This window comes from Allobosea sp. NPDC055332, assembly GCF_053645455.1.
Genome location: NZ_JBSHMO010000005.1, coordinates 273,548 through 328,388, shown reverse-complemented (window position 1 = coordinate 328,388; position 54,841 = coordinate 273,548). Strand labels below are relative to the sequence as shown.

The window sequence follows — 54,841 nt, the reverse complement described above, 5'->3', positions numbered from 1 at the left end:
AGGTGGCGACGTCGTGGTCGCACGTGGTGGTGCGCAGGCCGACGCATCATGGCTTCCCAAGGTCGAGGTCGTACCCGAACAGATGGCGCACTGGGCCGCCGACAGCCGGGCCGGGCCGGGCCGGACCTACGCTGCCCGCATGGTGGCGGAACCGGATCTTTATGTCGTGGTGAGCTTCGACGGTACAGCGGAGCAGGCAGCGAAGACCCAGTTCTATACGCTTTTGCTCGCTCCGCTGCTGACGCTGACCCTGCTCGGACTGGTCTATATGAAGGCGATCGACCAGCACTGCGTACGCTGGCTGCGCGGCATCGAGAAAACCGCCCGGGAACGGTCCAGTTCGGCCAGCGCCCGCGTCGCGCTCTCGGACGAGATGCCGCGCGACATCCGCAGCGTCGCCGAGGCGTTCAACACGATGGTCGACGAGCAGGAGGTGCGCCAGAGCAAGCTCAGGCTTGCGCTCGACGACAACCGCTTCCTCGTCCGCGAGCTGCACCATCGGGTCAAGAACAGTCTCCAGGTGGTGCAGAGCTATATCGGCCTCACCAAGCGCGACCATCAGGGCGAAGCGCGCATGGCCCTGTCGGACGCGGAGTGCCGCGTTCATGTGTTGTCGGCCGCCTATCGCTTCACCCTTGCCGATGGCGAAATGCAGCCGGTACGCATCGATCTCTTCCTCGACGACGTCGTCGCGATGATCTCGAACCTGATCCTTGCCCGGACCCAGCGGTTCGAGAGCCGCGTCGAGACGCAGGCCGCGCTGCCGATCGACCGGATCATTCCGCTCGGTTTCCTGATCGTCGACGTCGTCAGCCGGGCGCTGCGGGCAGCGCCCGGTATCGGCATTACGCTCGCCGTGACGAATGCCGGCGACGAGATCATCGACGTCGCCATCACCACGGACCGCGACACCGCCCAGATCGCACCGCCGCGCCTGTTCGCAGGGCTGCTGATGCAGATAGAAGCGGTCGAAATCAGCCCGCCGCAGGGCCGCAACCTCGGCGTCTGGCGCCTCGGCCATGCCGTCAGGCGCAAAGGTGACGAGGCTCAGCCCAGCCCGTCGGCCGGCGTGATCTCGACGCCGACGCTGAGCCCGATGAAGGCGCCGGTCGGACCGATATAGCTGCCCGAGATCGGCGAAGCGTCTGCAGGCACCCGCGCCACCGCGACGCGCAGCAATTGCCGGTCGGCGACGAGGTTGTTGGTCGGATCGAACTCGACCCAGCCATCATTGGGGATGAAGACCTCGGCCCAGGCATGGGTCAGGCCGACGACAGACCTCGTTCCCCCGGCCTCCGGCGAGCGGTCATGGATATAGCCTGTGACGAAGCGTGCGGCGAAACCGAGCCGGCGCGCCAGCTCGATGAACAGCCAGGCGTAGTCGCGGCAGGAGCCCATCCGGATCTGCAGCGTATCGAGCGGGTGCTGGGTGCCCTCGTCGTAGCGGACCGCATAGGTCAGGCCCATGCTGATCTCGCGCGCCAGCGCCCGCAGGAGATGGCCGCCGTTCAGCCGTGCCCTGAACTCCTGCAACCAGATATCGAGTGCTCCGGCAGGGTCGGCGGCGGCAAGGTCGAGATAAGGCTGGAGCACGGCACGCTCGGCCGGCGTGTAGCTGATCTCCGAGATCTCGATGTCCGGCTCCACCCGCGTGCGGGGGAGGGCCGAACCGAAGCGCTGGACGATGAGCTCGCTGACAATGTCGAGCGTATCGGCGGTGCCCGCGAACGCCGCCATGGCAACCGGGTTGCCATAGGCATCGTGCATCCAGCGCAAATTGGCCTGCGGCGAGATCGCGATCGCAGTGTCGAGCACGCGCAGATCGAAGGAATCGCGCGGTCGCAGCATCAGACGGTGCGGACCGAACTGCACCGGCTGCGCATAGCGATAGGTCGTCGCGTGGCGAATACGCAGGTACATGGTCGTCCCCAGCCGCTCGTTCTCGAACTTCACCGTCACGGCAAAAAGCCGCCTCGCGGCGGCTTTGCTGGTCAGGCACATCAATTACGCGCGAGTGACGGATCGGTTCCGCCGCCGGCCCGGCTCAGCGCAGGACGGTGTTGCCCCTGAGGCTGGCCTCGCGCTGCGAGGTCGGAACGACCCGGTGGGCGAGATCGCGGCGAACTTCCGCCGGATTGACCGCCGCGAACTGGACATCGGCCGGAACACCGCGCTGGAGCTTGGCCTGAGCCACCGCTTCCGAGCTCTCGCCGAAACCGTTCTGGATCGAGGCACCCATGGTGAGCGCCGTCACGACCAACGCCATACCGCCGAAGAAAGTGGCAGCGCGCTTGAGGGGGGCAAGGCTGGCGGTGGTCATCTTCGCTCTCCCGTTCGTGTGATCGCCCTTGAAGGCGGGGTCGGCTTCTCAACCCGTTCGGCCAGGATTTGTTCCGGTTTGCCGGGAATTCGCAGCGATCCGGATTCTTTTTCAGGCGTCGGGCCGATCGTTGGCGGCCTCGCGGCGGCGGAACAGCCGCCAGAGCGATTTGCTGAGGCGCTTCGACGTCAGGTGCGCGCCGGCCTCGCGCTTCTCGAAGGTGATCTTGCGCTCGTGGAAATCCTCGAGGGCCGGGCGGTGTCCCACGCTGATGACCGTCGCATAGGAGAGTTCGCTCTCGATCAGGCCGAGCAGCGAGTCCTGGCTGGCTTCGTCGAGCGCCGAGGTCGCCTCGTCCATGATGATGATGTCGGGTTTCTGGATCAGCAGCCGGGCGAAAGCGACGCGCTGACGCTCGCCGCCCGAAAGAGTCTGATCCCAACGCTCTTCTTCATCGAGCCTGCGGCCGAGATAAGCGAGGCCGCAACGCTGCAGTGCCTCCGTCACGACCGTGTCCTCAACCCGGCTTTCAGCCTCCGGGTAGAGCAGCGCGTTGCGCAACGTGCCGATCGGAAGATACGGCTTCTGCGGCACGAAGGCGACACGCTTGCCCGGCGGCAGCGCGATCGAACCCGAGCCCCAGGGCCAGAGCCCGGCGATCGCCCGGATCAGGGTGCTCTTGCCCGTCCCGCTTTCACCGGCGATCAGCACCTTTTCGCCGGCGGCAACCACCACCGACGCGTCGGCGATGACGATCCGCCCGTTGCTGTGGGCGATCGAAAGATCGGCGATGTGGATGCCGCCATCGTCGCTCTCGCCCAGTTCGATCTGGGTTTCGCCTTCCATGATCGTGCCGACATCGAGCGCCTCCAGTGCTTCCGCCAGCTCGTCGACGCGCGTCACCGAGGCGAACCACTCCGCCAGCCGGACAAAATTGTCGACGAACCAGATCAGGGCCGCCTGCACCGCGCTGAAGGCGGCGACGACCTGCATGACCGCGCCGAGCGTGATCTCGCCCGACAGGTATTTCGGCGCGATCAGCAGCAGCGGCACGATCGGGAACAGCGCGCCGTTGGTGTTGAGCACGATGGCGATGACGCCCTGCTGCCGGATCACCTTCAGCCAGGCGGCAACGACCCGGCCATAGTTCTCGCCGACGGAATCGCGCTCGTCGGCATCGCCCTTGATCAGGGCGATGCTCTCGGCATTCTCGCGCAGACGCGTCATCTCGGCACGGAACTGAGCCTCGGCCTCGTTCTTGGCGGCGATGCGCGGCACCAGAGGCCGCCCAGCGAAATAGGCAGCGAGCGAGGCGACGACCGCATAGACGATCGCCGCGAGCGCCATATAGCTCGGGATCACGATCTGCGTTCCGCCGAGCGTGAAATGCGCCGCCCCCGCGACCTGCCAGAGAATCGCGGCGAAAGTCACCGCCGTGACGAAGGCGCTGAGCAAACCGATGGCGAACTCGACCAGGGGCTCGATGGCGAGACGGACATCCTCGGCGATGCGGTATTCCGGCGCGCTCTGGTCGGGCGCGACGAACTGCATCCGGTAATAGCGCTGGTCGGCGATCCACCAGCCGGCGAGGCGGTGCGTCAACCATTCGCGCCAGCGCAGCTGCAGCAGCATCCGGCTGATCACCAGGCAGGACAGCGATGCCGCCGAAGCCGCGATGATCAGCGGCAGCCAGGCGACCGTGGCCCAGACCTTGTCGAGGTCACGCTTTTCGAGTGCATCAAAGAAGAACCGGTTCCAGGCGTTGACGCCGACCGCCGCGCCGAGCTGGGCGGCGACGAACAGTAGCACGACAACCGTGAGCCCCCAGGCACGCAGCCGGCTCTGCCCGGTCCAGAAGCGCCGGGCCACGCGAAAGAACTGGCGCAGGCGCGAACGCCGCAACCCGGAGGCGGATGGTTTCATGCGGCGGCCTCCAGAGCCAATCTGCTAAGCTCAGACAGAGCGCGATTGCTAAGCGGCAAGTTTCGCGCCACAGAGAAAACGCAAGCTTTCGCCGCGAGTTCCGGGCGGATGAGGGAGCAGTGCGTGATCGTCGCATCGAGCAATCACCGCAATCACCGCAGCCCGTCCTGCCTTGCCTGTCCTTTGCGGCTGATGCCGGCCTTCAAGGACAAGTCCGACGAGGAGATCCGCTTCATTCAGGGGATGAAGCTCGATCATCGGCAATTGCAGGCCGGTAGCGACATCATCCATCCCGGCCAGGAAGATGCCGAGCTCTACACGCTCTTCTCCGGCTGGGCCTTCCGCTACAAATCGCTGCCGGACGGGCGCCGTCAGATCCTCAACTTCCTCCTGCCCGGCGACCTCGTCGGCCTGCAGGCCTCGCTGCTCAGTGCCGCCCAGCACGGCATCGAGGCGTTGACCGAGGTCGAGCTCTGCGTCTTCCCGCGCCGGCGCACCTATGAACTGTTCGGGCGGATGCCGGCGCTGGCCTATGAGCTCGCCTGGCTCGGCTCGCGCGAAGAGAGCCTGATCGACGAGAACCTGACCTCGGTCGGCCAGCGCAGCGCGCAGGAACGGATCGCGGCGCTGGTGATCTCGCTCTATCGCAGGGCAGAAACGCTCGGCCTCGTCACACAGAACAGCTTCGCCTTCCCGCTGACGCAGCAGCAGCTCGCCGACGCGCTCGGCCTGTCGCTCGTCCACACCAGCAAGACCTGGGCCCGCCTGCGCAAGGCCGGCATGTTCACGCTGGAGCGGGGACGTCTCACCATCCATAATCCGCGCCTGACCGAACGCATGGCCCTGCTCTTCGACAGCGAGCGCCACCCGCGCCCGCTGATCTGACCGGCGACACTCCGACACGCGCAAGAAATCGCTGGATTCGCCCCGCTCTTGACCCCATATGACAGCGGCGTAACGTCACAGCATTGTCATGTCGCTTCGACGCGGGCCATCGCCCTCGCCGCATTGAGGTTCTGGATGGCCCATTCCGCTTCCGGTCAGCGCCTGCGCGCCCCCCGCTTCGGACGCTCGTCCGTCGCAGCACGGCTGGAGCATGAGGTGCGGCTGACCGCGGCGGATTTCGCCGACAGCGTCGCGGAGGCTAGGCTTCGGGTCGCCGCCGCGCGCTACAAGGTCGAGGACGAGGTCCGCAACACCGCCGGCAAGCTCAAATCGCATGTGCGCAAGGCGGCTGACGAGGCCAAGGCGCGCTTCGGCGACGATGCCCGCTTCCTCAAATCCTGGATCGATTCGCCCGGGCGCACCGGCGCGGTTGCACCATCGAGCCCGTTCCTGGCCAAGCGCATGGCCTCTTACGTCGATCCGCAGGCCGAGGGGCCGGTGGTCGAGATCGGCCCTGGCACCGGCCCGGTCACCGAGGCGCTGATCGCGCGCGGGATCGACGAATCCCGGCTGATCCTGGTCGAGTACAGCCCGGAATTCTGCGAGCTTTTACGCCGCCGCTTCCCGCAGGCCACCGTCATCGAGGGCGATGCCTATGCGCTCTCGACCACGCTCGCGGGGCACCTGACCGAAAAGGCGAGTGCGGTGGTGTCCTCCCTGCCGCTGTTCAACAAGCCCCCGGTGGAGCGCACGGCGCTGGTGCAGGACGCCTTCGCGAAGGTGCTGCGCCCCGACGCACCCTTCATCCAGTTCACCTATGCGGTGATCTCGCCGGTGCCGCGCAAGGGCGCAGGCCTCAAGGCGCAGGTTTCCGACTGGGTGCTGCGCAACATTCCGCCAGCACGCGTCTGGGTCTATCGCCGCGCCAAGCCATGACGGCGCGGGCTTGACGGGAGCCCTGCATCGCTGACATCGCGAGCTGAGAAGCCGGGCTGCTCGCTCCGGCTGCCTGTCGGAGTGACCATGCCAAAAATCCTCGTCTTCGCCGGCTCCTGGCGCCCGGGCTCGATGAATGCCCGGCTCGCGACTCTCATCGCCAAGAACCTGGAAGATGCGGGCGCGCAGGTGACGCAGATCTCGCTCGGCGACTACCCGCTGCCGCTGATCGACGCCCGCGCCTTTGACAACGATCCGCCTGGCGAAGCGAAGGCGCTGGCGGCGCTGGTCGACGCCCATGACGGGCTCTTCATCGCCAGCCCCGAATATAATTCCGGCTATCCGCCGGCGCTGAAGAATGCGCTCGACTGGATCAGCATCGTCCGTTCCGGCGGGCCCGGCCTGCGCGAGAAGGTCGTCGCGATCGGCGGCGCCTCGGCCGGCAATCTCGGTACCTATCGCTGCCTCACGCAATTGCGGACCGTGCTCGAGCTCGGCTTCGGTGCGCTGCTGGTGCCGGAGATGCTTGCCGTCAATGGCGCCGACAAGGCCTATGGCGAAGACGGCGACTTCGCCGAGAAGCGCCTCAGGGGCATGCGCGACAAGATGGTGGCGCGGCTGGTCAAGGTGGCGGCGTTGCACCCTTAGAGCGCGGTCACTCCATCCCGCACGGCCCGCTCGCCGGCGACAGGCGCCAGAGCCCGTCATCCGGCTTCGCCGGGATACGAACCGCGCCGTCGGCGATCTCCTCGGCATCGTAGGGGTTGGGATTGGCGGTGATGCCGGCGTTGCGGATGTCGAGCGCCCCGTTCGGGCCGCGCTCGACGCGCCAGCTGCCGGCTTCCCATTCCGGCACGCAGCGCATGCCCTGCCCGGCTGCCTTGCAGATGCCGCCGAGCTGATAGTCGAAGCTCTGATCGGCCTTCACCCGCTGCCGCAGGTTGAAATAGAGCGCGACATAGAAGCCACCCTGCCCGGCTTCGGGCCAGTTCTCCGGCAGATGGACCAGGCGGATCCGCGCGACCTTCTGCTGCGGGTGGGCGGCGAGATGGCCGGCATCATAGACCCGCTCCCAGCAGGCGGCCCGCGTCGGCGGTAGCTCGCGCTCGAGCGGCCGGGCCTGTGAAAGGGCAGCAAGGCAGCAGATGGCGGCAATCAGGGGCAGGCGCATCGCAGCTCTCCTTGCCGTAAGGTGATCCACACGTCACAGCCGATCAAGCCAGCTTGCGCGAACCGGGGACGGAATCGCGCAATGGCTGGCCATGACCTCGCGAATCCGGCACATCCGGCGGATGTCGTCGCCCCGCGAATCAGAAGCCCGCGCGATCCTGAAGTCGGTCTTCGGCTATGACGATTTCCGCCCCGGACAATGGGAGGTGATCGAGGCCGCGCTTTCCGGCCGCGACGTCTTCGCGGTGATGCCGACCGGCTCGGGCAAGTCGATGTGCTATCAGCTGCCCGCTCTGGTCGCGGGCGGACTGACACTGGTCGTCTCGCCGCTGATCGCCCTGATGCGCGACCAGGTCGGCCAATTGGTGCGGGCCGGTGTGCAGGCCGCCTCTCTCAACTCGATGAACAGCGAAGCCGAAGCGGCGCAGGCCTGGGACAGGCTGAACGCCGGCGAGCTGCGCCTGCTCTTCGTCTCGCCAGAGCGGCTGGCAGGAGAAGGGCTGGTTGCGCGCCTGCGCCGGCTCGGCGTCACCCGCCTCGCCATCGACGAGGCCCACTGCGTCTCGCAATGGGGCCACGACTTCCGGCCAGAATACAGGCTGCTCTCCAAGGTACGCGAGGCGCTCGGCGATGTCCCGGTGACGGCGCTGACCGCGACGGCCGACCGCCAGACCCGCGACGACATCGCCCAGCAGCTCTTCCCGGCACCGCCGCACCTCGTCGTCCATTCCTTCGACCGGCCGAACCTGAAGCTTTCCTTCGCCCCCAAGGAGCAGCCGCGCCGGCAGATCGACGATTTCCTGAAAGTGCATCGCGGCGGCTCGGGCATCGTCTACTGCTCCTCTCGGAGCCGTACCGAGCGTCTCGCCGAGGGCCTGCGTGAGAAGGGCTGGAAGGCCTATGCCTATCATGCCGGGCTGGAACAGGCCGAGCGCAACCGCAACCAGGACATCTTCCTGCAGGAGGATGGTGTCGTCGTCTGCGCCACGATCGCCTTCGGCATGGGCATCAACAAGCCCGACGTCCGCTTCGTCGTCCATGCCGATATGCCGGGCTCGATCGAGGGCTATTACCAGGAGATCGGCCGTGCCGGGCGCGACGGGCTGCCGGCGGATACGCTGACCCTCTACGGCATCGACGACATGGCGCTGCGCCGGCGCCAGATCGACGAGAAGCAGGTCGACGACGAACGCCGGCGCATCGAGCATAAGCGTCTCAACGCGATGATCGACCTGTGCGAATCGGCGCTCTGCCGGCGCTCGGCGCTCTTGTCCTATTTCGGCGAGCAGGTGCCGCCTTGCCGGCATGGTCAGGCGGAATTCCGCTGCGATCTCTGCGGCCCGGCCGCGCCCGAGCTGAGCGATGCCACGCTCGATGCGCGCAAGCTGCTCTCGGCGGTGATCCGCTCCGGCCAGCGCTACGGTGCCGGCCATCTCGCCGATATCCTGACTGGCACGGCGACCGAAGCGATCCGCCGCCAGAACCATGACGGGCTGAAGACCTTCGGCGTCGGCAACGACAAGCCCAAGGGCGCCTGGATGGCGCTGACGCGCAAGCTCTTCGCCGCCGGAGCGCTCGCGGAAGCCAGTGTCGAGCATGGCGGCTTCTGCCTGACCGAGAGGGGCGAGGAGATCCTGTTCGGGCGCGAGCCGATCGCGCTGCGGGTCGACCCGCTGGCCGAGCGCCGCTCGCGTCGCGGCCAGCGCGAGGCGGCGCGTGCCGACGGACTCGACGGCGACACCGCCGCGCTGTTCGAGCATCTGCGCCAGCTGCGCCTTACCCTCGCCCGCGAGGAAGGGGTCGCCGCCTACATCATCTTCACTGACCGGACGCTGATCGCGATGGCGCGCGAGCGCCCGCTCGGCCTCGACCAGATGCGTGGCATCGAAGGCGTCGGCGAACGCAAGCTCGCGCAGTACGGCGAGGTTTTCCTGGATGCGATCGCGACGTTTTCGGGGTAGAAGACCCCCTCTCTCGCGTACGCGTGCGGGCGCACGTGAAAAAGCCATCCTGAGGGCTTATATTCACAAGCCGAATCAAGATCATCCGCGGGCGCCAGCTCGCCCGCCGAAGGACCCTCTTTCATGACAGACGTCACCAGCGGCGCCGAAGACTACGGCGCCGACTCGATCAAGGTGCTCAAGGGCCTCGACGCGGTCCGCAAGCGCCCGGGCATGTATATCGGCGACACCGATGACGGCTCGGGCCTGCACCACATGGTCTATGAGGTGGTCGACAATGCCATCGACGAGGCCCTCGCCGGCCATGCCGACCTCGTCACGGTGACGCTGAACGCCGAGGGCTCGGTCACGGTCAGCGACAATGGCCGCGGCATCCCGACCGACATCCACAGCGAGGAAGGCATCTCGGCGGCCGAGGTCATCATGACCCAGCTCCATGCCGGCGGTAAGTTCGACCAGAACTCCTACAAGGTCTCGGGCGGCCTGCACGGCGTCGGCGTCTCCGTCGTCAACGCGCTCTCGGTCTCGCTGAAACTGCGGATCTGGCGCGGCGGTAACGAGCATTTCATGGAGTTCCGCCATGGCGATGCGGTTGCCCCGCTCGCGGTCGTCGGCCCGGCCGGCGACAAGCGCGGCACCGAGGTGACCTTCCTGCCATCGCAGGAAACCTTCACCATGGTCGAGTTCGACTACAAGACGCTGGAGCATCGCCTGCGCGAGCTCGCCTTCCTGAACTCGGGCGTGCGCATCGTCCTGACCGATGCCCGCCATGCCGAGGTCGTGCGCGAAGAGCTGATGTACGAAGGCGGCGTCGAGGCCTTCGTGCGCTATCTCGACCGCGCCAAGACGCCGATCATCTCGAAGCCGGTAATGCTCTCGAACGAGAAGGACGGCATCACCGTCGACGTCGCGCTGTGGTGGAACGACAGCTACCACGAGAACGTGCTCTGCTTCACCAACAACATCCCGCAGCGCGACGGCGGCACCCATCTCGCCGGCTTCCGTGCCGCGCTGACGCGACAGGTCACCGGCTATGCCGAGACCTCCGGCATCTCGAAGAAGGAGAAGGTCTCGCTCACCGGCGACGATTGCCGCGAGGGCCTGACCGCGATTGTCTCGGTCAAGGTGCCCGACCCGAAGTTCTCCTCGCAGACCAAGGACAAGCTGGTCTCCTCGGAAGTCCGCCCGGTTGTGGAGAACGTCGTCAACCAGGCGCTCTCGACCTGGCTCGAAGAGCATCCGAACGAGGCCAAGACCATCGTCGGCAAGGTCGCCGAGGCGGCCGCAGCCCGCGAGGCGGCGCGCAAGGCCCGCGACCTCACCCGCCGCAAGGGTGCGCTCGACATCGCTTCGCTCCCGGGCAAGCTCGCCGACTGCCAGGAGCGCGATCCCGCCAAGTCCGAGCTGTTCATCGTCGAGGGTGACTCGGCCGGCGGCTCGGCCAAGCAGGGCCGCGCCCGCGAGTATCAGGCCGTGCTGCCTCTGCGCGGCAAGATCCTCAACGTCGAGCGGGCGCGCTTCGACAAGATGCTGTCTTCCGACCAGGTCGGCACGCTGATCACCGCGCTCGGCACCGGCATCGGCCGCGACGAGAAGGATTCGGGCGCCTTCACCATCGAGAAGCTGCGCTACCACAAGATCATCATCATGACCGACGCGGACGTGGACGGCGCCCATATCCGCACCTTGCTGCTGACCTTCTTCTACCGGCAGATGCCGGAGCTGATCGAGCGCGGCCACCTCTTCATCGCCCAGCCGCCGCTCTACAAGGCGGCGCGCGGCAAGTCGCAGACCTATCTCAAGGACGAGCGCGCCCTCGAAGACTACCTGGTCGATTCGGCACTCGACGGCGCCGTGTTCCGCACCGGCGAGGGAGCTGAGCGCGGCGGCACCGATCTGCGCGCCCTGATCGAGGAAGCCCGCAGCATCCGCCACACACTGTCGCAGCTGCATTCGCGATATGACCGGCGCGTCGTCGAGCAGACCGCGATCGCCGGTGCGCTGCGTCCACATGGCGAACGCAGCGAAGCCGAACTTACGGAGGCGGCCGCTTACGTCGCGCGCCGGCTCGACGCGATCTCGGACGAGATCGAGCGCGGCTGGGAAGGCAAGGCAGCCGATGGCGGCTTCACCTTCTCGCGGCTGGTGCGTGGCGTGAAGCAGGTCGTCCTGCTTGATTCCGGGCTGCTCGCCAGCGCCGAGGCCCGCAAGCTCGATGCGGCAGGCTCGTCGCTGCAGGAGGCCTATGCCAAGCCGGGCGTGCTCAGCCGCAAGGGCGACGACCATATCGTCAACGGCCCGAGCGACCTGTTCGACGCGGTCAACGCCATCGGCAAGAAGGGCGTTTCGTTGCAGCGCTACAAAGGTCTCGGCGAGATGAATCCCGACCAGCTCTGGGAGACGACGCTCGACCGCGACGTGCGCTCGCTGCTGCGCGTCAAGAACGACCAGAACGACGAGGCCGACGACCTCTTCGTCAAGCTGATGGGCGACGTGGTCGAGCCGCGCCGCGAATTCATCCAGACCAACGCGCTGAATGCGACGGTCGACACCTGAGCGACACTGGAGCGCGCGTTACGCTCCCGGTTCGTCATGCTCGCCCTTGTGGCGAGCATCCGCGTCTTGAACAGCGCTCCCGACGAAGGAAGACGTGGATGGTCGGGACAGGCCCGACCATGACGTAGAAGATGCTGTTCACAGACGGAGAAGCGCGACCTCAGAAGCCCGCTGGCAGAGTGCCACCACCATAAAGCTCGCCTGAGCGAGGCGAGCTGGTGACGCCGGAGCGGACGTAGGCCGGTCCGCCCTCGCGGGCCGGCGGCAGTCCGAGATCGAGATTGCCGCGATCCGCTGGCGGCGCCGTTCGCACCACCCGCGTCCGCGCCGGAGCAGGCTCCGTGGTCGCGATCGGCTCCTCGCGCGAGACGCAGCCGCCCAGCAGGACGACGAGAACGGCGGCAGCGCCGGAGCGATAGAGGTTCATGGTTTTTCCAGTGCGAGGCGCAGTCCGCGGCGGGCGGAACGAGTCCGCCGCAACCTGCATGACTGCCACGATCCGCGCAAGCTATGGAAACGAGCTCTAGCGGTGCGTCAGGCGCCGGTCGAAGCGCATCATCAGGGTGTTGCAGGTGACCGCGAAGACGGTCAGCAACAGGGCGATCGCCATGATCGTGTCGATCTGGCCGATATTGATCGCACTGGTCAGCAGGAAGCCGAGGCCCCGCTGCGAAGCGAACATCTCGCCGATCAGCACGCCGAGCAGCGTCAGCGAGAAGCCGAGCCGGACGCCCGAGATGATTTCGGGCAGGATCGCCGGCATGATCACGGTGAAGGCACTCTGCGACGGCGAGAGCCGCATCACCTGCGAGGTCCGGCGATAGACCGGCTTCATCTGGCGGATCGCGTTCATCGAGAACAGCGTGATCGGGATCAGCCCGTGCATCACGCCGAAGGCGATCTTGGCGGATATGCCGAGGCCGAAGCAGAGCAACACCAGGGGATAGAGCACGACCTTGGGGATCGAATAGAGCGTCGTCAGGATCGGTTCGGCGACATTGCCGGCGAGCTTGCGTACGCCGAGCACGATGCCGAGCGCGATGCCGCCGAAGAGCGAGATCGCGAAGGCAGCGACGAAGGCCCGCATCGTCTCGGAGACGTTGAGCCAGAACTCGCCGGTCGCGAGCAGGGAGGCGAGCTTGCTGACCGTCTGCATCGGCGAAGCCAGCGAGGAGGCGCCGACCAGCAGATGCAGACCCTGCCAGAGCACGATGATGGCGAGGAGGACGAGCAGGGTGCCGGCCGAGCGTGGCATGAGGCTCGTTGTCGTGAGGCGCGTCATGGCGTCACCGCTGCCGGCGCGCCTGGAGGCGCCGATCGATCATGTTGAGGAAGGTGTTGACGACTGTGACGACGATCAGGACGAGCAGCATCAGCGCGTACATGTGCCCGTTCTCGAACAGGTTGTAGGCATAGGCGATGGCGTAGCCGACACCAGCACCGGAAAGGATGAACTCGGACGCGATGACGCCGATGAAGGAATAGGCGACCGAGAGCTTCACCCCGGTGAAGAGGTAGGGCGTCGCCGCCGGCAATTCGATCAGGAGCGCGGTCTTGACCCGCGACATCCGGTAGATCTGGCCGGTCTTGCGCAGCACGCGCGGGATGCGGTCGAGCCCGTTCAGCGTCGCCGTGATCATCGAGACAATGGCGAGCAGCACGGCGATGGCGATGATCGAGGCCGAGCCGACGCCGAAGAGGGTGATGAAGATCGGATAGAAGACGAAGGTCGGGACGGCGTAATAGCTCGCCAGCAGCGGCTCGATCGCGTCGCGCAGGCTCGGCATCGAATAGATGATCACGCCGGCGGCGAAACCGAGCAGGACCGAGAGCACGGTCGAGATCGCGATATTGGTGAAGGTGATCGTGATATCGGCCGAGAACTGCCCGGAGGCGAGGATTTTGCCGAGCTCGACGACCATCTCGGACGGCGCGATCATCACCATGCGCGGGATGACGCCGATGCGGCAGAGCGCCTCGACCAGCAGGATCATCGCGGTGACGACCGCAACGCGCAGCCATTTCTCGGACATGGCTTAGGCCTTTCCGGCCGACATGATCTTCAGCGCTTCGATGCGCAGCTTTTCCCAGAGTCGGGCGGTGATGTCGCCGAAATGCGGGGTCGAGACGACGCGGCTGTCGCGGTCCCGTTCCCAGCCGGTCTCGACGAAATCGATGAAGGTGCCCGGCCTGGTCGACATCACGCCGACGCGGTCCGACAGCATCGCCGCCTCGTCGAGCGCGTGGGTGATGAGCAGCACGGTGGCGGAGGTCTCGCGCCAGAGCCGCAGTAACTCATCGCCCATCAACAGGCGGGTCTGCTGATCGAGCGCGCCGAAGGGCTCGTCGAGCAGGATCAATCGCGGCTGCAGGACCAGAGTCCGCGCGATGCAGACGCGCTGGCGCATGCCACCGGAGAGTTGCGCCGGATAGGAGCCGGCGAAGTCCTTCAACCCCATGAAGCCGACGGCGTAATCGACCCGGCGGGTGATCTCGGCCGGATCGACGCCGGCGCGGCGCAGGCCGAAGGCGACATTGTCGCGGACATTCAGCCAGGGGAACGAAGCGTCTTCCTGGAAGACGACGCCGACACCGTCGGGCACGCCGTCGACCGGCTTGCCTTCGAACTCGGCGGTGCCCGATTGCGGCGCGCTCAGGCCGGCGAGAATGTCAAGCAGGGTCGACTTGCCGCAGCCGGACGGGCCGACCACCGAGAAGAACTCGCCCTTCGCCAGATCGAGATCGACCGGGCCGAGCGCGTGCAGCGTGGATTTCGGCAGCTGGAAGACCCGGGTGACGCCGCGCAGCCTGGCATGAGCCGGGGCGGCGGCGGGCTGGGGCGCGAGCGGCACGACCTTGGCCCCCGACACCGCGCTCATTGCTTCGCCTGGAGGTCGGCAGGCAGGTAGGACTTGTCGAGCACGGTCGACCAGTCGACGTCGCTCTTGACCTCGCCGATCAGCTTCAAGCCCTCGACCATGCGGTTGAGCTCGGCGACGTTGAACTCGCCTTCGCTCCACATCTTCGGCGGGATCATGTTGTCGACCGCTTCCTTGGCGATCGGCGCATCGAGCTTGTAGAGCTTCTCGATGATCTTGGCGGTCTCGGCCGGGTCCTTGTAGATCGCCTGCACTCCGGCGCGGCGGCCGGCGATGATCGCCTTGAGCTTCTCCGGGTTCTCCTGCGCGAATTTGCGCGTGGTGATGCCGACCGAGGTCGTCATCGGCTTCAGCACGTCGCCGGCCTTGTAGAGCGTGCGGTACTTGTCCTTGCGGATGATCGAGAGCGGCTCGATCAGCACCGAGCCGACGACCGCGTTCTGCTCGAGCATGGTCAGCGCCGGGACGTAGCCGCCCGCCGCGACACGCTGAACCTTGCCCTGGTCGACGCCCTTCTCGCGCAATACCATCAGCAGCAGCATTTCGGAGACCGATTTCGGCGAGGTGATCGCCACCTTCTTGCCGGCGAGATCCTCGACGCTCTTGAGCTCGGAGTTCGGCATGACGACCATCGAGGCCTCGGCAACGCTGCGCGTGCCGGTGTTGACGATGATCAGGTCGAGCCCCTGCGCCTTGGCGGCGAGCGCGGCCGAGACGGCAACCTCGCCATAGGGCGTCGCGCTGGCAAGAATGTTGCGCACCGTGGTGCCGCCGCCGCCCGAGCCGATGATGCCGGTGATGTCGATGCCGGCCTGCTTGAACAGGCCCTTTTCCATCGCCACCGCATAGGGCGCGCCGTACATGCTGGCGCCCCATTGAGTGACGGAAATCTCCTCGGCGCGTGCCGGCGCCTGCAAAGTGAGCACGGCCGCAGCGGCGATGGCCGCGAGACGATTGAACGAATTCAGGCCAAGCCAAGCGGTCATGTCACTCTCCCATTGAGGCACGCCGCCGATCGTTATCGTTGCAGCAAGCCGGACGCTCACGTCCAAATTTCATTTGTATGCAAACAACGATCTCAATGGATTTCAAGCTTGTCAAGCGATTTGAGATCGACGACTTGCAAACTGCCGGCAGCAGCGAGGAAGCGAGACTATCGCGCGGAAAACCGTTCGCAACCGCGAAATGAAACGGGCCACGAACAGGGCCCTGACGCGCAGATTCGCCGCAAAAGCTTGTATTTCGGGAAAGCATCGCCCTTCCGGCCTCGAACCGTCGGAGCCAAGGCGGGCCCGTCGACGCGAACTGCCGCCGACGCGCGAGCAGCGCTCGTCTCGCGCAGGCACTCACGCCTCATTTGTATACAAATGACTATTGATGCATCTTCCACCAGTTGCTCACCGCCCGCCATCGCAGCGCGCATGAGCAGCGTGCCGTGCGCCATCCGACTTCCGTCCAACTCGACTCCGACCTGACGATCAGCAACCATAAGTTGCCGCGAGTTGCAGGGCCGTCAGCTGCGGTTGGGGGGTGGGATGAGGGCTCGAGCTTGGCCGCAAGCCGGTACAGACCGGGCTCTTCCGCTCGGCCTGCCTGCCGAGATCGCCTTTCTGGCCGATCACGGCGTGGCCCCTGCGCAATTGCGAGAGGCAGCTCTGGTTTCGGAGCGGATCGGCGTCCCACCAAGCCGGCAGGTCATCGCTTCCGGCCTCGTCACGGAAGAGCAACTCTACCGTGCGCTGGCGGCCGAGCTCGACCTGCGCTTCCAGCCGCGCCCGCCGCCCCTGCAGCCGGGCGGGGACATCTCCGCGATCCTGCGCGAGGGCGTAGCGGTCACGAGCGCCCGCCCGGACAGCCCGGTCCGCTTCGCTGTCGCGCCGCCGCCCGGGCGGGCGCTGCGCCGTTTCCTCGCAGCGAAGCCCGATGCCCGACGAGATCTGGTGATGCTGACGCCATCGACGCTGGCGGCCGAGCTGCGGCGCAGCAATGCCGGACCGCTCGCGCGCGAGGCGGCCTGGATGGATGAAGCGGGGCTTCAGCGCTTCAGCGCCCGAACCGGCACAAACTGGCTTCAGAAGCTCGTCGCCTTTCTCCTCGTCGGCCTCTTTTCGGTGATCGGCACGCTGGCACCGGTGACGACACTGACCGGCATCGCCCTCGCTTTGGGCCCGCTCTTCTTCGCCACCATCATCCTGCGGCTCGCAGCCTTGATGGAGAAACCGCAGGTCGACCTCTGGCGCGACCATCGCTGGCAGATCGACGACAGCCGGCTGCCGGTCTACACCGTCGCTGTCCCGATCTTCGGCGAGGAGAACGTCCTCGATCAGTTGATCGAGGCCCTGTCTGCGATCGACTATCCCGTCGCCAAGCTCGACATCCGCATTCTCGTCGAGGAGATCGACTGGGGTCTGCGCCGCCTCCTTGCGGCGCGCGAACTTCCCCCGTTCATGCAGGTCATGATCGTTCCGCGTGGACTACCGCAGACCAAACCGCGCGCGCTCAACATCGCACTGGCGGAGGCACGCGGCGAGCTGTTCACCATTTTCGACGCCGAGGACATTCCCGATCCGCGCCAGCTTCGCCTGGCAGCGGCGCGCTTCCTGCGCTCCGATGGCGACCTTGCCTGCCTGCAGGCCCATCTCGTCATCGACAACACCGAGGACAGCTGGCTCAGCGGCTGCTTCGCGCTGGAATATGCCGGGCTGTTCGACGTGCTCAATCCCGGCCTGCTGCAAGCCGGCCTGCCGATCATGCTCGGCGGCACCTCGAACCATTTCCGAACCGAGGCGCTGCGGCGCATCGGTGGCTGGGATCCTTGGAACGTCACGGAGGACGCCGATATCGGCTTCCGGCTCGTCCGCGCCGGCGGCTATATGGCCGACCTGCCTTGCCATACCCTGGAGGAAGCGCCGGCCACGCTGCGCGGCTGGCTCAAGCAGCGCACGCGCTGGCACAAAGGCTACCTGCAGACCCTGATCAGCCATCTCCTGTCGCCGTGGCAACTGCTGCGCGAAGCCGGGATTGCGGCGACGCTGACCCTGCTTGCGCTGTTGTTCGGCACGCTCCTCGGCATGCTCGGCTATCCGTTCTTCATCATGGCAGCCATCGCGATCTGGCTGGAAGGCTCGCTGTTCACGACCGAACAGCCGCTCGAGATGCTGGTGTCCTCGCTCGCTCTGGTGCTCACCGTGAGCGGGATCTGCGTGCTCTTCCTGGTGCCTGCGCTCGGCGCCTGGCGACGCGGCGCACCCGGGCTATGGCGCTGGCTGCCGCTGTTGCCGGTCTATCATCTGTTGATCTCGCTCGCAGCCTGGCTGGCCTTGTACGACTACCTCGACCGTCGCTTCGTCTGGAACAAGACCGCGCATGGACTGGCTCGCTCCTCGCGCTATCGCAATTCCGCCCAGCCCGCTCCCGGCACGGCTACAGATGCCGCAACCACTCCTGCGCCGCCTCCGCCGGTGGACGCTCGATATTGAAGGCTCCGACGAAGCCGCCGTTCTTATCCATCAGATAGACCAGGGCGGTATGGTCCATGGTGTAGTCGCCGTCCTTGAGCGGCACCTTGCGGGCATAGGCGCGATAGGCCTTGATCGTGGCGTCAACCGCCGCGCGGTCGCCGGTCAGCCCGACGATGCGGGGATCGAAGGAGCCGAGATAGCTCTTCATCGTCTCGGCCGTGTCGCGCTCGGGATCGACCGTGATGAACAGCGCCCTGAGCTTGTCGCCCTTCGCACCAGCCGCGCGCAACACTTCCGAGATCTCGAACAGCTTGGTCGGGCAGATGTCGGGGCAATGGGTGAAGCCGAAGAAGACCAGGAAGGGCGCGCCGCGCAGATCCTTGTCGGTCAGGGCCTTGCCCTCGCCGCTGGTGAGCGTGAACGGCCCGCCGACGCTCGAGGCGAGATTCTGCCCGCCCTGACGTGATCCGGGCGCGAAGGTGATGAAAGCGGCGGCAGCGAGCGCGGTGGCGCCGAGCACGAAGACCAGCAGGGGGAGGAGCAGGCGGCGGTTCACGGGGAATTCCTCGAAGGCGGACGAAACGCCGCTCAGAAGCAGGCCAGAAGCGCTGCGATCAACCCATCGGTGAACAGGCGATCGCCTTCGCGCCACCAGAGCAGCAGGCCAGCCGCCAGCAGCAGGCCGAAGCCACCGGCGAGAAGCCAGAGGCCGAGCCGGGACGCCGGTGCCGCACCTTCAGTCTCGATCTGCGGGGTTGCGCTCATGGCGGCAATCTAGCGCCGCCGGCGGCTGGCCGGAAGCGGCGTTCATGCCGCAGGGATCCCCGAAAGAAGCAGAAGATCCGATGTTCGAATGATTGGAGCGGGCGATCGGGATCGAACCGACGACATTCAGCTTGGGAAGCTGACGTTCTACCACTGAACTACGCCCGCGCTGTAGCCCGTATAGCCGGGCGGAGCGGCCGGCCGCAAGCCGGTCGAGAAGAGATTTCGTCGCGAATGAAGAGAACCGCGCCGGGCCCCTGTCGCCCGGCGCGGCCCGGTTCAGGCGCTGCCTGCCTTACCAGCAGCCGTAATAGCCGCAGCCATAATAGCCATAGTGACGGCGGGACGAAGCGGCGATGACCGCACCGCCGACAGCGCCGGCGACGACGCCCGCCGCGACCGCATTGCTGGCCTGGGCGTTGGAGCGGCGGAAGCTCTGGAACACGTCGCTGCGGCAGCGCTCGAAGGCGCGGGTGCCGGGCCTGTGGCCGGCATCGATGCAGACCGTGTCGGCTTCAGCGGCCGATTGCTCGACGGTCTGGCAGCCGCCGAGGGCGGCGGCGAGAACGCCGGCGATGATGAGGGCGCGCATGAGAAATCCTTTCCCTGTAGACATTTGGCCACGAAAGCCATGAAGCGGAAGGCGGCAACGGCCTCCCGCCGGTGACACAAGCTTGAACACGCCGCAGGCCAATGGCCGGCAACGCCATCGGCGCTTGCTGCCATCTGACACGGAATCGCCATTTTGTCGCCCCGAAGGTTGCCGTGAGGGCAACTTTTGAGCGCCGGTTCCGATTTGCGGCTAACGAAGGGTTGAGCCGGCCGCTCGGGAAATCGACCTCTTCCAGACCCCGCAGGCGCCATTGAAAAGAGCGCTTTTCGATTTGAAAGCAAGGGCCGGAGAGAGCTCTGCTGCGCGGGTTCCTATGCTCGCCCAACACTCAACTTCGAGGGTTGGAACGATGAAAGAGATCATCCGCTTTGCATGGGGGATCAGCTCCCTCGGCGACTTCCTGGTCGCGATCTCCGACAGAGGGATCGTCGCCGTCGAATTCAGCTCCGATCATGCGGCGATGGAAGGCGCGCTGCAGGCCCGCTTTCCGGACGCCGTTCCGGAGCATAGCCAGGATGGGCTGGAGGAGGTTGTCGCAACCGTCGCGCGCGTGATCGATGACCCGACGACCGCCTGCGATCTGCCGCTCGATCTGCGCGGCACGCCCTATGAAGCGCAGGTCTGGCAGATGCTCCGGGAGATCCCGCCGGGCGAGACCACGAGCTATGGCGTGCTGGCGTCCAAGTTCGGCACGCGAGACCCGCGCGACGTGACGCAGGCGATCGCCAACAACGCTATCGCTGTCATCGTTCCCTGCCACCGCGTCATCAAGAAGGACGGCTCGATCTCGGGCTATCGCTGGGGTGTCCGGCGCAAGCGGGCGCTGCTCTCGCGTGAGCGGAGATCGCAGACGCAGTGATGGGGCTCGCCGGGCTTGATTGACCGGCGCAGCGAACGCTTCGAAGCCGACACGCGAAGCCCCGGCGGTCCAATCGCCGGGGCTCCTTGTACTGACGATCACATCGAATAAGCCGATGCGCGTCGTCAGCGCGCATCATGAAAGATGATGCCGACGGTGTGGCGCCTGCCGGAGCGGACGCGGCTGACGCCATGGCGCAGATTGACGCGATAATTCCCCTTAGAGCCCTGCACCGGCCGGTTATGGACGGCAAAAGCGACGGCATCGCCCTGGCGCAGCGGCACGACCTCGACACGGCTTTGCATGCGCGGCCGCTGCTCGGTCAGGGCGAACTCACCGCCCGTGAAGTCACGCCCCGGCTCCGACAGCAGGATCGCCACCTGGATCGGAAAGGCGAGGTCGCCATAAAGGTCCTGGTGCAGACAGTTGAAGTCGCCCGGGACGTATTGCAGCAGCAGCGGCGTCGGGCGTGCCTGGCCAGCCTCGTGGCACTGCTTCAGGAAGCTGGCATGGACGTCCGGATAACGCTCCTCGATCCCCATCCGGGCGTTCCAGGCATTGGCGACGCCGGCGAGATGCGGATAGAGCGCCGTCCGCAAGCCGCCGATCAGGTCGGGGAGCGGGTATCTGAAGTAGCGGTACTCGCCCTTGCCGAAGCCGTGGCGCGCCATGACGATATGGCTGCGGAAATGGCTCTCGTCGGGATAGAGCGCCGCGACCCCGCGGCATTCCTCCGGCGTCAGCAGCCCAGGCAGGACGGCGCAGCCGAAGCCGTCGAGCTCGGCGGCGAGCGCCGTCCAGTCGTAAGCGGCGACCCGCGCCATGTCCGGGGTGATCATGAGGTTCATCGTCGCGGCTCCATGCTGAGGTCGTCCTGATCGAAAACTAGGTACGGCAGCGGGCTCCCGAACTCCGATCCTTGCGCTCAAACCGAAACGCTGCAGGTGCGGAGAGGTGCCGGACGAACGCGCCCGATCCATGGACCCCGGCTCGGGTCTCCGCCGGGCGGGTTTTCTCAGGCGAGCCGCAGGATCGTCGTTTCCGCCAGCAGATAGGTCTCGCCGGAGACGAAGCGGACTTCGATCTCGCCATTGTCGAGCTTCTCCCAGACGGCGAAGCCATTCGCGACGAGCTGGCCGATATGGGCCATGACCAGCGCCTTGTCGGGATTGTCGCGAGCGAGCGCGACGAGCTCGGCGATGGCCGCTTGCGTTCCAGGCAGACTGCGTCGGCTCGTCTTTGCGCCGAACCCGCCGCGCGAGAACATGATCGCGGTGTCCCTTTCAGCCGTTGCGCGCTTCCCGGTCGAGCAGGGTCCGCTTGCGATCGACGCCCCAGGCATAGCCCGAGAGCGCGCCGTCATTGCGGACCACGCGATGGCAGGGAATGGCCACGGCGAGCGTGTTCGCCGCGCAGGCTCCCGCCACGGCGCGCACCGAAGCCGGCGAGCCGATGCGGCGGGCGATCTCGGAATAGGATACGCGCTCGCCGACCGGGATCGCCTGCAGCGCCTGCCAGACGCGGCGCTGGAAGGCGCTGCCGCGCACGTCGAGCGGCAGGTCCAGGCCGACAGCGGGATTCTCGACGAAGCCGATGACGCGGGCAACCAGCGCCTCGTAGTCCCGATCGGCACCGATCAGGCGTGCCTTCGGAAAACGGTCCTGGAGATTGCGGACAAGGGCTTCGGGGTCGTCGCCGAGCAGGATCGAGGCGACGCCCTTTGTGCTCGACGCGACCAGGACGGCGCCGAGAAAGGTCTGGCCGACCGCGAACCTGATCTCTTCATCGGCGCCGCCGTCGCGATACCGTGTCGGCGTCATGCCGAGCATGCCGGTCGACTTCTCGTAGAAGCGGCCGCTGGAATTGAAGCCGGCGTCGTAGATCGCCGCGGTGACGCTGCTGCCGGCATCCAGGCCCTCGCGGACCTTCCTCGCCCGCTCGCCCGCCGCGTAATCCTTCGGCGTCAGGCCGGTCGCCGCCTTGAAGACGCGATGGAAATAGCTCGGACTGCGGCCGACCGCCTCAGCCAGGGCCTCCAGGGCGGGCTCTTCCTCGCTCTCCTCGATGATCCGACAAGCCCTGGCGACCAGGCTCGCGTTCTCGCAGTCGAGCGAGGGGCCGTCCGGATTGCAGCGCCGGCAGGGCCGGAAACCCGTCGTCCGCGCGCTCTTCAGCGTGTCGTGCAGCGTGACATTCCTGGGGTTGGCCATGCGTGACGGACAGGACGGGCGGCAATAGACCTGGGTTGTAGCAACGGAATACCAGAACTCGCCGTCAGCGCTCTTGTCGCGGGCGACGATGCGGGCCCAGCGCGGATCGTCCGCGACGGACCGGATTGGCATTCTGGCCCCCACTGCGGGCCTTGTCGTGATCGTCATCGTCGTCATCTCGCATCGTCCTCGTTCGACCGTGCCTGCGACCAACGCCCGTCACACTCCGATCCTTGCTCGCGAATTCGAACGCCGGCCACCCGATTTCCGCTCGGTCGGAGGGCAAACAAGAAAGGGGCCGCGCCGGAAGCGCGACCCCTTGCCCAGCTCTGGACCCGCTTGCCGCTCAGGCGGCCTTGACGAGGCCAAGCTGGGTCATCGCCGTCAGGCCGTCGTCAAGGCCGATCTCCTCGACGATCCTGCCGCCGATCACCTTCAGGACCGTCGTGCCGGTGAAATGCATCCTGCGGCCGGACGCAGCGGGGAGGGCATCATAGCCGGGCAGGACATCGTCGAAAGCCGCGCCCGTATGCGTGCCGCCGCCTTCCCACTGCCCGACGACATAGTCGCCCTCGGCGATCAGATCCGCCGTTCCCCAGAAATTAAGATCGGGGAACGCCGCCCGAAAGTCGGTCATGAACGCCTTGATGTCGTCATGGCCCCGGCGCGGCTCGTGCAGGGAGTATTTGAGCAGCATGTCGGGAGCGGCGATCTCGTCGACGACTGCGAGATCGACTTCCTTGCCCCAGAATTCGGTGAACCAGCGCACCACAACGGCTTTGTTGTCGTCTTCCTTGCTCATTGGACCGGGCCCTCTCATCGATCTGACGGTCATCGAAACCGCTCGACGACCTTGATCGAAGGGTAGGGAGGCGCCGTTCCGGCCAAACTCCGTTTCTTGCCGTCGAACCGGAAACGCCGTCCGGTGGGCACTCGACGAAAAACGGTTCTTGGGGGCCGCGATGCTCCGAGGCTAGCTGCGGAAATGCTTGGAGAGCTTCAGCGCCTGTCCCTGGTAATTGGAGGTCCCGATCGCGCCATAGAGCGCGTCCGGCTCGGCCGCCATACGCTCGAAGGCAAGGCGCCCGACCACCTGTCCGTCCTCGAGCAGGAAGGGCACCTCATGGCTCCTGACCTCGAGCACGCCGCGGCTGCCGGGCACTCCGTCCGAGCCGACACCGAAGCCCGGATCGAAGAAGCCTGCATAGTGGACGCGGAACTCGCCCATGGCCGGGTCGATCGGCGCCATCTCAGCGGCGAAGGCCGGCGGGATATGCAGCCGCTCCTTGGAGGCCAGGATGTAGAACTGGTGCGGGTCAAGGATCAGCCGCTTGCGCTTGGCCGGGATCGGTGTCCAGAAATCGTCGATCTCGTAGCCGGCGACCCGGTCGACATCGATGACGTCTGTGAAGCGCTGGGCCTGGTAGCCGATGATCTCGCCCTCGGCGTCGCCGAGATGGATGCTGAACAGCAGGCCGTTGCGGATCGTCGCGGGGCCGTCGACCAGGGCGGTGTGGCGATGGACCTCGCGCAGCTCGCGGTCGGAAACGCGGAACCCCTCCGCCTCCTCCTGGCCGGAGCCGCGCCGGCGGAAGCGCAACTGGTTGAGACGGCTGCCTTTGCGCACCTTGATCGAGAAACTCGACGGTGAGATCTCGGCATAGAGCTTACCGGAATAGCCGCCGGCGACGCTGTCGAAGGCTTCGCTGCGGTCGGCTATCAGACGGGTGAAGACGTCAAGCCGGCCGGTCGAGCTCTTCGGATTGGCGAAGGCCGAGATCGTCGCCGGCAGTTCGTGCAGCGACTCCATCAGCTCGACGACATAGACGCAGTTCTTCTCGAGGATCGCGCCCTCCTCAAGCGAGACCTCGTCCTGGGTCAGATCGGCGAGCATCTGGGCGACGCTCTTGTTAGGCCCTGGCAGAAAGCTGGCGCGGACGCGATAAGCCTTGTGACCGAGCCGAAGGTCGAGGCTCGCCGGCTGGTACTGGCTCTCGGCGAAGGCGCCGGAGGTCGAGCGAACCATGCCGCGATGGACGAGCTTGCGGATGTCCTGGCGCGGCAGCACGCCGGAGGGGCCGGCGAGCGATGCCGGCGCGGTCGCGATCTCGGCCAGCATGTCGGGCGATGTCGCCATGGCGCTATCAGACCACCTTGTGAAGCGCGGCGCAAAGCCAGCCTACCGCGAGATTGATCGTTCTTCCTGCCGCACCGGGGAGCCGCTGGCGAGTCCGGCGCCACGTTTTCCACATGCCCGCGCAACCGCTGATCATCGGGTCTACAGCCGATTGGCGGCATTGACGCTGCGCCGTCCCAAGGCATAACAAGGCCTTCCCGCCGCCCCGGCGTGAGCCGCATGGAGGCGGCACGGAGCCGCGATGATGTACCAGGCCGAAACGCATGGCGTGCGTGTCACCGCCTCGCCCAAGTTCATGGACAGCGAATCCACGCCGGACCAGAGCCGCTATTTCTGGGCCTATACGATCGAGATCGAGAACCTGTCGCCCCGCACCATGCAGTTGATGACGCGTCACTGGGTCATCACTGACGGGCGCGGCGAGGTGCACGAGGTCCGCGGCGACGGCGTGATCGGCCAGCAGCCAGTGCTGCAGCCGGGCGGGCGCTTCAGCTATACCTCCGGCTGCCCGCTGATGACGCCCGACGGCAGCATGCGCGGGGTCTATGCCATGCTCGGCGAGGATGGTGCGCTCTTCGATGTCGAGGTGCCGCTCTTCCCGCTCGACTCGCCCTATGTGAAGAAGGTCCTGCATTGACTACTGCAACACCGACCGGGCAGCGCTACCAGCCGCTCGACATGCTCGCCCGCCTCGTCGCCTTCGACACGGTGAGCCACAAATCCAATCTCGACCTGATCGCCTTCGTCGAGGACTATCTTCACGGCTGGGGCGTGCCGTCCGTGCGCTTTCCCAATGCGACCGGCGACAAGGCGGCGCTGTTCGCCACGATCGGCCCGCAGGACAAGGGCGGCATCGTCCTCTCCGGCCATACCGATGTCGTGCCGGTCGAGGGCCAGGCCTGGTCGCGCGACCCGTTCACCCTGCATGTCGAGGACGGAAAGGCCTATGGCCGCGGCTCGGTCGACATGAAGGGCTTCGTCGCGCTGGCACTTTCGCTGGTGCCGGATTTTCTCGCAGCAGACCTCAAGACGCCGATCCACCTGTTCTTCTCCTATGACGAGGAGGTGACCTGCCTCGGCGTCATCGACGGTATCGCCGCGCTGGGCAAGACCCTGCCGAAGCCGCGCGCCGTCATCGTCGGCGAGCCGACCTCGCTCGAACTCGCCGACGCGCATAAGGGCATCCGCACCTTCTTCACCGCGATCACCGGCTTCGCCGCGCATTCCTCCAAGCCGCATCTCGGCGCGAGCGCGGTCCACGCCGGCACGCGCCTCGCCGCCGGCCTCGTCGCCATGGCCGATGAGCGCGAAGGCCGGATCGACGAGAGCGGCCGCTTCGATCCGCCCTATGACACCGTCCATATCGGCAAGTTCCATGGCGGCATCGCCCGCAACATCCTGGCCGACCGCTGCGATCTCGCCTGGGAGGTGCGCACGCTGCCGGGTTCCGACCCGGAAGAGGTGTCGGCCCGCTTCGCCAAGCTGTCGGACGAGGTGCTGGCGCGGATGCGCAAGACCGCGCCCTCGGCAGCCATCGAGACGGTGATGAGCTCGGACGTTCCAGGCCTTGCGCCCGATCCGGGCTCGGAGGCCGAGACGCTGGTGATGCGCCTCGCCGGGCGCAACCGCACCATCGCCGTCGCCTACGCCACCGAGGCCGGGCATTTCCAGCGCGCCGGCCTGCCGACCATCGTCTGCGGCCCCGGCTCGATCGACCAGGCGCATCAGCCGGACGAATACATCACGCTGGAGCAGTTCGCCGCAGGCGAAGCCTTTATGCGCCGGCTGATGGCGGAGTGCCGGGCGTAGCTCCCTGCCTTCTCCCCTTGCGGGAGAAGGTGGCAGCGCGCAGCGCTGACGGTTGAGGGGTGGCGCACCCCTCTCCGCACTTCACGCTTCACAGGCGCAAGATAGGCAATCGTCGCGAGACCCCTCATCCGGCGCTTCGCGCCACCTTCTCCCGCAAGGGGAGAAGGGAGAGAGCCCTCTACTCTCCCGCCGAGATCTCGACCTCGACCTCGGCCGGATCGAACTCGTAGCGGCGCGAGCAGAATTCGCAGGTGACGCCGAGCGTGCCGTCATCGGCGATCATCGCCTTGCGGTCGTCGGCCGAAAAACCCTTGAGCATGCCGAGCACGCGCTCGCGCGAGCAGCGGCAGGCCTCGTGCACCGCGACGGGCTCGAAGACATGGGCGCCGCGCTCATGGAAGAGCCGGTAGAGCAGCTGCTCGCTTTCCAGCAGCGGATCGAGCAGTTCGTGATGCTCGATCGTCTCGACCAGCGAGCGCGCCTCGGTCCAGGCGTCGTCGCTGACGCCGTCATCGTCGCCGGCGGCGAGGATCTCATGGCCCTCCGGCGCATCTCCGGGATGGAGGTCGGCGGCGCGCATGCGCTCGGGCGAGTTCGGCATGAACTGCACGATCAGCCCGCCGGCGCGCCAGGCAAGGCCGGCGCCGGTCAGGACCGTGCCGACGCCCAGACGGATGCGGCTCGGGATCTGCTCGGACTGGCGGAAATACTGATGACCGGCCTGCTCGAGCCCTTGGCCGTCAAGCGCGACGATGCCCTGATAGCGCGTGGCTTCCGAGCCCTGGTCGACGGTCATGGCGAGATGACCCTTGCCGAGCAGTTCGCCGGTCGAGGCTGCATCGGCCTCGATCGCCGCCGCCAGCCGATCGGCGTCATAGCGCGCCATGGCCCGGTAGTTGTCGGGGGCGTTGAAATCGACGACCAGCATCGAGATCGGGCCGTCGCTCTTGGTCTGGAGCTGGAAGCGGCCCTCGCCCTTGAGCGTGGTGCCGAGCATGACGGTCAGCGCCGCGGCCTCGGCCAGGACGCGCGAAACGGGTTCAGGGTAGTGATGCCGCGCGATGACCTGATCGAGCGAGGGGCCGAGCCTGACGACCCGGCCGCGCACGTCGAGCGCCGGCACTGCGAAGGGCAGCACCCGATCGTCGGGTGCTGCCGCTGTCACGGTCTCGGCCATCAGGCAGCCACTCCGCCGAAGCACCAGGCCAGGATGCCTTTCTGGGCATGCAGCCGGTTCTCGGCCTCATCGAACACAGCCGATTGCGGGCCGTCCATGACCTGATCGGTCACTTCCTCGCCGCGCGAGGCCGGCAGGCAATGCATGAAGATCGCATCCTTTTCGGCGCGGCCGAGCAGGCGCTCATCGACCTGATAGGGCCGCAGCAGGTTGTGGCGCGTGCCTTCCTCGTCACCCATCGAGACCCAGCAATCGGTGATGACGCAGTCGGCGCCCTCGACCGCCGCCTCGGGCCGGGTGGTCAGGTGCAGTTTCGCACCCTGCTTACGGGCCCAGTCGAGCAGCGCCGGCGGCGGCGCGAGCTCCTCGGGCGTCGCGATGGCGAGCTCGAAATCGAGCCGGCCGGCGGCGTGGACCCAGGAGGTCAGGACATTGTTGGTGTCGCCGGTCCAGGCAATGCGCTTGCCCTTGATCGAGCCCTTGCGCTCCTCGAAGGTCATGACATCGGCCATGACCTGGCAGGGATGCTGGCGCTTGGTCAGGCCGTTGATCACCGGCACCGTGGCGTATTTCGCCATCTCGACCACGGCGTCATGGTCGAGCATGCGGATCATGATCGCATCGACATAGCGCGACAGCACACGGGCGGTGTCGGCGATGGTCTCGCGCTCGCCGAGTTCGATCTCCTGGCCGGTCACCATCATCGGCGAGCCGCCGAGCTCGCGGATGCCGACGTCGAAGGAGACGCGGGTCCGTAGCGAGGGCTGCTCGAAGATCATGGCGATGACCTTGCCTTCGAGCAGGCGGTCGCCGGCGGCAGCCGGCGTGCGCCGGCGGGTCTTGATCTCCTCGCCGGCCTTGAGGATGGCGCGGAGCTCCCCGGCGGAGAAATCCGAGAGATCGAGAAAGTGACGCACTGGAGACCCCATGCTCATTCCGCCGCCGGCCGGGCGAGCTCGGCCTCGACCGCCCCAGCCGCCTTGTCCAGCCGCGCCACCGCTTCGGCCACCTCGCTCTCGCCGATGATCAGCGGCGGCAGCAGGCGCACGACATTGTCGCCGGCCGCGACCACGAGCAGGCCGGCGGCCCGCGCCTGCGCGACGAAATCGGTGTTCGGGGTCTTGAGCTTGAGGCCGAGCATCAGCCCCTCGCCGCGGATCTCCTCGATCACCTGGGGATGCTGATCCTTGAGCTGAGCCAGCGACTGGCGCAGGCGCAAGGCCGTCTTCTGGACATGGTCGAGGAAGCCCGGCGCCAGGATGACGTCAAGCACGGCGTTGCCGACCGCCATGGCGAGCGGGTTGCCGCCGAAGGTGGTGCCGTGGGTACCGAGCGTCATGCCGGAGGCCGCCTCCTCGGTGGCGAGGCAGGCGCCCATCGGGAAGCCGCCGCCAATGCCCTTGGCGATCGACATGATGTCGGGGGCGACACCGTAATGCTCATAGGCGAAGAACTTGCCGGTGCGGCCGACGCCGGTCTGGATCTCGTCGAAGATCAGCATCAGCCCGTGCTCGTCACAGAGCTCGCGGAGTTGCTTGAGAACACGCATCGGCACCGAGCGCAGGCCGCCCTCGCCCTGGATCGGCTCGATCATCAGCGCGGCGGTCTCCGGCCCGATCGCGGCCTTCAGCGCCACCTCGTCGTCGAAGGGCACCTGGTCGAAGCCGTCGACCTTCGGGCCGAAGCCGTCGATATATTTCTGCTGACCGCCGGCGGCGATGGTCGCGAGCGTGCGGCCATGGAAGGCGCCCTCGAAGGTGACGATCCGGAAGCGCTCGGGGTGGCCCTTCGCGGCGTGGCACTTGCGCGCCATCTTGATCGCGCACTCGTTCGCCTCGGCGCCCGAATTGGTGAAGAACACGCGTTCGGCGAAGGTCGCCTCGCAGAGCCGGCGGGCGAGCTTCTCACCCTCAGGCATCGTGTAGAGGTTGGAGGTGTGCCAGATGCGCTGGGCCTGGGCAGTCAAGGCCTCGACCAGATGCGGATGGGCATGGCCAAGCGAGTTGACGGCGATGCCGGCGCCGAAATCGAGATAGCGCGTACCATCGGCGGTGATCGCCCAGGCACCTTCGCCACGCTCGAGGGCGATCGGGGCACGGGCATAGGTCGGCAGGAGAACGGAGGAAGCGGTGCTCATGGAGCGATATCCTTGCGGCGAGACAGGGAGGAAGCGCGGAATCTCAGGCCGGGAACGGCAGGGTGGGACGCAAGCGGCAGCATGCCGGCATGATGCGACCCGCCGGCGACATTATCGTCGCTGGCCGTTCCCGCCGTCTCGTCGCGCGTCAAGCCGCATCGAAGGAAAATCCCGATCGCTCAAAAACATAAGCGCCGCCCTTGGGGGCGGCTGCGTGATGCGACTATGCAAAACCGGCCCCGCCCTGTCAATTGCGCCTGCCCTCGCGGCAGCGTTGCCAATTAGACTCACCGGCCGGCCGTCTGCAGCGATTGGCTGGGGAAAAGCCGAATTAGGATTCGGCGACTCTTGTGGCTGAGTCAGGCCATCTTGTATGGTCTTTCTCGTCAGATACGACATCTCGTGCGGCGTCTCCAGTATCGTCAGTTCCGGGCGTAACGGCTTCCGTTTAGCGACGGGCGCTGCCGGTATCGGATTCCGCCATGATCTCTCCCTATGCCGCGCCGGCTTGCTGGCGGGGCATAACGAAGACAGGTGCAATTCCATGACCGAAGCCGGAGCCTGGACCGACGAACGCGTCGAACTGCTCAAGAAGCTCTGGAATGACGGCCTGAGCGCGAGCCAGATCGCCGCCGAGCTCGGCAATGTCACGCGCAATGCCGTTATCGGCAAGGTGCATCGCCTTGGCCTCTCCGGCCGGGCCAAGAGCCCGGGGTCGGCCACGCCACGCCCGCGCAAGCCCGCTGCCCGTCCGCCGAGCCACCCGGCCGGTCATCACAGCAATGGCGGCGCCGGGCTGACCCGTGGCAACACGGCGCTCGCCCCGCAATTTTCGCCCGAGATCGAAGCCGAGGCGCAGGTCGCGCGCGCGCCAGCCCCATCCGAGGACGTGGTCGTGCCGTTCTCCGAGCGGGTCACCATCATGGAGCTGCGCGAATACATGTGCCGCTGGCCGATGGGCGACCCGACCTCGCCGGAGTTCCGCTTCTGCGGCGGCCGCAGCGCGACCGGCCTGCCCTATTGCGCCTATCACGCCCGTATCGCCTACCAGCCGGCGGCCGACCGCCGCCGCGACCGCAAGGCCATCCGCGCGTAACGACGCCTCTCGATAAAAAGGTTACAGAAGCCGGCCTTTGGGCCGGCTTTTTTGTCGTCGGACAGGCTTGATGCATGAGGCATCCATGGACACCGCCGCCGCTCACCCGATCGAGTATGCATGTGCCCTGCCGATCAAGGAGGGGCTGCTCCTGCTGGGACTGAGATCGCCACATCGCCGGAACCGGCCGTCCTGCTGGGACACGGTCGGCGGTCACGTCGAGCCGGGCGAGACCGCCGAGGCGGCCCTAGTCCGCGAACTCCAAGAGGAAATCGGCATCACACCGACGGGTTTCCGCCACTTCGAGACCATCGAGACGACCGAGACGGACGGCATCACACCCGCGCTCTGGCACCTGTTCACGGTGAGCCAGTGGACCGGCCGTGCGCCTGAGATCACCAATGACGAGCACAGCGAAATCCGCTGGTTCTGCTTCGATGAGGCCCAATCGCTGACACCGCTGGCATCGGAGGCCTATCGTCCGGCGTTCGCCCGGCTGGCCGAGGCCTTCGGGCCAGGCTGGTAATCGGACAGGCGCGCATGACGACATTCGCGATCTATCTCGGCGCGGCGCTGGCGGAGATCGCCGGCTGCTTCGCCTTCTGGGCCTGGCTGAAGCTGGACAAACCGGTCTGGTGGCTGCTGCCGGGCCTGATCCTGCTCGCGATCTTCGCCTGGCTGCTGACCCTGGTCGACAGCCCCGCCGCCGGGCGCGCTTTCGCCGCCTATGGCGGCGTCTACATCGTGGCGTCGCTGGCCTGGATGACGCTGGTCGAGAAGGTCCCGCCGGACCGCTACGATCTGGCTGGCGCAGCGCTCTGCCTCGCCGGCGCAGCGATCATCGTCGCCGCACCGCGCTGACGAAAACCGTCAGCCGCGCGCAAAAGTCTCGTCGAAGGCATAGCCGGCGCCACGCACGGTGCGCAGCGGATCCTTGGAATTGGCCGGGGTGATCGCCTTGCGCAGCCGCCCGACATGGACGTCGACGGTGCGCTCGTCGATGTAGACGTCGCGCCCCCAGACGGCGTCCAGCAGTTGCGCCCGCGAATAGACCCGGCCCGGCGCCTGCATCAGGAATTCGAGCAGGCGGAACTCGGTCGGGCCGAGATGCAATTCGGCGCCGGCGCGGCGGACGCGCCGCGTCGTGCGGTCGAGTTCGAGATCGCCGGCGGCGAGCAGGCCGGCGACATGGCCGGGCTTGGCGCGGCGCAGCAGCGCCTGGATGCGGGCGATCAGCTCGGGCAGCGAGAACGGCTTGACGACATAATCGTCGGCACCGGTGGCGAGGCCGCGCACACGTTCGGTCTCCTCGCCGCGGGCGGTCAGCATGATGATCGGCACGCGCTCTGTGTCACGGCGCGTGCGCAGGCGCCGGCAGAGCTCGATGCCGGAAAGGCCGGGCAACATCCAGTCGAGCAGGACGAGATCCGGCGTATGGTCGCGCAGATGCAATTCGGCGTCATCTCCGCGCGCCACGCTATCGACCTCGAAGCCCTCGGCCTCGAGATTGTAGCGCAGGAGCAGGGTGAGCGGCTCCTCGTCCTCGACGATCAGGATGCGTGCGGGCATGTCAGCGTCCGTTCAAGCGCCCGCCGGTTCAGCCATTGGCTGCCGGCAGGTCGACGAGGATGTTGGTGGTGTCGAGCTTCGGCCGGCTTTCATCCATGGACTGGCCGGTGACGAGGTAATGGATGGTCTCGGCGATATTGGTGGTGTGGTCGCCGATGCGCTCGACATTCTTGGCGCAGAACAGCAAGTGCGTGCAGAAGGTGATGTTACGCGGATCTTCCATCATATAGGTCAGAAGCTCGCGGAACAGCGAGGTGTAGAGCGCGTCGATCTCGTCGTCGCGGCGCCAGACTTCCATCGCCTTCTGCTCGTTGCTGGCGGCATAGGCGTCGAGCACGTCCTTGAGCTGGGCCTGGACCAGGCGGCTCATATGCTCGAGGCCGACGACAGCGCGATGCGGCGGCGAGAACTGTCCGGAGATCGCGACGGCGCGCTTGGCGATGTTCTTGGCGAGGTCGCCGACGCGCTCGATGTCGGCGGCGATGCGGATCGCCGAGATCAGCTCGCGCAGATCGTTCGCCAGCGGCTGACGCCGGGCGATGGTCAGGACGGCCTTCTCCTCGACCTCGCGCTGGAGGTTGTCGAGACGCTGGTCGGCACTGATGATCTTCTGGGCAAGCGCGGTGTCACGGCGGACCAGCGCGACGGTGGAGTCGCCGAGCATGCGCTCGGACATGCCGCCCATCTCGGCGAGGCTGCGGCGCAGGCCTTCGAGATCGGCGTCGTAGGAGCGGACGATATGGTCGGACATCGGGGCGTATCCTTTGGAGCTGGCCGACGCTGAGGACTCAGCCGAAGCGGCCGGTGACGTAGTCCTGCGTCTGCTTCTTGTGCGGGTTCATGAAGATGGTGTTGGTCGCGTCGAACTCGATGACCTCACCGAGATACATGAAGGCGGTGTACTGCGAGATGCGCGCCGCCTGCTGCATGTTGTGGGTGACGATGACGATGGTGAAGTCGCTCTTCAGCTGCTCGAGCAGGTCCTCGATCTTGCCGGTCGAGATCGGGTCGAGCGCCGAGGTCGGCTCGTCGAACAGGATGACCTCGGGCTTCTGGGCGATGGTGCGGGCGATGCAGAGGCGCTGCTGCTGGCCGCCGGAGAGGCCCATGCCGGAACTCTTCAGCTTGTCCTTGACCTCGTCCCAGAGCGCGGCGCGGCGCAGCGCGCCCTCGACGCGGTCGTCGAGCTCCGACTTCGGCGGCTTCTCGTAGAGGCGGATGCCGAAGGCGACATTGTCGTAGATCGACATCGGGAAGGGCGTCGGCTTCTGGAAGACCATGCCGATGCGCGAGCGCAGCTCGTTCACGTCGACATTGTTGGAGATGATGTTGCGGCCGTCGAGCAGGATCTCGCCGGTCGCCTTCTGCTCGGGATAGAGCGAGTAGATCCGGTTGAAGATGCGCAGCAGGGTCGACTTGCCGCAGCCGGACGGGCCGATCAGCGCGGTGACGTGCCGGTCGCGGAAATCGAGGTTGATGTTCTTCAGCGCCTTGTGCTCGCCGTAGTAGAAATCGAGGTTCTTGACGGCGATGCGGACCGGCGCTTCGGCGTCCAGCGTCTGCGGGCTCAGTTCCAGGGTCGAGAGCATCTGCATGGTCCTTCCGATCGGACGCTGATCACTTGCCGCCGCGCACGATGCGCCGGGCGACGATGGAAAGCACGAGGATTGAGACGGTGATGATCAGCGAACCCGCCCAGGCGAGCTGCTGCCAGTTCTCGTACGGGGCGGAGGCGAACTGGTAGATCGTCACCGGCAGGTTGGAGACGCCGCCGACGAGGTTCGGCGAGAACCAGAAATTGTTGTTGAGCGCGGTGAAGATCAGCGGCGCGGTCTCGCCGGCGATGCGGGCGAGCGCCAGCAGGATGCCGGTGACCATGCCCGACTTCGCCGCCCGCCAGGTCACCGAGGTGATGACGACCGAAGGCGGGGCACCGAGCGCGGCGCCGGCTTCGCGCAGCGAGCCCGGCACGAGGCGCAGCATGTCCTCGGTGGTGCGCACGATCACCGGGATCGCGATGATGCCGAGGGCGACGCCGCCGGCCCAGCCGGAATAGCCGCGGAACGGCTCGACCATGATCACGTAGACGAACAGGCCGATCAGGATCGAGGGCGCCGAGAGCAGGATGTCGTTGATGAAGCGGATGAGGTCGGCGAGCTTCGAGGCCTTGCCGTATTCGGCGAGATAGGTGCCGGCGAGCACGCCAATCGGCGTCGCCACGGCGATGCCGAGGAAGGTCAGCACGATCGAGCCGACGATGGCGTTGGCGAGGCCGCCGCCCTCCGTGCCGGGACCGGGCGTGATCTGGGTGAAGGTCGCGGCGGAGAGCCCGCCCAGCCCCTTCACGATCAGCATGCCGAGGATCCAGAACAGCACGACGATCGCGATCAGGGTGAAGCTCGTCGCGATGATCTTCATCAGCCGGTCGGCGGTGCGGCGCGAGGAGCGCACGCGGCCCCATTCGACATGCGGCGTGGTCATGGTCTTTGCGGGTGTCGCCATGGTCATTGTCGAAGCTCCCGCTCAGTAGCGCTTGACGCGCGCAACCAGGAGGCGCGCGATCACGAGGACGACGAAGGTGACGAAGAACAGGATGCAGCCGAGCGCGATCAGCGAGTTGAGCTGCAGGCCGAGCGCCTCGTTGAACTCGTTGGCGATGCGCGAGGCGATGGTCGAGCCGGGGTCCATGATCGAGGAGGACAGCCGGTTGGCGTTGCCGACGACGAAGGTGACCGCCATGGTCTCGCCGAGCGCGCGGCCGAGGCCGAGCATGACCGCGCCGATGATCGAGACGCCGGCCTGCGGCACCAGGACGTGGCGAACGACCTCCCAGGTGGTCGCGCCGATGCCATAGGCGCTTTCGCGCAGCACCGAGGGGATCTGGTCGAGCATGTCACGGGTGATCGAGGCGATGAACGGGATGATCATGAAGGCCAGGATGATCCCGGCGGTCAGGATGCCCAGCCCCGAGGGCGACCGCGAATACAGGATCGTGCCGACGATCGGCATGCCCTCGACGATGTTCGAGAGCGGGATCTGGACATAGGCGGCAAAGAGCGGCGCGAAGACGAACAGCCCCCACATGCCGTAGATGATCGAGGGTACGGCGGCGAGCAGCTCGATCGCGGTCGAGACCGGCTGCTTGAACCAGGGCGGTGCCAGCTGGGTCAGGAAGACGGCGATGCCGAGCGAGAGCGGGACGCCGACGACGAGCGCGATCAGCGCGGTCGAGAGGGTGCCGACGATCGCCGGCCAGGCGCCATATTGCTCGTTCTGGGTGTCCCAGACGCTCGAGGTCAGGAAGCCGAAGCCGAACTCGCGGAAGGCCGGCCAGCCGCCAATGACCATCGAGACCATGATGCCGGCGAGCAGCACCAGCACAAACAGGGCCGCCAGGAAGCTGGCGTTGCGGAAGATGAGATCGAAGGTCCCCATCGGGGTCTTGCGCACCGGCGCGCTCGGTGCGGCGAACTGATCGGTCACGGCAGACATCCGTGGTTACTCCGGTCTCGTAAGGCGACTATCGGGGCGAAACGATACTCTGGTCGTCGCGAAGCGGGGGCCGTAGCCGGCCCCCGCCCCGTATTCTCGTCGCGGGAGCGATCAGAAGATCGGCTTGCCCGCCGGATCGGTGACGCCCTTCCAGGCGTTGCGGACCTGATCCTTGACGTTGGCCGGCAGCGGCACGTAGTCGAGGTCGAGGGCGAGCTGGTCGCCGCTCTTATAGGCCCAGTCGACGAACTTCAGCGCGGCCTGCACCTCTTCCGGCTTCTCCGGCTTGGCGTGCACGAGCAGGAAGGTGGCGGAGGTGATCGGCCAGGCCTGGGCGCCCTTCTGGTTGTTCAGCGAGATGCCGAAGCCGGGAGCCTCGTTCCAGTTGGCGTTGGCGGCAGCGGCCTGGAAGGCCTTGTCGTCCGGCGCCGGGAAGTTGCCGTCGGCGTTCTTGACGAGGGCGTGGGCCAGCTTGTTCTGCTTGGCATAGGCGTATTCGACATAGCCGATCGAGTTGGCGACCTGCTTGACCGAGGCCGAGACGCCTTCATTGCCCTTGCCGCCGATGCCGACCGGCCACTGCACGGCCGTGTTGGTGCCGATCTTCGACTTCCAGTCGGCCGAGACCTTGGAGAGGTAGTCGGTGAACACGAAGGTCGTGCCCGAGCCGTCCGAACGGTAGACCGGGTTGATGTTGGCGTCGGGCAGCTTGAGGTCGCCGTTCAGCGCAACGATCTTCGGGTCGTTCCACTTCTTGATGTTGCCGAGATAGATCTCGGCGATCAGCTCGCCCGAGAGCTTGAGCTTGCCCGGCTCGACGCCGGCGATGTTGATCGCGGGGACGACACCGCCCATCACGGTCGGGAACTGGATCAGGCCGTCCTTGGTCAGCTCCTCGCCCTTGAGCGGGGCGTCGGTGGCGCCGAAGGCGACGGTCTTGGCCTTGATCTGGCGGATGCCGCCACCCGAGCCGATCGACTGGTAGTTCAGGCCGACGCCGCTCTCCTTCTTGTAGGCCTCAGCCCACTTCGAATAGATCGGGAAGGGGAAGGTCGCGCCGGCGCCGGTGATGTCGGCGGCCTGGGCAGCGCCCGTCAGGCCGATCGCAGCGGCCGTGAGAATGAGAAGTTTGCGCATCAGATGTCCTCTTTCGGATCGCAAGTGCAGCGGCCCTGCTAGAACACCGGCTATATGACAGCTGGATGACACACAGTCATGAAAGCGCAGCAGCGGTCGTCACAAATCGTTAACGGACCGGCTCGGGCAGACGCGGCAGGATCGCCCGGAAGGTCGCGCCTTGGCCGACGACGCTCTCGATCGTCAGCCGGCCGCGATGGCGCAGGACGATGTGCTTGACGATCGCAAGGCCAAGGCCGGTGCCGCCGGCCTCGCGGCTCGCGGCCGTGTCGACGCGATAGAAGCGCTCGGTCAGGCGCGGTAGATGCTCGGGCGCGATGCCTGGGCCGTCGTCGCGCACGCTGAGGCTGGCCTCGTCGCCGGACACCCCAATGGTGATGTCGACCTCGCCGCCGCGCTGGCCGTATTTGATCGCGTTCTCGACCAGGTTCTCCATCAGCCGCAGCAATTCGTCGCGGTCGCCGGCGACGGTGACGGGCTGCTGCGGTACGGCGAGCTTCAGCGTCACCTCGCGCTCGCGCGCCATCAGCACAAGCGAGTCCAGGATCTCGCGGGCGATGCTGGAGAGGTCGACCGGCGTCTCCGGCGCGAGATGGGCGCGCAATTCGATGCGCGAGAGCGAGAGCAGATCGTCGACGAGGCGCGCCATGCGCAGGCCCTGCTCGCGCATGATCGCCAGAAAGCGGTCGCGCGCGGCGGCGTCATTGCGGGCCGGCCCCTGCAGCGTCTCGATGAAGCCGAGCACGGAGGCGAGCGGCGTGCGCAATTCATGGCTGGCATTGGCGACGAAGTCGACGCGCATGCGCTCGGTCATGCGCTGCTCGCTGAGGTCCTCGAAGGTCAACAGCACGGCCCGGCGCCAGCCGCTGCCGGCCAGCGCCGCGATATGGATGCGGAAGGTGCGCTCGACCGGCACGCGCTCGATCAGTTCGACCGCGCGGCGGCCGCCATGGCGCGAGACCTGCTCGATCGCGTCGATCAGATCAGGATCGCGCATCACCAGAGCGAGCGGCTTGCCCTTGGCGAGCGCCGGGACCAGGGCCGGAGCGGTCGGGCTCAGCGCCTGGATCACGCCCTGCGGGTCGAGCAGCACGGCGGGAACGCCGATGGCCTCGATCAGCGCCGCCGTGACCGGCGCCTTTGGGTCGACCAAAGCGTGCATGCGGCTCCTGCCTTCCGATACGTGATCTGCGGCGAGGCCTCTTAGGCCGGAGCGATGCCGCAACGCAATTCCCTTCCTGCATCGCAGGCTTTAGCCTCGGGGTCGATGAAGGGGACGAATGCGATGGCGAAGAAGGCTTCGGGCGGCATCAAGGCGGGCAAGAACGGCAAGGCGAGCCACGGCAAGCTCGCCTTCGACATCGAAGCCGAGGCGCTTCCCAAGGAGATCGACGAGAAGGCCTTCGCCAGCGGCGGCTTCCCCTATCACCGGAAATACAAGCGCAAGCTCTACGAGAAGGAGCTCGAGCCGCTGCAGATCGAATTGCTGAAGCTGCTCGCCTGGGCGCGCGACAAGGGCGAGCGCATCGTCATCGTCTTCGAGGGACGGGACGGGGCCGGCAAAGGCGGCGCGATCGCCCGCTTCACGCAGCATCTCAACCCGCGCCAGGCCCGGATCGTCGCCCTGTCGAAGCCGTCCGACACCGAGAAGGGGCAATGGTATTTCCAGCGCTATGCCGCGCAGATGCCGACGGCCGGCGAAATCGTGTTCTTCGACCGCTCCTGGTACAACCGCGCCGGCGTCGAGCGCGTCATGGGCTTCTGCTCGCCCGGGCAGGCAAAGGACTTCCTGCGCGAGGCACCGGCCTTCGAGAGCATGCTGACCCATGACGGCGTCAGGATGGTCAAGCTGTTCCTGACCATCGGCCAGGAAATGCAGATGAGCCGGTTGCATGCGCGCTGGCACGATCCGCTCAAGCGCTGGAAGCTGTCGCCGATCGACTTCGAGGCACTCCCGCGCTTCGACGACTATTCGGACGCCTTCGAGGACATGCTGGCGCAGAGCTCGACCGAGCACGCGCCGTGGACCATCATCCGCGCCAACGACAAGTTCCGCGCAAGGCTGAACGCGATCCGCCATGTGCTCCATGCCGTGCCCTACAAGGGCAAGGACGAAGAGGCGATCGGCGAGACCGACCGCAAGATCGTGCTGACGGCGAAGGAATATCTCGCCAATGGCGGCGAGAGCTGACAGCTGATCTAGCGTTCGTGCCGCCGGATGCGCCGGATCATCTCGTTGAGTGCCAATAGCACCAGCGCCAGGATGAAGGGCAGGATGTAGTAGATGATCCTGAAAAGCAGCAATGCGCCGAGCACTTGCTCGAAGGGCAGGCGGCTCAGGGCGATCAGCATGGTCGCCTCGAAAACGCCGAGCCCGCCCGGCGCATGGCTGGCGATGCCGATCAGGCAGGCGAAGATGTAAGCCGCCAGGAAGCTCTCATAGGGCAGGTTGTGCCCGCCCGGCAGCAGCACATAGAGCACGGCGGCGGCGGCGCAGACCTCGGCGGCGCCGAGCAGCATCTGAGTCAGCGTGACGCCGAGGCCGGGCAGCGGCAGGTTCCAGCCGCTGACCCGCAAGGTCCGCTCGCCGCTCGCGACCCAGAAGAGATAGCCGAGCGTGCCGAGCGCCACGGCCGCGCCAACGGCCTGCACCACCAGCGGCGAGGTGCGCGCCAGCTGCGCCACCGACTCCGTTGCGTAGAACAGGCTGGCGCAGAGGATCATGCCGAGGCCGAGCCAGAAGGTCAGGCCGGCGATGACGGTGAGGCTCGCGACTTCCGAGGCCCGGACGCCCTTGGCCGAATAGATCCAGTAGCGCACGGTGCCGCCGGTCACGATCGGGAAACCGAGCGTGAAGGCGACTGAGTAGCTGGTGAAGGAGGCGAGCGCCGTCGTGCGATAGGGAATCGACAGGCCGAGCCGGCGCAGCGCCACCGCGTCGTAGCCGGTGAGCAGCAGGTAGCTCAGCGCAGTGAAGCCGAGCGCCAGCAGCAGCTGGCGCTGGCTGGCATTGGCGAAGGCGCGGGCGAGCTCGCCTGGCTCGATCTCGCGGACGATGTAGTAGAGCACCACCAGCGAGGCGATGAAGATCACCGAGGAGGCGAGCGGGCCGAGCCACCACCAGCGGCTGCGCTTGCGCAGCGGCATTCCTGGCTCGTGCGGGCCAAACGACATCAGCACTCTTGTCGGGTTGCGCCCGCACGCAGGACGCGACGGGCAAGGCGGGTTGCTGGCGGCTGGCCTGGCGGCCGGACCCGAGAGATAGCGCCTTCGCCGCGATGCACAAGACGGGACAGCGCGGCGAATGCGCGCCATGAGGCCGGCGCAGGACGCGCCGGCCTCATGGCTCTACCGTGACTAGGGTGATCAGCCCTTTGCTTCCATCGCCTCCTGGAAGAAGGCCTCGGGATCGTCGACCTCGACCAACCGCCGCTTGTCGATCCGCCAGAAGCGGTTGCCGACGGCCCGGACGAAGCTGCGATCATGCGAGACCAGGAGGCAGCTGGTCTCGCCAGCGGCGAGCTCGGCTTCCAATGCTTCCTGCCCATCGATATCGAGGTGGTTGGTCGGCTCGTCGAGCAGGTAGAAATTGGGCCTGGCGAGACGCAAAGCGAGCATGGCGAGCCGCGCCCGCTGCCCGCCTGAAAGCGCACCGATCGGGCCGGTCTGACGATCGATGACGATGCCGGCGCCCGCGAGCAGACCGCGAGCGGGCTGGTCGCCGACATCGAAGCGTCGACTGATCAGGTCATGCGGGGTGTCGTCATCGGGCAGCTCGGCGAGACTCTGGCTGGCATGGCCGAGCACCAGCGAAGGCGTCGCCCTGATACCGGGCTGGTCCTCGCCTACAATCGCCTCGTGGAGCATGGCGATGAAGCGCGACTTGCCGGCGCCGTTGAGGCCGAGCAGCACGATGCGGTCGCCAGGGCTGATCCAGCGCTTGCCGGTCCGGAACAGCAGCCGCCCGTCCGGAGTCTCCACCGTGACGTCGTCGAGCTCGACCAGCGCGCGCACATGGGTCGCGCTGCCGGCGAGCCTGATCGCCCCGGCGGAACGCTCACGATGGGCGGGACGCGCCGTCGCTTCCAGCTCATCGGCCCGGCGCTTGAGCTGCTTGGTCTTGCTCAGCAGGAGATCGCTGCCGGAATTGATGCCGAGATTGTTCAGCTTCGCCGCCTGCCGCCGCATCTGCTGGACGGCCTTGAGGTCGCGCTCGTGCTGGCGCGCCGTCGCGGCATCGGTCTCCTCGAGCGCCGCGCGCGCCGGCGAATAGGGCAGCGCGAACAGTTGCGAGCGCTCCTGGCGCAGGAACAGGGTCCGATTGGTGACCGCGTCGAGGAAGGCGCGGTCATGGCTCGACAGGATGACGGCGACATCGCGGGGCAAGCCGGCGAGCCAGCTTTCCAGCAGGCCGATGCGCGCGAGATCAAGATGGTTGGTCGGCTCGTCGAGCAGCAACAGGTCCGGCTCGGCAATGCCGGCGCGCGCGAGAAGGACGAGCCTCTGCCAGCCGCCGCTCAACTGCCCGAGCGGGCGCCGGCGCAGCTCCGTGGGCACGGACAATGTGTCGAGCGCGACCTCGACGCGCCAATGCTCGCTCTCGTGCTGCTCCGCCGGCAGCTGATCGAGCAGCAGCTCATCGACCGGGCGATCCAGCAATTGCGCGGGAGCATCCTGCTCGACATTGCCGATGCGCAGGCCCCGCGAACGGGTGATCTCGCCAGCAGACAGCTCAAGGGCGCCGGCGAGGCAGCGCAGCAGGGTCGACTTGCCGCGGCCATTGGCGGCGACGAGGCCGAGGCGGTCGCCGGCCACGAGGGAGAAGGAAAGGTCGGAAAAGAGCGGAGCGCCCAGCGTGACGCCGAGATTGCGCAAGGTGATCAGGGTCATGGTCTGTCTCTGGAACTGCCCGAGCCGCGCGCCATCATTCGGCCGGGGTCCTTGCCCCGGAGCATCACGAATGCGGAACGCCTGGCTCGATGAGAGGATGAGCGCAGCTGACCGAGCACTGAGCTCGAAAACGCTACGCCCTCACGAAGGGCAGACCTGGACGAGAACCTAAGGGATCGCCTGTACGGTCAGCCCTGCAAGCCGGCTTGCAGGGCCTGAACGGGGCCGCGCTGACGATGGTGACGAAAGAACGTGATCACGCAGCCCTCCTTGGTTTCGAGTGGATCGACGGGCGAGAGCTAACGCCAATCGCGGCGATGCACAAGCCGGCGCATTAGGCGCGCCGGCCGACGATCAGCGCCAGCAGCCCGAAGACGGCCGCAGCCCCACAGCTGCCGAGCCAGCCGCCCCAAGCCCAGCTCGGGCCAGCCAGCGCCGAGCCGAGGGCGCCGCCAAGGAAGAAGATGCCGACGAACAGCCCGTTCAGCCTGGCGCGCGCCTCCGCCTGCAGCAGGTTGACCGCGCGGCGACCGAGCGTCTGGTCGCCGGTGACGCCGACATCGAGAAGGAAGATACCGAGGCCGAGCCCGGCAAGGGCGAGTGGCATTGCGAGATGTCCGCTCGTCCCGGCCCAGCCCAGCAGTGCCAACGCCCCTAGCAGCAGGAGATGGCTCGTCAGGGTCGCTGGCCGTGTCCAGCCGCGGTCGCCCAGGCGCCCGAAGAGCGGCGTCGCCAATGCCCCACCTGCTCCGACCAGGGCGAACAGGGCGATACCACGCTGGCCGAGCAGAAAGGGCGGCTGGACCAGTCGCAGCGCGACGACCGTCCAGATGAGGCTGAAGCTCGCCATCACCAGCGCCGCTGACAGCGCACGCTGGCGCAGCACCGGCTCCTGCCGCAGCAGATGCCCGAGCGAAGCGAGGAGAGCGGGGTAGCTCACCCGCGCCTCCGGCTGGCGGCGCGGCAGATTGCCCGCCAGGACGAGCGTCAACAGCGCCATGGCGCCCGCGCTGACGGCAAAGAAGCCGCGCCAGCCCCAGGCATCGGTGACGAGGCTGGCGAGCGGCCGCGCCAGCAGGATACCGGCCATCAGACCGCTCATCACATCGCCGATCACAGCGCCGCGCCTGGCGGGCGTCACCATCGCGGCCGCAATCGGCACCAGGATCTGAATGGCGGAGCAAGCGGCGCCGAGGACGACCATCAGGATAAGCAGCGCCGGCAGCCCCGGCGCGACAGCAGCCAGCGCGGCAGCAAGGATCGCACAGAGCAGCATGCGCAGGACCAGCGCGCGGTTCTCGATGAGATCGGCAAGCGGCACCAGCAGAAGCAGGCCGGCGGCGTAGCCCAACAGCGGCGCCATCGCGACGAGGCCGCTCGCCGCCTCCGGCAGGCCGAAGTTCGCCCCAATCGGCCCGACCAGCGTCTGCGGCGCGAACAGATTGGTGACGATGACGCCGACCGCGACGGCGAACAGCAGGGTCAGCGTGGCCGACAGACCGTGGTCCTCGGGCGTCTTCGGCAGGGAGGGGCAGAGGGCCTGATCTTGGGCAGACACGATGACAGCTCCGACATAGGGACTCGCATATCGTCGGAGAACTTTATTCGCCTTGAGTATTATGCTACAAATCGATTGTCACTATAATGATTATGCGAGTCTGATATGAACCTGCGCGATCTGGAGGCCTATCTCGCGGTCGTCGAGACCGGCTCGATTATCGGCGCCTCTGCCAGGCTCAACCTGACGCAACCCGGCGTCACCCGGCGGATCCAGAACCTGGAAGACGGTCTCGGCGCAGTCCTGCTCGATCGCCAGTCGAAGCCCCTGCGGCCGACCAATGCCGGGCGCGAGGCCTATGAGCAGGGCCTGCGCGTGCTGCGCTCGGTCGCCGATCTGAAGGCCGGCGTCGCGCCAGACGGCCAGCTTCGCGGCGAATTCCGGCTCGGGATCATGCCCTATCTGTCGGAGGCCGCGTTGGCGGTGCCGCTCGACCGACTGCGCGCCGCCTTTCCTGAACTGACGCTGCGCATCACCATGGGCTGGTCGCCGCAGCTGCTCGAACAGACCCTGCGCAACGAGCTCGACGCGACCGCGCTGTGCCTCGCCGACGGGCTCGCTCCGCCGGATGGCCTGGCCTGCGACGATCTCGGCCCACAGGAGGTGCTATTGGTGGCGGCGCCGTCGTTGCAGGTGCCCCGGCCGGCCGATCTCGCGATGTTGGCGGGTTACGCCTGGGTGATGAACGCCAATGGCTGCGGCTTTCGCGCCTTCATCCGCCAGCAGTTCGAGGCCGCGCATCTCCACTTCCAGGTCGGCGTCGAGGCGCTCAGCGCCGATCTGCGCCTGTCGCTGGTCGCGCGCGGCCACGGCATCGGCGTCGTCACGCCGGCCGCGCTCCAGGACAGCCCATGGCGCAACGCGGTCGAGATCATCGATGCGCCTGATTTCCGGCCGCGCGTGCGCTCCTGGCTGCTGCATCGCCCGCCGGCCGGACGGCTGGCGCAGCCGATCGCCCTGTTTCGGCAGGCGCTGCTCGACGGGCTGCGCCCCGGGCTCGGGCTGCTCGCCTGATCAGGCAGTCTTGCGGAAGACGCGCAGCGTCTTGAACTCGCCGATTTCCTCGACGCCGCGCGACTTCGCCCAGTCCGCGATGATGGGCTTGGCGCTCTCATAGGCGAAGGAGCCGGTGTAGAACAGGATATAGCCGCCCGCATCGGTCTGGTCGGTGAAGAGCTGCATCACCTCGAGATCGGTCAGCGCGCCATAGGCGTCGTTCTTCTCGCTGCGGAACTCGCAGGAGTGGAACAGAGTGACGATGTCGAAGCGCGGCAAAAGCCGGGCATTGCTGGTGTAGATGTCGCCGAAATAGGCCGAATAGGTCTTGGTGATCGTCGGATTGTCGATCGCGAGCTTGACAAAGGCCTCGTATTCCTTCGGCGAGGCGGTGATCCCCAGCACCGTGCTGTTCAGCTCCGGCTCGGCGCAGCGTATGCCGACATAGTGATGACCGCCAGTGCCGAAATGATAGATGCGCTTCTCGGTCAGGCCCTGTTCTTCCAGCCATTCGACGAAATGCACGTCGCAGGGGCACTGCTCGACGCGCAGGCCCCAATAGACGTCCCAGATATTCAACATGCGATGGCTCCGTTCGTGAAAAGGGCCGGTCGAACCGGCGCTGAATGAATGGGTCGAGGATTGCGCCGGAGCATCAGCTCCCGCCGGCTTCGGCCAGCGTGGCCGGGCGCGGCATATCGGATGAGGCGATGCGGGCGACGCCGCCGGCGCGGCGCATGGTGAGGTGGTGATTGGCGGCCTCGGCGAAGCCGGGGCTCTGGCCGATCAGCAGCATCACTGCCTGCGGCCGCGCCGCCCTGAGCCGTGAGAGCAGTTCGAGCGCCGCTTCGGTTTCGAGCCCACTCGTCGCCTCGTCGAGCACGAGGATGTCGGGCTTTGCCAATTCGGTCCGGGCCAGGGCGAGGCGCTGGCGGTCGCCGGTGGTCAGCGCCTTGTCCCAGTCGCGCGCCAGATCCAGCTGCGGCACGAGGCCGGAAAGGCCGTAATGCCGCAACGCCGCGGACGCCTCTTCGTCGCTATGGCCTCCGATCGGGTCGAGCGCGGCGCGCAGGCCGCCTTCCGAGAGATGCAGATGCTGCGGCAGCACGGCGATGCGCGCACCATCCGGCAGCGCCACCGCGCCGCGCCCCCAGGGCCAGAGGCCCGCCACCGCCTGGATCAAGGCGGCCTTGCCATGGCCGAGCTCGCCGGCGACATGCAGTGTTGCGCCGGCTGGCAGGGTCGTCGAGACATCCGCGAGCAAGGTGCGGCCGTCGCGATCGGTCAGGGTGAGCTCGTCCAGCCGCAGGCCGCCGTCTTCGCTGGCGAGCACGGCAATGTCGCTCTCCGCCGCGCCGGCCTCGATCGCATGAAGCGCGACGGCAAGCTCGTTGACGCGCCGCGCCGAGGCCAGCCATTCGGCGATGCGCATGAAGTTGTCGAGCACCCAGTTGAAGGCGTTCTGCACGGCGACGAAGGCGGCGGCGACCTGGACGACGTCACCGAGCGACATCTCGCCCGAGAGGTATTTCGGCGCCGCCAGCAGCAGCGGCACCACCGGGACCAGCGCGCCACTGCCATTGGTGATCCAGGTCAAACGACCACGCTGGCGGATCATGGCGAGCCAGCGCGTCACCAGCGTGTCATAGGTCGCGGCGACGGCGCGGCGCTCGCCGGTCTCGGCCCGCGACAGCGCGATCGTCTCGCCATGGTCGCGGATGCGCATCAGCGAGAAGCGCAGCCGCGCCTCACCCTCGTTGCGGGCGGCGACCAGGCGCGGCAAGGGCCGGCCGACCCAGGTGATCAGGCCGGAGACCAGCACCGCATAGATGATCGCCGCCAGCACCATATAGGCGGGGATCTCGAAGGGGACGCCATGCGCCTCGACGCTGAGCGAGCCGCCGATCGACCAGAGGATGCCGATGAAGGTGATCGCGGTGATGACCGCCGAAAGCAGGCCGATGGCGAAATCGACCACCGGCTCGGTCGCCCAGCGGACATCATCGGCGATGCGGTATTCCGGGTTTGCCGGCTCGTAACCAGAAAGGCCGAGTCGGTAGAACCGGCGCTCGCCAATCCAGCCATCGGCGAGCTTGGCAGTGACATAGGCGCGCCAATGGACCTGGAAGGTCTCGCGCGAGATCAGGATGATGACGCCGAGGCCGGCGGCGATCAGCACCAGCACCGGGAAGACCGCCATGGCGATCAATGCGCTCTCGCCATCCTTCTTCTCGAGCGCATCGAAGAACCAGCCGTTCCAGCGGTTGACGGTGACGTTGGCGAAGACCGAGAGGATGATCGCGCTCGCCAGCGTCAGCGACCAGAGCCAGGCCCTGCCGGCGGTGCCACCGCGCCAGAAGCCGCCGGTCAAGCGGGCGAAGCTCTTGGTGACCTGCCAATCGGATGGCGGGCCGGCAGGCACGGTGTTCGGATCGACGGCCTTCAGCACAGTCGAGAGATCCCCCCGGATCGCGACATCGGAGGCGGCATCCGCCGGGTCTTCCCGGTTCGGATGCCGCCACCATGCCGGTTAACCGGCCGGGGATGAACTGTGGCTGAATGGAGTTGGCACACCACTCAGCCCGTGGGAGGCCTCAAGCGGCCGCGTTAGCGGGCTCGCCGAGCAGCTTCGCCAGCGCTTCCAGCAATTCGCGCGAGCCCTCCTCGCGATGGACGGGAGCGTCCTTGCCATCGAGATAGGCGCCCTGCTCGGTGAAGACGAATCTGGTGCCGCTCCCCTCGGGCACGAATTCCATGGTCAGCAGCGAGCCAGAGATCGGCGCGCCATCGACCGTCATGGCGTAGGCGAGGATGATGCGCTCGTTCGGCTGGATCACCTGGTAGACGCTGTCATTGGTGATCGGCGGGCCGCCCTGGAAGCGGAAGCGGCTGCGCTCATGGCCGCCGACGCGGAAATCGACGTCGAACTGCTCGACCTCCCAGCCCTCGCCCTCGGCGAACCAGCGGCGCTTCTGCTTGGGATCGGAAAAGGCGGCGAAGACGCGGGCGGGCGAGGCGGCATAGCTGCGCTCGATGGTGAAGCTGGCATGGACGACGGGGTTGGCAGTCATGATCGTTTCCTTTGGACGGTAGTGAGGGGTGACGAAACCGGACTAGCGGGAGAGCCCGGCATCACCTGGATTGCGCGGGAAGTACTCGAAATAGGGCTCGGCCTCGGCCAGAGCGCGGGCATAGGACGGCCGCGTGCGCAGCCGATTGAAATAGGCCCAGAGCCGCGGATGGCTGTCGCGGAAGGACAGCGCCCGCTCGGCATAGAACAGCGCCGGCGCGGCCGAGCAGTCGGCCAGGCTGAATGCGTCGCCGAGCGCCCATTGCCGCTCGCCGATTTCCGCTTCGAGCACGTCATAGGCCGAAGCGAGCGTTGCCTTGGCCTCGGCGACGCCGACCGGGTCATTGCTGCCTTCCGGGCGTAACCGGTCGAGCACCACCTTCTGCATGGGGATGGCGACATAGAGATCGAAGAGCCGGTCGAGCCGCCGGACCTCGAGCGCCGCGACCGGATTCTCCGGCAGCAATGCAACCGGGCCGGGATAGTGCAGAGCGAGATACTCGATGATCAGGCTGGTCTCCGGGACCAACCTTCCATTGCTGTCGTCGCGCAGCAGCGGGAACTTGCCGATCGGCCAGAGCTTCAGGAAATCAGCACGCTCGGTGGCGTCTCCGAAATTGACGAGCTGCGGCGTGAATGGCGTCTGGTTCTCGTAGAGCGCAACCAGCGTCTTCTGGCAGAAGCCCGAGAGCGGGTGGAAATATAGCGTCAGGGACATGGCTGTGCATTCCTGCTTCTGGAAAAGCGGGTTGAAACGGAGTTGGTTGAAGATTGGCGCGGTTCAGGCGGGCGCCTGCTCCTGCGCGAGATAGTCGGCCAGCCTGTCGAAGCCGATGCGCGAGCCCTGTTCGCGCCATTCGGGCCTATCATGGCCGTCGAGGAAGGCAGCTTGTTCGGTGAAGCGGAGCCTCGTGCCGGTGCCGTCGCGATGGAACTCGATCGTCGCCAGCGAGATCGACAGGCGAATATCGTCGCGCAGCAATTCGTAGCTGTAGATGATGCGCTGCTCCGGCACGATCTCCGCGAAGGTCGCGTTCATCGCAAAGACGCCGCTTTCCGCCGGAGCACCCCGCATGGTCTCGCGGCCGCCCTCGCGGAAATCGAGTGTGTGTTCACCGAGCCCGCCCGCGTCATGGCAAGCCGACCAGCGCCGCTTTGCCACCGGATCGGCGAAGGCGGCGAAGACGCGGGCCGGGCTCGCATCGTAATGGCGCTCGATGGTGAAATCGGCGTGGATGACGGTCCGTTCGGTCATTGTCCGTCTCAGTCCTTCAAATCCTGGTCCTGCTCGGCAAGGAAGGCGCCTAGCCGGTCGAAGCGTCGCTCCCAGAGGGCGCGGCGCTCGCTGATCCAGCGCTCTGCCGCGCGCAGTGCCTGCGTGTCGAGCTGGCAGGTACGGACCCGCCCGATCTTCTGCGTACGCACCAGCCCTGCTCCCTCGAGAACCGCGAGATGCTGCACCACCGCCGACAGCGTCATCTGCAGTGGTTGGGCAAGCTCGCTGACGCTCGCCGGCCCCTCGCAAAGCCGTTGCACCATCTGCCGGCGGTTCGGATCCGCCAGCGCCTGGAACATGAGATCGAGCAGATCCGGTTGGTGAAGCATGCGCTTAAGTATCCTCACTCAGATGCCCTGTCCAGCAGAAACTTTAGAGACTGCTAAAGTTTCTTTCACCGGGAACTCCGACCGCACCCCACGCATTGCCCCCAAGGGTTCGAGCGGCTATGAATCCCGGCACGCTCCCTCACGCCGCGTGCGCTTTTCGACCGTCTGCGCCAGCCGCCGGAGCTTTGATCATGCGCATCGAGAACGATCCGAAACTCGACTTCCGCGACGTGCTGATCCGCCCGAAGCGCTCGACGCTCGGCAGCCGCGCCGAGGTCGACGTCAACCGGAGCTTCCGTTTCGCGCATACCGGCCGCGAATGGAGCGGTTTCCCACTCATCGCCGCGAACATGGACGTGGTCGGCACCATGGCGATGGCGCGCGCCCTCTTGAAGCACGGCGCCATGGTCGCGCTGCACAAGCATTACGACGCCGACGAGCTGATCGCCTTCTTCAGGGAAGAGGGCTCGGCCAACGCCTTCTATTCGCTGGGGACCATCGATTCCGACCATGACAAGCTGAAAGCGGTGCACGCCAAGGCGCCGATCGACAAGATCTGCCTCGACGTCGCCAATGGCTACACCGAAAAGTTCGTCGACACGGTCAAGGCGACGCGCGAGGCCTTCCCGAACGCAGCGATCATGGCCGGCAACGTCGTCACCGGCGACATGACCGAGGCGCTGATCCTGGCCGGCGCTGATATCGTCAAGGTCGGCATCGGGCCGGGCTCGGTCTGCACCACCCGCAAGATGACCGGCGTCGGCTATCCGCAGCTCTCGGCGATCATCGAATGCGCCGACGCGGCCCATGGCCTGAAGGGGCTGGTCTGCGGCGATGGCGGCCTGACTGTGCCGGGCGACGTCGCCAAGGCCTATGGCGGCGGCTCCGACTTCGTGATGATGGGCGGCATGCTCGCCGGCCATGACGAATGCGAGGGCGAGATCCGCTACGAGACCCGCGATGGTGAGAAAGTGCCGGTCGCGATGGTCTTCTACGGCATGTCCTCGGACACGGCGATGAAGCGGTATTCCGGCGGCGTCGCCAAATACCGGGCCTCCGAGGGCAAGACCGTCGAGGTGCCCTATCGCGGCCCGGTCGAGGGCACGATGCAGGAGATCATGGGCGGGGTGCGCTCGGCGATGACCTATATCGGCGCAGTCCGGCTCAAGGAGATGCCGAAGCGCACCACCTTCATCATGGTCGGCAGCCAATTGAACACCGTGTTCGGCAATTGAGCGGACCGGACGTCGCCATCATCGGCGCCGGCCCGGCCGGGCTGATCGCGGCCGAGCGGCTGGCTGAGGCCGGCCACACCGTCGCGATCTACGAGCGGATGGCCTCGCCGGCGCGCAAATTCCTGCTCGCCGGCCGCGGCGGGCTCAACCTGACGCATTCGGAATCGCTCGACGCCCTGCTCGGGCGCTATGGCGAAGCGCGGACCTGGCTGGAGCCAGCGATTCGCGCCTTCCCGCCGCAGGCGCTGCGCAACTGGGCCGACGGGCTAGGCGCGGAGAGCTTCGTCGGCTCGAGCGGGCGCGTCTTCCCCAAGGCGATGAAGGCCTCGCCTTTGCTGCGAGCCTGGCTGGCGCGGCTCGACGGACTTGGCGTCGCGCTGCATGCGGGACGGCTCTGGACGGGTTGGGATGAGAACGGGGCGCTACGCTTTACGGTTCGCGATGGCTCGCTCGAAACCGTCCGCCCTCGCGCGACGCTTCTGGCACTCGGCGGGGCGAGCTGGCCGCGGCTCGGCGCGGATGGGTCCTGGGCCGGGCTGCTGGGAGAGAAAGGCATCGCGATCGCGCCCTTGCGCCCCGCCAATGCTGGCTTCGCCATCGCCTGGTCACCGTTGATGCGCGATAAATTTGCCGGCTTACCATTGAAGCGCATTGCCCTGAGCTTCGCTGGACGGCGCGCCCTTGGCGAGGCGATGATCGATGCCAGCGGTATCGAGGGTGGTGCGGTGTATGCCCTGTCGGGGCTGCTACGCGAGGCGATCGCTCGCGACGGCCGGGCGATCCTGACGATCGACTTGCGCCCAGACCTCAGCGAGCCGGAGCTCGCAACCCGATTGGCCAGGCGCCGTCCGGGCGAGACGCTGAGCAACCATCTGCGCAAGGCGGCGGGGCTTTCGCCGGTGGCGGCGGCCGTGCTGCGCGAAGCTGCGGGCGGACCATTGCCGGCAGAGCCTGAAGCGCTCGCGCACTTAATCAAAGCCGCGCCCTTGCGTCTCACCGGCATGGCCTCGCTCGCCCGTGCCATCTCGACTGCTGGCGGTATCCGGGCCGACGAAATCGACCCGGACTTCATGCTGAAGTGCTTGCCCGACATCTTTGTAGCCGGCGAAATGATCGATTGGGAGGGACCGACCGGCGGCTATCTGCTGCAGGCCTGCTTCGCCACGGGAGTCGCGGCGGCGGAAGGGATCGGGCGCAGACTCAGTTCAGCCGCTTGAGCTTGTAGAGCGCCTCCAGCGCCTCGCGCGGCGTCATCTCGTCGGGGTCGAACCCAGCCAACGCATTGCGCAATTCATCGGGGCCAGCGACCCACGCTGCGGCCGGTGCGGGCTTGCGCATCTGCACCGCGAACAGCGGGAGATCGTCGACCAGGGCCGCGACCGGCTTCTCGCGCTCGCTCTTCTCCAATTCGGAAAGGATGGCGCGGGCACGCTCGACCACCGCCGGCGGCAGGCCGGCAAGCTTGGCGACCTGAATGCCGTAGGAACGGTCGGCCGCACCCGGCACGACCTCGTGCAGGAAGACGACCTCGCCGTCCCATTCGGTCACACGGACGGTGGCGTTGGCGACGCGGTCGAGCCGCTCGGCCAGCGCCGTCAGCTCATGGTAATGCGTCGCGAACAACGCCCGGCAGCGATTGGCCTCATGCAGATGCTCGATCGCGGCCCAGGCGATCGAAAGGCCGTCGAAGGTCGCGGTGCCCCGGCCGATCTCGTCGAGGATGACGAGGGCGCGCGGCCCGGCCTGGTTGAGGATCGCGGCGGTCTCGACCATCTCGACCATGAAGGTCGAGCGGCCGCGGGCGAGATCGTCGGCGGCGCCGACGCGCGAGAACAGCCGGTCGACCACGCCGATATGGGCATTCTGCGCTGGCACGAAGGAGCCCATCTGGGCAAGCACCGCGATCAGCGCGTTCTGGCGCAGGAAGGTCGACTTACCCGCCATATTCGGGCCGGTGATCAGGCAGATGCGGCCGTCGCGGCTTTTGCCTGACGCGGACAGCTCGCTGTCATTGGCAACGAAGGGCTGGCCCTGGCGCTTCAGCGCCGCCTCGACCACGGGATGACGGCCGGCCCTGATGGTGAAAGCGGCGCCGTCATCGACCTGAGGCCTCGTCCAGCCGCCGTCGATGGCGAGCTCGGCGAGGGCGGCGGCAACATCGATCACCGCCAAGGCCTGCGCCGTCGCCTTGATCGGCTCGGCCTGTGCCAGCACCGCCTCAGTCAACGCCGCGAACACCGAGAGTTCGAGCTTCAGCGCCCGGTCGGCGGCGGAGGCGATCTTGGCCTCGAGCTCGCCGAGCTCAACCGAGGAGAAGCGCATCGCATCCGACATGGTCTGGCGATGCACGAAGACCGCGCGCCAGGGCTCCCTCAGGAAAGTCTCGCCGACGGCCTGCGGCACCTCAACGAAATAGCCGAGCATGGAATTGTGCTTGATGCGGAGCGTCCTGCAATCGGTCTCGGCGGCATAGCGCGCCTGCAATTGCGCGATCACCTTGCGCGAGTCGACCTGGAGCAGGCGCAGTTCGTCGAGCGCCGCATCGAAGCCCTCGCGCACGAAACGGCCATCGCGCTTCAGCAACGGCAATTCGTCGGCGAGCGTGTTGGCGAGGCGTGTCGCAAGATCGGGATCGGTGCGCCCCAATGCCAGCGCCGCCTCGCGCAATTCGTCCGGCAGATCGCCCTGGCGCAGCAGCGCCGCGGCGACGCCGCGCGCCGCGTCCAGCCCGGCGCCGAGCGCGGCGAGATCGCGCGGTCCGCCGCGGTCGAGCGAGAGCCGCGCCAGCGCCCGGGCGATATCGGGCACGCGGGCGAGATCGCTCCGCAGCGCCTCGCGCAGCGAGGGCGTCTCGACCAGCAGCGCGACGGCATCGTGCCGCCTGCCGATGGCGGCTGAATCGGTCAACGGCCCAGCCAAACGCTCGGCGAGCAGGCGGCTGCCACCCGGCGTTTCTGTGCGGTCAATGGTGGCGAGCAGGCTGCCCGAGCGTTCACCCGCGAGCGTCCGGGTCAGTTCGAGGTTGGCGCGGGTCGCCGCGTCGATCAGCATGGTCGCGCTCATCCCCTCGCGGACGGGCGGCGACAGAGGCGGGCGGGCGCCGAGCTGGGTGCGCTCGACATAGGCGAGCGCGGCCGCAGCGGCGGCAATCTCGGCACGGCTGAAGGCGCCGAACGCATCGAGCGTGGCGACGCCGAAGAACTCCTTCAACCGACGTTCGCCGGAGGCGGGATCGAGCCCCTCGCGCGCCAATGGCGTAACGGGAGCCGCAACTTCGCGCCAGAATTCCCTGAGCTCGGGATCGTCATGGATAGCGTCCGGGCAGACGATCTCGCGCGGCTCCAGTCGAGCAAGCTCCACGGCAAGGCCGCGCTGGTCGGTTTCGAGCACGGCAAAGCGGCCGGTCGAGATGTCGAGCGCGGCAATGCCATAAGCAAAGACCTCGTCCGAGAGCCGGCGCCGCGCCACAGCGACGAGCAGGCTCGCCCGGCCGGGGTCGAGCAGGCGCTCCTCGGTGATGGTGCCGGGGGTGACGAGACGGACCACGTCGCGCTTCACCACCGATTTGGCACCGCGCTTCTTGGCCTCGGCCGGGTCCTCGGTCTGTTCGCAAACGGCGACGCGATGGCCGGCGGCAATCAGCTTCTGCAGGTAGTCGTCGGCACGTTCGACCGGGACGCCGCACATGGCGATGTCCTCGCCGAGATGCTTGCCCCGCTTGGTGAGCACGATGCCGAGCGTGCGCGAGGCGATCTCGGCGTCCTGGAAGAACAATTCGTAGAAATCGCCCATCCGGTAGAACAGCAGGCAGTCCGGATTATTGGCCTTGATCTCGACGTACTGCGCCATCATCGGCGTGACGCGGCCGGCATCGGCCGCAGGGGCGGGTTTGGCTTCCGCGATGTCGTCTGGCGTGGTGAGGCGCATGGGTCGCGCACGCTAGCAAATCGCGCCGGCAAGACCATCCGTTAGGACTGCTTTCAACAAATTTAAGCAGGGTCGATGCGCCGTCCCCGGCCAAGGGCCCGTCATGTCGCTGTTCATCAATCTGATCGAGAGCCTGTCCTTCCTGCTGTTGGCGGCCCTGATCCTGACGGCGATCGCCAGCTGGATCGATCAGCGCCCGCTGCTGCGCCAGCTCGCCGTCGGCATCCTGTTCGCCGCCGGCGCGCTGTGCAGCATGGCCAATCCCTTCGTCATCCAACCCGGGCTTGTCGTCGATTCCCGCAACACTTTCGCGATCCTGGCCGGACCGATCGGCGGACCGATCGCGGCCCTCCTGACTGCTGTCCCGTTGGTTGTGGCGCGCTACAATCTCGGCGGCGTCGGCATGCCGACCGGGATCGCCGGGATTGCCCTGCACGCTGTCGCCGGCGTGATCTACGCCGCCTGGCT

General features: G+C 66.9%; 55 protein-coding genes and 1 tRNA gene (2 of these 56 cut by a window edge). 18 read left to right on the top strand and 38 right to left on the bottom strand.

All coding sequences use genetic code 11. The annotated features are described in order from the left end of the window. On the top strand, window positions 1–1,123 hold the 3' portion of the coding sequence (locus tag ACWIGM_RS27070) for a sensor histidine kinase (protein ID WP_454029076.1). Its footprint begins 608 nt before the window's first position; the window shows 1,123 of its 1,731 coding nt (coding positions 609–1,731); its start codon lies off the left edge, out of view; its stop codon occupies window positions 1,121–1,123. On the opposite strand, the gene ACWIGM_RS27065 is transcribed toward ACWIGM_RS27070, so the two are convergent. From ACWIGM_RS27065 to ACWIGM_RS27055, 3 genes are all read right to left on the bottom strand, one after another. Continuing rightward, window positions 1,048–1,959: a transglutaminase family protein gene (locus tag ACWIGM_RS27065; RefSeq protein ID WP_454029075.1), complete on the bottom strand. Its 912-nt coding sequence runs from the start codon at window positions 1,957–1,959 to the stop codon at window positions 1,048–1,050. The two genes, ACWIGM_RS27070 and ACWIGM_RS27065, sit on opposite strands and share 76 nt — an antisense overlap. 85 nt (window positions 1,960–2,044) lie before the next feature. After that, window positions 2,045–2,320, bottom strand: coding sequence for a hypothetical protein (locus ACWIGM_RS27060; protein WP_454029074.1), 276 nt, complete (start codon window positions 2,318–2,320; stop codon window positions 2,045–2,047). 111 nt (window positions 2,321–2,431) lie between these two features. Beyond that, window positions 2,432–4,243 carry an ABC transporter ATP-binding protein/permease gene (locus ACWIGM_RS27055; protein ID WP_454029073.1) on the bottom strand — a complete coding sequence of 604 codons (1,812 nt, stop codon included), beginning with the start codon at window positions 4,241–4,243 and terminating at the stop codon, window positions 2,432–2,434. A gap of 123 nt (window positions 4,244–4,366) precedes the next feature. On the opposite strand from ACWIGM_RS27055, the gene ACWIGM_RS27050 reads away from it, so the two are divergent. From ACWIGM_RS27050 to ACWIGM_RS27040, 3 genes are all read left to right on the top strand, one after another. Further along, window positions 4,367–5,128 (top strand): Crp/Fnr family transcriptional regulator, encoded by a 762-nt coding sequence (locus ACWIGM_RS27050; RefSeq protein WP_454029072.1) that lies wholly within the window; start codon window positions 4,367–4,369, stop codon window positions 5,126–5,128. 135 nt (window positions 5,129–5,263) lie between these two features. Continuing rightward, a complete protein-coding gene (locus ACWIGM_RS27045; RefSeq protein ID WP_454029071.1) occupies window positions 5,264–6,064 on the top strand; it encodes a class I SAM-dependent methyltransferase in 801 nt (266 codons plus the stop codon). A gap of 87 nt (window positions 6,065–6,151) precedes the next feature. After that, window positions 6,152–6,712, top strand: coding sequence for an NADPH-dependent FMN reductase (locus tag ACWIGM_RS27040; protein WP_454029070.1), 561 nt, complete (start codon window positions 6,152–6,154; stop codon window positions 6,710–6,712). A gap of 7 nt (window positions 6,713–6,719) precedes the next feature. Here the strand turns inward: ACWIGM_RS27040 and ACWIGM_RS27035 are convergent, their stop codons facing one another. After that, a complete protein-coding gene (locus ACWIGM_RS27035; protein ID WP_454029069.1) occupies window positions 6,720–7,235 on the bottom strand; it encodes a hypothetical protein in 516 nt (171 codons plus the stop codon). Window positions 7,236–7,356: 121 nt separating this feature from the next. On the opposite strand from ACWIGM_RS27035, the gene recQ reads away from it, so the two are divergent. Both recQ and gyrB read left to right on the top strand, forming a co-directional pair. After that, window positions 7,357–9,195 (top strand): DNA helicase RecQ, encoded by a 1,839-nt coding sequence (recQ, locus tag ACWIGM_RS27030; protein WP_454029068.1) that lies wholly within the window; start codon window positions 7,357–7,359, stop codon window positions 9,193–9,195. Window positions 9,196–9,318: 123 nt separating this feature from the next. After that, complete coding sequence (gene gyrB, locus ACWIGM_RS27025) at window positions 9,319–11,751, top strand: DNA topoisomerase (ATP-hydrolyzing) subunit B (protein WP_454029067.1); 2,433 nt, start codon at window positions 9,319–9,321, stop codon at window positions 11,749–11,751. A 160-nt stretch (window positions 11,752–11,911) separates the two neighbouring features. Here gyrB and ACWIGM_RS27020 read toward each other — a convergent pair whose 3' ends face one another. The 5 genes from ACWIGM_RS27020 to ACWIGM_RS27000 form a co-directional block, all read right to left on the bottom strand. Beyond that, window positions 11,912–12,178 (bottom strand): hypothetical protein, encoded by a 267-nt coding sequence (locus ACWIGM_RS27020; protein ID WP_454029066.1) that lies wholly within the window; start codon window positions 12,176–12,178, stop codon window positions 11,912–11,914. Between the two features lie 96 nt (window positions 12,179–12,274). Beyond that, entirely contained in the window at window positions 12,275–13,033 is a 759-nt protein-coding gene (locus ACWIGM_RS27015; RefSeq protein ID WP_454029065.1) for an ABC transporter permease, read from the bottom strand. Between the two features lie 4 nt (window positions 13,034–13,037). After that, window positions 13,038–13,784: an ABC transporter permease gene (locus ACWIGM_RS27010; protein WP_454029064.1), complete on the bottom strand. Its 747-nt coding sequence runs from the start codon at window positions 13,782–13,784 to the stop codon at window positions 13,038–13,040. 3 nt (window positions 13,785–13,787) lie between these two features. Continuing rightward, complete coding sequence (locus ACWIGM_RS27005; RefSeq protein WP_454029063.1) at window positions 13,788–14,630, bottom strand: ABC transporter ATP-binding protein; 843 nt, start codon at window positions 14,628–14,630, stop codon at window positions 13,788–13,790. Continuing rightward, a complete protein-coding gene (locus ACWIGM_RS27000; protein ID WP_454029062.1) occupies window positions 14,627–15,616 on the bottom strand; it encodes an ABC transporter substrate-binding protein in 990 nt (329 codons plus the stop codon). The genes ACWIGM_RS27005 and ACWIGM_RS27000 overlap by 4 nt, the downstream gene beginning before the upstream one ends. A 549-nt stretch (window positions 15,617–16,165) precedes the next feature. On the opposite strand from ACWIGM_RS27000, the gene ACWIGM_RS26995 reads away from it, so the two are divergent. Beyond that, window positions 16,166–18,109, top strand: a complete 1,944-nt coding sequence (locus ACWIGM_RS26995) for a glycosyltransferase (protein WP_454029061.1) — start codon at window positions 16,166–16,168, stop codon at window positions 18,107–18,109. On the opposite strand, the gene ACWIGM_RS26990 is transcribed toward ACWIGM_RS26995, so the two are convergent. The 4 genes from ACWIGM_RS26990 to ACWIGM_RS26975 all read right to left on the bottom strand — a co-directional run bounded on the left by ACWIGM_RS26990 (window position 18,054) and on the right by ACWIGM_RS26975 (window position 19,448). Further along, window positions 18,054–18,647 (bottom strand): SCO family protein, encoded by a 594-nt coding sequence (locus tag ACWIGM_RS26990; RefSeq protein ID WP_454029060.1) that lies wholly within the window; start codon window positions 18,645–18,647, stop codon window positions 18,054–18,056. The genes ACWIGM_RS26995 and ACWIGM_RS26990 overlap by 56 nt on opposite strands. 32 nt (window positions 18,648–18,679) lie before the next feature. Then, the gene (locus ACWIGM_RS26985) at window positions 18,680–18,856 is read right to left on the bottom strand and encodes a hypothetical protein (protein WP_454029059.1); all 177 of its coding nucleotides are present in this window, start codon (window positions 18,854–18,856) and stop codon (window positions 18,680–18,682) included. Window positions 18,857–18,949: 93 nt separating this feature from the next. Next, window positions 18,950–19,024: transfer RNA gene (locus ACWIGM_RS26980), tRNA-Gly, on the bottom strand. A 127-nt stretch (window positions 19,025–19,151) separates the two neighbouring features. Beyond that, a complete protein-coding gene (locus ACWIGM_RS26975) occupies window positions 19,152–19,448 on the bottom strand; it encodes a hypothetical protein (protein ID WP_454029058.1) in 297 nt (98 codons plus the stop codon). Between the two features lie 370 nt (window positions 19,449–19,818). Between ACWIGM_RS26975 and ACWIGM_RS26970 the strand changes: the two genes are divergently transcribed. Beyond that, on the top strand, window positions 19,819–20,328 hold the full coding sequence (locus ACWIGM_RS26970; protein WP_454029057.1) for a methylated-DNA--[protein]-cysteine S-methyltransferase: 510 nt from the start codon (window positions 19,819–19,821) through the stop codon (window positions 20,326–20,328). 125 nt (window positions 20,329–20,453) lie between these two features. Here the strand turns inward: ACWIGM_RS26970 and ACWIGM_RS26965 are convergent, their stop codons facing one another. The 5 genes from ACWIGM_RS26965 to ACWIGM_RS26945 all read right to left on the bottom strand — a co-directional run bounded on the left by ACWIGM_RS26965 (window position 20,454) and on the right by ACWIGM_RS26945 (window position 24,675). Then, on the bottom strand, window positions 20,454–21,176 hold the full coding sequence (locus ACWIGM_RS26965) for a 2OG-Fe(II) oxygenase (RefSeq protein WP_454029056.1): 723 nt from the start codon (window positions 21,174–21,176) through the stop codon (window positions 20,454–20,456). 167 nt (window positions 21,177–21,343) lie between these two features. Then, window positions 21,344–21,595 carry a hypothetical protein gene (locus ACWIGM_RS26960; RefSeq protein WP_454029055.1) on the bottom strand — a complete coding sequence of 84 codons (252 nt, stop codon included), beginning with the start codon at window positions 21,593–21,595 and terminating at the stop codon, window positions 21,344–21,346. A 16-nt stretch (window positions 21,596–21,611) separates the two neighbouring features. After that, a complete protein-coding gene (ada, locus tag ACWIGM_RS26955) occupies window positions 21,612–22,670 on the bottom strand; it encodes a bifunctional DNA-binding transcriptional regulator/O6-methylguanine-DNA methyltransferase Ada (protein WP_454029054.1) in 1,059 nt (352 codons plus the stop codon). Between the two features lie 214 nt (window positions 22,671–22,884). Next, complete coding sequence (locus tag ACWIGM_RS26950; protein ID WP_454029053.1) at window positions 22,885–23,340, bottom strand: ester cyclase; 456 nt, start codon at window positions 23,338–23,340, stop codon at window positions 22,885–22,887. Between the two features lie 171 nt (window positions 23,341–23,511). Next, a complete protein-coding gene (locus tag ACWIGM_RS26945; RefSeq protein ID WP_454029052.1) occupies window positions 23,512–24,675 on the bottom strand; it encodes a 2'-deoxycytidine 5'-triphosphate deaminase in 1,164 nt (387 codons plus the stop codon). A 244-nt stretch (window positions 24,676–24,919) separates the two neighbouring features. On the opposite strand from ACWIGM_RS26945, the gene apaG reads away from it, so the two are divergent. After that, a complete protein-coding gene (apaG, locus tag ACWIGM_RS26940; RefSeq protein WP_454029051.1) occupies window positions 24,920–25,312 on the top strand; it encodes a Co2+/Mg2+ efflux protein ApaG in 393 nt (130 codons plus the stop codon). Beyond that, window positions 25,309–26,484: an acetylornithine deacetylase gene (gene argE, locus ACWIGM_RS26935; RefSeq protein WP_454029050.1), complete on the top strand. Its 1,176-nt coding sequence runs from the start codon at window positions 25,309–25,311 to the stop codon at window positions 26,482–26,484. The genes apaG and argE overlap by 4 nt, the downstream gene beginning before the upstream one ends. Window positions 26,485–26,662: 178 nt before the next feature. Here the strand turns inward: argE and ACWIGM_RS26930 are convergent, their stop codons facing one another. From ACWIGM_RS26930 to ACWIGM_RS26920, 3 genes are read right to left on the bottom strand one after another with little or no spacing between them, the layout of a single operon-like run. Continuing rightward, complete coding sequence (locus tag ACWIGM_RS26930; protein ID WP_454029049.1) at window positions 26,663–27,661, bottom strand: Hsp33 family molecular chaperone; 999 nt, start codon at window positions 27,659–27,661, stop codon at window positions 26,663–26,665. After that, window positions 27,661–28,590, bottom strand: coding sequence for an ornithine carbamoyltransferase (argF, locus tag ACWIGM_RS26925; RefSeq protein WP_454029048.1), 930 nt, complete (start codon window positions 28,588–28,590; stop codon window positions 27,661–27,663). Before argF ends, ACWIGM_RS26930 begins: the two co-directional genes overlap by 1 nt. A gap of 2 nt (window positions 28,591–28,592) precedes the next feature. Then, window positions 28,593–29,798, bottom strand: coding sequence for an aspartate aminotransferase family protein (locus tag ACWIGM_RS26920; protein WP_454029047.1), 1,206 nt, complete (start codon window positions 29,796–29,798; stop codon window positions 28,593–28,595). Window positions 29,799–30,342: 544 nt separating this feature from the next. Here ACWIGM_RS26920 and ACWIGM_RS26915 point away from each other — a divergent pair. From ACWIGM_RS26915 to ACWIGM_RS26905, 3 genes are all read left to right on the top strand, one after another. Beyond that, window positions 30,343–30,894, top strand: coding sequence for a GcrA family cell cycle regulator (locus ACWIGM_RS26915; protein ID WP_454029046.1), 552 nt, complete (start codon window positions 30,343–30,345; stop codon window positions 30,892–30,894). Between the two features lie 85 nt (window positions 30,895–30,979). Next, window positions 30,980–31,420 carry an NUDIX hydrolase gene (locus ACWIGM_RS26910; protein ID WP_454029045.1) on the top strand — a complete coding sequence of 147 codons (441 nt, stop codon included), beginning with the start codon at window positions 30,980–30,982 and terminating at the stop codon, window positions 31,418–31,420. A gap of 14 nt (window positions 31,421–31,434) precedes the next feature. Further along, a complete protein-coding gene (locus ACWIGM_RS26905; protein WP_454029044.1) occupies window positions 31,435–31,755 on the top strand; it encodes a YnfA family protein in 321 nt (106 codons plus the stop codon). A gap of 9 nt (window positions 31,756–31,764) precedes the next feature. Here the strand turns inward: ACWIGM_RS26905 and phoB are convergent, their stop codons facing one another. The 7 genes from phoB to ACWIGM_RS26870 form a co-directional block, all read right to left on the bottom strand. Then, window positions 31,765–32,463: a phosphate regulon transcriptional regulator PhoB gene (phoB, locus tag ACWIGM_RS26900; RefSeq protein ID WP_137883968.1), complete on the bottom strand. Its 699-nt coding sequence runs from the start codon at window positions 32,461–32,463 to the stop codon at window positions 31,765–31,767. 28 nt (window positions 32,464–32,491) lie between these two features. Beyond that, on the bottom strand, window positions 32,492–33,214 hold the full coding sequence (gene phoU / locus ACWIGM_RS26895) for a phosphate signaling complex protein PhoU (protein WP_326876601.1): 723 nt from the start codon (window positions 33,212–33,214) through the stop codon (window positions 32,492–32,494). A gap of 37 nt (window positions 33,215–33,251) precedes the next feature. After that, window positions 33,252–34,052: a phosphate ABC transporter ATP-binding protein PstB gene (gene pstB / locus ACWIGM_RS26890; RefSeq protein ID WP_137883970.1), complete on the bottom strand. Its 801-nt coding sequence runs from the start codon at window positions 34,050–34,052 to the stop codon at window positions 33,252–33,254. Window positions 34,053–34,080: 28 nt separating this feature from the next. Next, window positions 34,081–34,965: a phosphate ABC transporter permease PstA gene (gene pstA / locus ACWIGM_RS26885; protein WP_454029043.1), complete on the bottom strand. Its 885-nt coding sequence runs from the start codon at window positions 34,963–34,965 to the stop codon at window positions 34,081–34,083. Between the two features lie 21 nt (window positions 34,966–34,986). Then, window positions 34,987–35,955: a phosphate ABC transporter permease subunit PstC gene (gene pstC / locus ACWIGM_RS26880; RefSeq protein WP_454029042.1), complete on the bottom strand. Its 969-nt coding sequence runs from the start codon at window positions 35,953–35,955 to the stop codon at window positions 34,987–34,989. A 111-nt stretch (window positions 35,956–36,066) separates the two neighbouring features. Beyond that, entirely contained in the window at window positions 36,067–37,092 is a 1,026-nt protein-coding gene (pstS, locus tag ACWIGM_RS26875; protein ID WP_454029041.1) for a phosphate ABC transporter substrate-binding protein PstS, read from the bottom strand. A 109-nt stretch (window positions 37,093–37,201) separates the two neighbouring features. Beyond that, a complete protein-coding gene (locus tag ACWIGM_RS26870) occupies window positions 37,202–38,254 on the bottom strand; it encodes an ATP-binding protein (protein ID WP_454029040.1) in 1,053 nt (350 codons plus the stop codon). A 123-nt stretch (window positions 38,255–38,377) separates the two neighbouring features. On the opposite strand from ACWIGM_RS26870, the gene ppk2 reads away from it, so the two are divergent. Continuing rightward, window positions 38,378–39,283: a polyphosphate kinase 2 gene (gene ppk2, locus ACWIGM_RS26865; RefSeq protein WP_454029039.1), complete on the top strand. Its 906-nt coding sequence runs from the start codon at window positions 38,378–38,380 to the stop codon at window positions 39,281–39,283. 8 nt (window positions 39,284–39,291) lie between these two features. Here the strand turns inward: ppk2 and ACWIGM_RS26860 are convergent, their stop codons facing one another. From ACWIGM_RS26860 to ACWIGM_RS26850, 3 genes are all read right to left on the bottom strand, one after another. Further along, window positions 39,292–40,239 (bottom strand): lysylphosphatidylglycerol synthase domain-containing protein, encoded by a 948-nt coding sequence (locus ACWIGM_RS26860; RefSeq protein ID WP_454029038.1) that lies wholly within the window; start codon window positions 40,237–40,239, stop codon window positions 39,292–39,294. A gap of 219 nt (window positions 40,240–40,458) precedes the next feature. Then, window positions 40,459–41,982: an ABC-F family ATP-binding cassette domain-containing protein gene (locus tag ACWIGM_RS26855; protein ID WP_454029037.1), complete on the bottom strand. Its 1,524-nt coding sequence runs from the start codon at window positions 41,980–41,982 to the stop codon at window positions 40,459–40,461. 334 nt (window positions 41,983–42,316) lie between these two features. Next, on the bottom strand, window positions 42,317–43,540 hold the full coding sequence (locus tag ACWIGM_RS26850; protein ID WP_454029036.1) for an MFS transporter: 1,224 nt from the start codon (window positions 43,538–43,540) through the stop codon (window positions 42,317–42,319). Window positions 43,541–43,645: 105 nt separating this feature from the next. On the opposite strand from ACWIGM_RS26850, the gene ACWIGM_RS26845 reads away from it, so the two are divergent. Beyond that, complete coding sequence (locus ACWIGM_RS26845) at window positions 43,646–44,554, top strand: LysR family transcriptional regulator (RefSeq protein ID WP_454029035.1); 909 nt, start codon at window positions 43,646–43,648, stop codon at window positions 44,552–44,554. On the opposite strand, the gene ACWIGM_RS26840 is transcribed toward ACWIGM_RS26845, so the two are convergent. The 6 genes from ACWIGM_RS26840 to ACWIGM_RS26815 form a co-directional block, all read right to left on the bottom strand. Then, window positions 44,555–45,118 carry a hypothetical protein gene (locus tag ACWIGM_RS26840; protein ID WP_454029034.1) on the bottom strand — a complete coding sequence of 188 codons (564 nt, stop codon included), beginning with the start codon at window positions 45,116–45,118 and terminating at the stop codon, window positions 44,555–44,557. A gap of 73 nt (window positions 45,119–45,191) precedes the next feature. Next, a complete protein-coding gene (locus ACWIGM_RS26835; RefSeq protein WP_454029033.1) occupies window positions 45,192–46,985 on the bottom strand; it encodes an ABC transporter ATP-binding protein/permease in 1,794 nt (597 codons plus the stop codon). A 145-nt stretch (window positions 46,986–47,130) separates the two neighbouring features. Beyond that, window positions 47,131–47,607 (bottom strand): SRPBCC family protein, encoded by a 477-nt coding sequence (locus tag ACWIGM_RS26830; protein WP_454029032.1) that lies wholly within the window; start codon window positions 47,605–47,607, stop codon window positions 47,131–47,133. Window positions 47,608–47,649: 42 nt separating this feature from the next. Further along, window positions 47,650–48,324, bottom strand: coding sequence for a glutathione S-transferase family protein (locus tag ACWIGM_RS26825; RefSeq protein WP_454029031.1), 675 nt, complete (start codon window positions 48,322–48,324; stop codon window positions 47,650–47,652). A gap of 63 nt (window positions 48,325–48,387) precedes the next feature. After that, window positions 48,388–48,861 carry an SRPBCC family protein gene (locus tag ACWIGM_RS26820; protein WP_454029030.1) on the bottom strand — a complete coding sequence of 158 codons (474 nt, stop codon included), beginning with the start codon at window positions 48,859–48,861 and terminating at the stop codon, window positions 48,388–48,390. An 8-nt stretch (window positions 48,862–48,869) separates the two neighbouring features. Beyond that, entirely contained in the window at window positions 48,870–49,211 is a 342-nt protein-coding gene (locus tag ACWIGM_RS26815; RefSeq protein WP_454029029.1) for an ArsR/SmtB family transcription factor, read from the bottom strand. Between the two features lie 191 nt (window positions 49,212–49,402). Between ACWIGM_RS26815 and ACWIGM_RS26810 the strand changes: the two genes are divergently transcribed. Beyond that, window positions 49,403–50,446, top strand: coding sequence for a GMP reductase (locus ACWIGM_RS26810; protein WP_454029028.1), 1,044 nt, complete (start codon window positions 49,403–49,405; stop codon window positions 50,444–50,446). After that, entirely contained in the window at window positions 50,443–51,663 is a 1,221-nt protein-coding gene (locus ACWIGM_RS26805; protein WP_454029027.1) for a BaiN/RdsA family NAD(P)/FAD-dependent oxidoreductase, read from the top strand. The genes ACWIGM_RS26810 and ACWIGM_RS26805 overlap by 4 nt, the downstream gene beginning before the upstream one ends. Here the strand turns inward: ACWIGM_RS26805 and mutS are convergent. Continuing rightward, window positions 51,647–54,373: a DNA mismatch repair protein MutS gene (mutS, locus tag ACWIGM_RS26800; protein WP_454029026.1), complete on the bottom strand. Its 2,727-nt coding sequence runs from the start codon at window positions 54,371–54,373 to the stop codon at window positions 51,647–51,649. The two genes, ACWIGM_RS26805 and mutS, sit on opposite strands and share 17 nt — an antisense overlap. A gap of 103 nt (window positions 54,374–54,476) precedes the next feature. On the opposite strand from mutS, the gene ACWIGM_RS26795 reads away from it, so the two are divergent. Then, window positions 54,477–54,841, top strand: the 5' end (the start) of a protein-coding gene (locus tag ACWIGM_RS26795) for a methyl-accepting chemotaxis protein (protein ID WP_454029025.1). 1,468 nt of this gene lie beyond the right edge of the window; only the first 365 of its 1,833 coding nucleotides appear in the window; its start codon is at window positions 54,477–54,479; its stop codon lies off the right edge, out of view.

Bases quoted from the DNA above. Each gene is read 5' to 3' on its own strand.
- ACWIGM_RS27060 (WP_454029074.1), bottom strand. From the start codon at position 2,320: ATGACCACCGCCAGCCTTGCCCCCCTCAAGCGCGCTGCCACTTTCTTC.
- ACWIGM_RS27055 (WP_454029073.1), bottom strand. From the start codon at position 4,243: ATGAAACCATCCGCCTCCGGGTTGCGGCGTTCGCGCCTGCGCCAGTTC.
- ACWIGM_RS27045 (WP_454029071.1), top strand. From the start codon at position 5,264: ATGGCCCATTCCGCTTCCGGTCAGCGCCTGCGCGCCCCCCGCTTCGGA.
- ACWIGM_RS27040 (WP_454029070.1), top strand. From the start codon at position 6,152: ATGCCAAAAATCCTCGTCTTCGCCGGCTCCTGGCGCCCGGGCTCGATG.
- ACWIGM_RS27035 (WP_454029069.1), bottom strand. From the start codon at position 7,235: ATGCGCCTGCCCCTGATTGCCGCCATCTGCTGCCTTGCTGCCCTTTCA.
- recQ (WP_454029068.1), top strand. From the start codon at position 7,357: ATGTCGTCGCCCCGCGAATCAGAAGCCCGCGCGATCCTGAAGTCGGTC.
- gyrB (WP_454029067.1), top strand. From the start codon at position 9,319: ATGACAGACGTCACCAGCGGCGCCGAAGACTACGGCGCCGACTCGATC.
- ACWIGM_RS27020 (WP_454029066.1), bottom strand. From the start codon at position 12,178: ATGAACCTCTATCGCTCCGGCGCTGCCGCCGTTCTCGTCGTCCTGCTG.
- ACWIGM_RS27015 (WP_454029065.1), bottom strand. From the start codon at position 13,033: ATGACGCGCCTCACGACAACGAGCCTCATGCCACGCTCGGCCGGCACC.
- ACWIGM_RS27010 (WP_454029064.1), bottom strand. From the start codon at position 13,784: ATGTCCGAGAAATGGCTGCGCGTTGCGGTCGTCACCGCGATGATCCTG.
- ACWIGM_RS27005 (WP_454029063.1), bottom strand. From the start codon at position 14,630: ATGAGCGCGGTGTCGGGGGCCAAGGTCGTGCCGCTCGCGCCCCAGCCC.
- ACWIGM_RS27000 (WP_454029062.1), bottom strand. From the start codon at position 15,616: ATGACCGCTTGGCTTGGCCTGAATTCGTTCAATCGTCTCGCGGCCATC.
- ACWIGM_RS26995 (WP_454029061.1), top strand. From the start codon at position 16,166: ATGAGGGCTCGAGCTTGGCCGCAAGCCGGTACAGACCGGGCTCTTCCG.
- ACWIGM_RS26985 (WP_454029059.1), bottom strand. From the start codon at position 18,856: ATGAGCGCAACCCCGCAGATCGAGACTGAAGGTGCGGCACCGGCGTCC.
- ACWIGM_RS26975 (WP_454029058.1), bottom strand. From the start codon at position 19,448: ATGCGCGCCCTCATCATCGCCGGCGTTCTCGCCGCCGCCCTCGGCGGC.
- ACWIGM_RS26970 (WP_454029057.1), top strand. From the start codon at position 19,819: ATGAAAGAGATCATCCGCTTTGCATGGGGGATCAGCTCCCTCGGCGAC.
- ACWIGM_RS26965 (WP_454029056.1), bottom strand. From the start codon at position 21,176: ATGAACCTCATGATCACCCCGGACATGGCGCGGGTCGCCGCTTACGAC.
- ACWIGM_RS26960 (WP_454029055.1), bottom strand. From the start codon at position 21,595: ATGTTCTCGCGCGGCGGGTTCGGCGCAAAGACGAGCCGACGCAGTCTG.
- ada (WP_454029054.1), bottom strand. From the start codon at position 22,670: ATGCCAATCCGGTCCGTCGCGGACGATCCGCGCTGGGCCCGCATCGTC.
- ACWIGM_RS26950 (WP_454029053.1), bottom strand. From the start codon at position 23,340: ATGAGCAAGGAAGACGACAACAAAGCCGTTGTGGTGCGCTGGTTCACC.
- ACWIGM_RS26945 (WP_454029052.1), bottom strand. From the start codon at position 24,675: ATGGCGACATCGCCCGACATGCTGGCCGAGATCGCGACCGCGCCGGCA.
- apaG (WP_454029051.1), top strand. From the start codon at position 24,920: ATGTACCAGGCCGAAACGCATGGCGTGCGTGTCACCGCCTCGCCCAAG.
- ACWIGM_RS26930 (WP_454029049.1), bottom strand. From the start codon at position 27,661: ATGGCCGAGACCGTGACAGCGGCAGCACCCGACGATCGGGTGCTGCCC.
- argF (WP_454029048.1), bottom strand. From the start codon at position 28,590: ATGGGGTCTCCAGTGCGTCACTTTCTCGATCTCTCGGATTTCTCCGCC.
- ACWIGM_RS26920 (WP_454029047.1), bottom strand. From the start codon at position 29,798: ATGAGCACCGCTTCCTCCGTTCTCCTGCCGACCTATGCCCGTGCCCCG.
- ACWIGM_RS26915 (WP_454029046.1), top strand. From the start codon at position 30,343: ATGACCGAAGCCGGAGCCTGGACCGACGAACGCGTCGAACTGCTCAAG.
- ACWIGM_RS26910 (WP_454029045.1), top strand. From the start codon at position 30,980: ATGGACACCGCCGCCGCTCACCCGATCGAGTATGCATGTGCCCTGCCG.
- ACWIGM_RS26905 (WP_454029044.1), top strand. From the start codon at position 31,435: ATGACGACATTCGCGATCTATCTCGGCGCGGCGCTGGCGGAGATCGCC.
- phoB (WP_137883968.1), bottom strand. From the start codon at position 32,463: ATGCCCGCACGCATCCTGATCGTCGAGGACGAGGAGCCGCTCACCCTG.
- phoU (WP_326876601.1), bottom strand. From the start codon at position 33,214: ATGTCCGACCATATCGTCCGCTCCTACGACGCCGATCTCGAAGGCCTG.
- pstB (WP_137883970.1), bottom strand. From the start codon at position 34,052: ATGCTCTCGACCCTGGAACTGAGCCCGCAGACGCTGGACGCCGAAGCG.
- pstA (WP_454029043.1), bottom strand. From the start codon at position 34,965: ATGGCGACACCCGCAAAGACCATGACCACGCCGCATGTCGAATGGGGC.
- pstC (WP_454029042.1), bottom strand. From the start codon at position 35,955: ATGTCTGCCGTGACCGATCAGTTCGCCGCACCGAGCGCGCCGGTGCGC.
- pstS (WP_454029041.1), bottom strand. From the start codon at position 37,092: ATGCGCAAACTTCTCATTCTCACGGCCGCTGCGATCGGCCTGACGGGC.
- ACWIGM_RS26870 (WP_454029040.1), bottom strand. From the start codon at position 38,254: ATGCACGCTTTGGTCGACCCAAAGGCGCCGGTCACGGCGGCGCTGATC.
- ppk2 (WP_454029039.1), top strand. From the start codon at position 38,378: ATGGCGAAGAAGGCTTCGGGCGGCATCAAGGCGGGCAAGAACGGCAAG.
- ACWIGM_RS26860 (WP_454029038.1), bottom strand. From the start codon at position 40,239: ATGCCGCTGCGCAAGCGCAGCCGCTGGTGGTGGCTCGGCCCGCTCGCC.
- ACWIGM_RS26855 (WP_454029037.1), bottom strand. From the start codon at position 41,982: ATGACCCTGATCACCTTGCGCAATCTCGGCGTCACGCTGGGCGCTCCG.
- ACWIGM_RS26845 (WP_454029035.1), top strand. From the start codon at position 43,646: ATGAACCTGCGCGATCTGGAGGCCTATCTCGCGGTCGTCGAGACCGGC.
- ACWIGM_RS26840 (WP_454029034.1), bottom strand. From the start codon at position 45,118: ATGTTGAATATCTGGGACGTCTATTGGGGCCTGCGCGTCGAGCAGTGC.
- ACWIGM_RS26830 (WP_454029032.1), bottom strand. From the start codon at position 47,607: ATGACTGCCAACCCCGTCGTCCATGCCAGCTTCACCATCGAGCGCAGC.
- ACWIGM_RS26825 (WP_454029031.1), bottom strand. From the start codon at position 48,324: ATGTCCCTGACGCTATATTTCCACCCGCTCTCGGGCTTCTGCCAGAAG.
- ACWIGM_RS26820 (WP_454029030.1), bottom strand. From the start codon at position 48,861: ATGACCGAACGGACCGTCATCCACGCCGATTTCACCATCGAGCGCCAT.
- ACWIGM_RS26815 (WP_454029029.1), bottom strand. From the start codon at position 49,211: ATGCTTCACCAACCGGATCTGCTCGATCTCATGTTCCAGGCGCTGGCG.
- ACWIGM_RS26810 (WP_454029028.1), top strand. From the start codon at position 49,403: ATGCGCATCGAGAACGATCCGAAACTCGACTTCCGCGACGTGCTGATC.
- mutS (WP_454029026.1), bottom strand. From the start codon at position 54,373: ATGCGCCTCACCACGCCAGACGACATCGCGGAAGCCAAACCCGCCCCT.